The 54952-nt window shown below is 66.0% G+C and carries 57 protein-coding genes and 1 tRNA gene (1 of these 58 only partly in view); 31 read left to right on the top strand and 27 right to left on the bottom strand.

Annotated features, from left to right (window positions below):
* The 3 genes from AC1VVM_RS07075 to AC1VVM_RS07065 all read right to left on the bottom strand — a co-directional run.
* Window positions 1-2589, bottom strand: the 5' portion of a protein-coding gene (locus tag AC1VVM_RS07075; RefSeq protein WP_482956214.1) for an autotransporter domain-containing protein. The gene continues 600 nt to the left of window position 1, outside the view; only the first 2589 of its 3189 coding nucleotides appear in the window; its start codon is at window positions 2587-2589; its stop codon lies beyond the left edge, outside the window.
* Window positions 2590-2642: 53 nt separating this feature from the next.
* Window positions 2643-3593 carry a dioxygenase family protein gene (locus AC1VVM_RS07070; RefSeq protein ID WP_482956213.1) on the bottom strand — a complete coding sequence of 317 codons (951 nt, stop codon included), beginning with the start codon at window positions 3591-3593 and terminating at the stop codon, window positions 2643-2645.
* Window positions 3594-3802: 209 nt separating this feature from the next.
* On the bottom strand, window positions 3803-4582 hold the full coding sequence (locus tag AC1VVM_RS07065) for a response regulator (RefSeq protein WP_132388906.1): 780 nt from the start codon (window positions 4580-4582) through the stop codon (window positions 3803-3805).
* A 781-nt stretch (window positions 4583-5363) separates the two neighbouring features.
* Here AC1VVM_RS07065 and AC1VVM_RS07060 point away from each other — a divergent pair.
* Both AC1VVM_RS07060 and AC1VVM_RS07055 read left to right on the top strand, forming a co-directional pair.
* The gene (locus AC1VVM_RS07060; RefSeq protein ID WP_482903352.1) at window positions 5364-7493 is read left to right on the top strand and encodes an ATP-binding protein; all 2130 of its coding nucleotides are present in this window, start codon (window positions 5364-5366) and stop codon (window positions 7491-7493) included.
* Window positions 7493-8458, top strand: coding sequence for an autotransporter outer membrane beta-barrel domain-containing protein (locus tag AC1VVM_RS07055; RefSeq protein ID WP_482903351.1), 966 nt, complete (start codon window positions 7493-7495; stop codon window positions 8456-8458). The genes AC1VVM_RS07060 and AC1VVM_RS07055 overlap by 1 nt, the downstream gene beginning before the upstream one ends.
* Before the next feature lie 21 nt (window positions 8459-8479).
* Here the strand turns inward: AC1VVM_RS07055 and AC1VVM_RS07050 are convergent, their stop codons facing one another.
* Complete coding sequence (locus AC1VVM_RS07050) at window positions 8480-10072, bottom strand: hypothetical protein (RefSeq protein ID WP_482956212.1); 1593 nt, start codon at window positions 10070-10072, stop codon at window positions 8480-8482.
* Between the two features lie 449 nt (window positions 10073-10521).
* Window positions 10522-10608: transfer RNA gene (locus AC1VVM_RS07045), tRNA-Leu, on the bottom strand.
* 259 nt (window positions 10609-10867) lie between these two features.
* Between AC1VVM_RS07045 and AC1VVM_RS07040 the strand changes: the two genes are divergently transcribed.
* Window positions 10868-11824: a complex I NDUFA9 subunit family protein gene (locus AC1VVM_RS07040; protein ID WP_482903349.1), complete on the top strand. Its 957-nt coding sequence runs from the start codon at window positions 10868-10870 to the stop codon at window positions 11822-11824.
* A gap of 95 nt (window positions 11825-11919) precedes the next feature.
* Here the strand turns inward: AC1VVM_RS07040 and AC1VVM_RS07035 are convergent, their stop codons facing one another.
* Window positions 11920-12591: a glutathione S-transferase family protein gene (locus AC1VVM_RS07035; RefSeq protein ID WP_132389556.1), complete on the bottom strand. Its 672-nt coding sequence runs from the start codon at window positions 12589-12591 to the stop codon at window positions 11920-11922.
* 273 nt (window positions 12592-12864) lie between these two features.
* On the opposite strand from AC1VVM_RS07035, the gene AC1VVM_RS07030 reads away from it, so the two are divergent.
* A complete protein-coding gene (locus AC1VVM_RS07030) occupies window positions 12865-13248 on the top strand; it encodes a VOC family protein (RefSeq protein WP_132388894.1) in 384 nt (127 codons plus the stop codon).
* Window positions 13249-13306: 58 nt separating this feature from the next.
* Entirely contained in the window at window positions 13307-13696 is a 390-nt protein-coding gene (locus AC1VVM_RS07025; RefSeq protein ID WP_482903348.1) for a VOC family protein, read from the top strand.
* Window positions 13697-13774: 78 nt separating this feature from the next.
* Here AC1VVM_RS07025 and metW read toward each other — a convergent pair whose 3' ends face one another.
* The 3 genes from metW to metX are packed head-to-tail and all read right to left on the bottom strand — an operon-like array spanning window position 13775 to window position 15931.
* Entirely contained in the window at window positions 13775-14359 is a 585-nt protein-coding gene (metW, locus tag AC1VVM_RS07020; RefSeq protein ID WP_482903347.1) for a methionine biosynthesis protein MetW, read from the bottom strand.
* 2 nt (window positions 14360-14361) lie between these two features.
* The gene (locus AC1VVM_RS07015) at window positions 14362-14802 is read right to left on the bottom strand and encodes a GNAT family N-acetyltransferase (protein WP_482903346.1); all 441 of its coding nucleotides are present in this window, start codon (window positions 14800-14802) and stop codon (window positions 14362-14364) included.
* Between the two features lies 1 nt (window position 14803).
* Complete coding sequence (gene metX, locus AC1VVM_RS07010) at window positions 14804-15931, bottom strand: homoserine O-acetyltransferase MetX (RefSeq protein WP_132388886.1); 1128 nt, start codon at window positions 15929-15931, stop codon at window positions 14804-14806.
* Between the two features lie 458 nt (window positions 15932-16389).
* Here metX and hisC point away from each other — a divergent pair, with 458 nt between their 5' ends.
* Window positions 16390-17505, top strand: a complete 1116-nt coding sequence (hisC, locus tag AC1VVM_RS07005) for a histidinol-phosphate transaminase (protein WP_482903345.1) — start codon at window positions 16390-16392, stop codon at window positions 17503-17505.
* On the top strand, window positions 17502-18428 hold the full coding sequence (locus AC1VVM_RS07000) for a prephenate/arogenate dehydrogenase family protein (protein WP_132388882.1): 927 nt from the start codon (window positions 17502-17504) through the stop codon (window positions 18426-18428). Before hisC ends, AC1VVM_RS07000 begins: the two co-directional genes overlap by 4 nt.
* Window positions 18429-18452: 24 nt before the next feature.
* Here AC1VVM_RS07000 and AC1VVM_RS06995 read toward each other — a convergent pair whose 3' ends face one another.
* From AC1VVM_RS06995 to ftsE, 4 genes are read right to left on the bottom strand one after another with little or no spacing between them, the layout of a single operon-like run.
* The gene (locus tag AC1VVM_RS06995; RefSeq protein ID WP_482903344.1) at window positions 18453-19160 is read right to left on the bottom strand and encodes a lysophospholipid acyltransferase family protein; all 708 of its coding nucleotides are present in this window, start codon (window positions 19158-19160) and stop codon (window positions 18453-18455) included.
* Window positions 19157-19708 (bottom strand): YdcF family protein, encoded by a 552-nt coding sequence (locus AC1VVM_RS06990; RefSeq protein WP_482903343.1) that lies wholly within the window; start codon window positions 19706-19708, stop codon window positions 19157-19159. Before AC1VVM_RS06990 ends, AC1VVM_RS06995 begins: the two co-directional genes overlap by 4 nt.
* Window positions 19709-19736: 28 nt before the next feature.
* Window positions 19737-20711 carry a cell division protein FtsX gene (locus tag AC1VVM_RS06985; protein ID WP_482956334.1) on the bottom strand — a complete coding sequence of 325 codons (975 nt, stop codon included), beginning with the start codon at window positions 20709-20711 and terminating at the stop codon, window positions 19737-19739.
* On the bottom strand, window positions 20711-21424 hold the full coding sequence (gene ftsE, locus AC1VVM_RS06980; protein WP_132388876.1) for a cell division ATP-binding protein FtsE: 714 nt from the start codon (window positions 21422-21424) through the stop codon (window positions 20711-20713). Before ftsE ends, AC1VVM_RS06985 begins: the two co-directional genes overlap by 1 nt.
* Window positions 21425-21598: 174 nt before the next feature.
* Here ftsE and AC1VVM_RS06975 point away from each other — a divergent pair, with 174 nt between their 5' ends.
* Window positions 21599-22522 carry a zinc-ribbon domain-containing protein gene (locus AC1VVM_RS06975; protein WP_482956211.1) on the top strand — a complete coding sequence of 308 codons (924 nt, stop codon included), beginning with the start codon at window positions 21599-21601 and terminating at the stop codon, window positions 22520-22522.
* Between the two features lie 189 nt (window positions 22523-22711).
* Here the strand turns inward: AC1VVM_RS06975 and AC1VVM_RS06970 are convergent, their stop codons facing one another.
* From AC1VVM_RS06970 to AC1VVM_RS06960, 3 genes are all read right to left on the bottom strand, one after another.
* Window positions 22712-23260, bottom strand: coding sequence for a pseudouridine synthase (locus tag AC1VVM_RS06970; RefSeq protein WP_482903341.1), 549 nt, complete (start codon window positions 23258-23260; stop codon window positions 22712-22714).
* 43 nt (window positions 23261-23303) lie between these two features.
* Window positions 23304-24287 (bottom strand): TerC family protein, encoded by a 984-nt coding sequence (locus AC1VVM_RS06965; RefSeq protein WP_482956210.1) that lies wholly within the window; start codon window positions 24285-24287, stop codon window positions 23304-23306.
* 73 nt (window positions 24288-24360) lie between these two features.
* A complete protein-coding gene (locus tag AC1VVM_RS06960) occupies window positions 24361-24546 on the bottom strand; it encodes a DUF465 domain-containing protein (protein WP_482956209.1) in 186 nt (61 codons plus the stop codon).
* 322 nt (window positions 24547-24868) lie between these two features.
* Between AC1VVM_RS06960 and AC1VVM_RS06955 the strand changes: the two genes are divergently transcribed.
* The 10 genes from AC1VVM_RS06955 (at window position 24869) to map (ending at window position 31372) form a co-directional block, all read left to right on the top strand.
* Complete coding sequence (locus AC1VVM_RS06955; protein WP_482956208.1) at window positions 24869-25780, top strand: SPFH domain-containing protein; 912 nt, start codon at window positions 24869-24871, stop codon at window positions 25778-25780.
* Window positions 25781-25799: 19 nt separating this feature from the next.
* Window positions 25800-26009, top strand: coding sequence for a type II toxin-antitoxin system antitoxin (locus AC1VVM_RS06950; protein WP_482956207.1), 210 nt, complete (start codon window positions 25800-25802; stop codon window positions 26007-26009).
* A complete protein-coding gene (locus AC1VVM_RS06945) occupies window positions 26006-26275 on the top strand; it encodes a hypothetical protein (protein WP_482956206.1) in 270 nt (89 codons plus the stop codon). The genes AC1VVM_RS06950 and AC1VVM_RS06945 overlap by 4 nt, the downstream gene beginning before the upstream one ends.
* A gap of 97 nt (window positions 26276-26372) precedes the next feature.
* Complete coding sequence (locus AC1VVM_RS06940) at window positions 26373-26951, top strand: hypothetical protein (protein WP_482956205.1); 579 nt, start codon at window positions 26373-26375, stop codon at window positions 26949-26951.
* Between the two features lie 74 nt (window positions 26952-27025).
* Window positions 27026-27979 carry a right-handed parallel beta-helix repeat-containing protein gene (locus tag AC1VVM_RS06935; RefSeq protein WP_482956204.1) on the top strand — a complete coding sequence of 318 codons (954 nt, stop codon included), beginning with the start codon at window positions 27026-27028 and terminating at the stop codon, window positions 27977-27979.
* Window positions 27980-28416: 437 nt separating this feature from the next.
* Window positions 28417-29439, top strand: coding sequence for a zinc-dependent alcohol dehydrogenase (locus AC1VVM_RS06930; protein ID WP_482956203.1), 1023 nt, complete (start codon window positions 28417-28419; stop codon window positions 29437-29439).
* An 84-nt stretch (window positions 29440-29523) separates the two neighbouring features.
* A complete protein-coding gene (locus AC1VVM_RS06925; RefSeq protein ID WP_482956202.1) occupies window positions 29524-29880 on the top strand; it encodes a hypothetical protein in 357 nt (118 codons plus the stop codon).
* A gap of 63 nt (window positions 29881-29943) precedes the next feature.
* Entirely contained in the window at window positions 29944-30228 is a 285-nt protein-coding gene (locus tag AC1VVM_RS06920) for a nuclear transport factor 2 family protein (RefSeq protein ID WP_132388854.1), read from the top strand.
* A 146-nt stretch (window positions 30229-30374) separates the two neighbouring features.
* Window positions 30375-30587 (top strand): ParD-like family protein, encoded by a 213-nt coding sequence (locus AC1VVM_RS06915; RefSeq protein ID WP_482903332.1) that lies wholly within the window; start codon window positions 30375-30377, stop codon window positions 30585-30587.
* Window positions 30584-31372, top strand: a complete 789-nt coding sequence (map, locus tag AC1VVM_RS06910; protein WP_482956201.1) for a type I methionyl aminopeptidase — start codon at window positions 30584-30586, stop codon at window positions 31370-31372. The genes AC1VVM_RS06915 and map overlap by 4 nt, the downstream gene beginning before the upstream one ends.
* A gap of 237 nt (window positions 31373-31609) precedes the next feature.
* Here the strand turns inward: map and ribA are convergent, their stop codons facing one another.
* The 8 genes from ribA to AC1VVM_RS06870 form a co-directional block, all read right to left on the bottom strand.
* Window positions 31610-32644, bottom strand: coding sequence for a GTP cyclohydrolase II (gene ribA / locus AC1VVM_RS06905; protein WP_482956200.1), 1035 nt, complete (start codon window positions 32642-32644; stop codon window positions 31610-31612).
* A gap of 23 nt (window positions 32645-32667) precedes the next feature.
* Window positions 32668-33456, bottom strand: coding sequence for an exodeoxyribonuclease III (xth, locus tag AC1VVM_RS06900; RefSeq protein ID WP_132388846.1), 789 nt, complete (start codon window positions 33454-33456; stop codon window positions 32668-32670).
* A gap of 537 nt (window positions 33457-33993) precedes the next feature.
* Window positions 33994-34650, bottom strand: coding sequence for a LolA family protein (locus AC1VVM_RS06895; RefSeq protein ID WP_482956199.1), 657 nt, complete (start codon window positions 34648-34650; stop codon window positions 33994-33996).
* Between the two features lie 74 nt (window positions 34651-34724).
* The gene (gene rpmG, locus AC1VVM_RS06890; RefSeq protein ID WP_039391223.1) at window positions 34725-34892 is read right to left on the bottom strand and encodes a 50S ribosomal protein L33; all 168 of its coding nucleotides are present in this window, start codon (window positions 34890-34892) and stop codon (window positions 34725-34727) included.
* 185 nt (window positions 34893-35077) lie between these two features.
* Window positions 35078-35872 (bottom strand): polyphosphate kinase 2, encoded by a 795-nt coding sequence (gene ppk2, locus AC1VVM_RS06885; protein WP_132388842.1) that lies wholly within the window; start codon window positions 35870-35872, stop codon window positions 35078-35080.
* An 18-nt stretch (window positions 35873-35890) separates the two neighbouring features.
* Window positions 35891-36703: an undecaprenyl-diphosphate phosphatase gene (locus AC1VVM_RS06880; RefSeq protein ID WP_482903328.1), complete on the bottom strand. Its 813-nt coding sequence runs from the start codon at window positions 36701-36703 to the stop codon at window positions 35891-35893.
* A gap of 583 nt (window positions 36704-37286) precedes the next feature.
* Window positions 37287-39455 carry a M13 family metallopeptidase gene (locus AC1VVM_RS06875; RefSeq protein ID WP_482956198.1) on the bottom strand — a complete coding sequence of 723 codons (2169 nt, stop codon included), beginning with the start codon at window positions 39453-39455 and terminating at the stop codon, window positions 37287-37289.
* 154 nt (window positions 39456-39609) lie between these two features.
* Complete coding sequence (locus tag AC1VVM_RS06870) at window positions 39610-41421, bottom strand: ABC transporter transmembrane domain-containing protein (RefSeq protein ID WP_482905162.1); 1812 nt, start codon at window positions 41419-41421, stop codon at window positions 39610-39612.
* Window positions 41422-41685: 264 nt separating this feature from the next.
* Between AC1VVM_RS06870 and AC1VVM_RS06865 the strand changes: the two genes are divergently transcribed.
* The 5 genes from AC1VVM_RS06865 to AC1VVM_RS06845 all read left to right on the top strand — a co-directional run bounded on the left by AC1VVM_RS06865 (window position 41686) and on the right by AC1VVM_RS06845 (window position 46054).
* On the top strand, window positions 41686-42930 hold the full coding sequence (locus tag AC1VVM_RS06865) for a polyhydroxyalkanoate depolymerase (protein ID WP_482956197.1): 1245 nt from the start codon (window positions 41686-41688) through the stop codon (window positions 42928-42930).
* Between the two features lie 207 nt (window positions 42931-43137).
* Window positions 43138-43791 (top strand): murein L,D-transpeptidase catalytic domain-containing protein, encoded by a 654-nt coding sequence (locus AC1VVM_RS06860; RefSeq protein WP_482903325.1) that lies wholly within the window; start codon window positions 43138-43140, stop codon window positions 43789-43791.
* 76 nt (window positions 43792-43867) lie between these two features.
* Complete coding sequence (locus tag AC1VVM_RS06855) at window positions 43868-44476, top strand: TetR/AcrR family transcriptional regulator (protein ID WP_482956196.1); 609 nt, start codon at window positions 43868-43870, stop codon at window positions 44474-44476.
* Between the two features lies 1 nt (window position 44477).
* Window positions 44478-45482, top strand: coding sequence for an XdhC family protein (locus AC1VVM_RS06850; protein ID WP_482956195.1), 1005 nt, complete (start codon window positions 44478-44480; stop codon window positions 45480-45482).
* Window positions 45479-46054, top strand: a complete 576-nt coding sequence (locus tag AC1VVM_RS06845) for a nucleotidyltransferase family protein (protein WP_482956194.1) — start codon at window positions 45479-45481, stop codon at window positions 46052-46054. The genes AC1VVM_RS06850 and AC1VVM_RS06845 overlap by 4 nt, the downstream gene beginning before the upstream one ends.
* On the opposite strand, the gene AC1VVM_RS06840 is transcribed toward AC1VVM_RS06845, so the two are convergent.
* A complete protein-coding gene (locus tag AC1VVM_RS06840; RefSeq protein ID WP_207904727.1) occupies window positions 46051-46560 on the bottom strand; it encodes a YqgE/AlgH family protein in 510 nt (169 codons plus the stop codon). The two genes, AC1VVM_RS06845 and AC1VVM_RS06840, sit on opposite strands and share 4 nt — an antisense overlap.
* 153 nt (window positions 46561-46713) lie before the next feature.
* Between AC1VVM_RS06840 and AC1VVM_RS06835 the strand changes: the two genes are divergently transcribed.
* From AC1VVM_RS06835 to AC1VVM_RS06810, 6 genes are all read left to right on the top strand, one after another.
* The gene (locus AC1VVM_RS06835; RefSeq protein ID WP_482956193.1) at window positions 46714-47409 is read left to right on the top strand and encodes a fumarylacetoacetate hydrolase family protein; all 696 of its coding nucleotides are present in this window, start codon (window positions 46714-46716) and stop codon (window positions 47407-47409) included.
* A gap of 8 nt (window positions 47410-47417) precedes the next feature.
* Window positions 47418-49424, top strand: a complete 2007-nt coding sequence (locus AC1VVM_RS06830; RefSeq protein ID WP_482956192.1) for a TonB-dependent receptor plug domain-containing protein — start codon at window positions 47418-47420, stop codon at window positions 49422-49424.
* Complete coding sequence (locus AC1VVM_RS06825; protein ID WP_482956191.1) at window positions 49424-50158, top strand: metallophosphoesterase family protein; 735 nt, start codon at window positions 49424-49426, stop codon at window positions 50156-50158. Before AC1VVM_RS06830 ends, AC1VVM_RS06825 begins: the two co-directional genes overlap by 1 nt.
* Window positions 50159-50219: 61 nt before the next feature.
* Window positions 50220-50786, top strand: a complete 567-nt coding sequence (locus AC1VVM_RS06820) for a (2Fe-2S)-binding protein (RefSeq protein ID WP_482956190.1) — start codon at window positions 50220-50222, stop codon at window positions 50784-50786.
* 13 nt (window positions 50787-50799) lie between these two features.
* Window positions 50800-51144, top strand: a complete 345-nt coding sequence (gene arsC, locus AC1VVM_RS06815; protein WP_482956189.1) for an arsenate reductase (glutaredoxin) — start codon at window positions 50800-50802, stop codon at window positions 51142-51144.
* A gap of 102 nt (window positions 51145-51246) precedes the next feature.
* Window positions 51247-51879, top strand: coding sequence for a class I SAM-dependent methyltransferase (locus AC1VVM_RS06810; RefSeq protein WP_132388816.1), 633 nt, complete (start codon window positions 51247-51249; stop codon window positions 51877-51879).
* A gap of 92 nt (window positions 51880-51971) precedes the next feature.
* Here the strand turns inward: AC1VVM_RS06810 and AC1VVM_RS06805 are convergent, their stop codons facing one another.
* Window positions 51972-52781: a hypothetical protein gene (locus AC1VVM_RS06805; RefSeq protein ID WP_482903316.1), complete on the bottom strand. Its 810-nt coding sequence runs from the start codon at window positions 52779-52781 to the stop codon at window positions 51972-51974.
* Between the two features lie 81 nt (window positions 52782-52862).
* Between AC1VVM_RS06805 and lipB the strand changes: the two genes are divergently transcribed.
* Window positions 52863-53546, top strand: a complete 684-nt coding sequence (lipB, locus tag AC1VVM_RS06800) for a lipoyl(octanoyl) transferase LipB (RefSeq protein WP_482903315.1) — start codon at window positions 52863-52865, stop codon at window positions 53544-53546.
* Entirely contained in the window at window positions 53543-53866 is a 324-nt protein-coding gene (locus tag AC1VVM_RS06795) for a hypothetical protein (RefSeq protein WP_482956188.1), read from the top strand. Before lipB ends, AC1VVM_RS06795 begins: the two co-directional genes overlap by 4 nt.
* On the opposite strand, the gene AC1VVM_RS06790 is transcribed toward AC1VVM_RS06795, so the two are convergent.
* On the bottom strand, window positions 53847-54797 hold the full coding sequence (locus tag AC1VVM_RS06790; RefSeq protein ID WP_482956187.1) for an HpcH/HpaI aldolase/citrate lyase family protein: 951 nt from the start codon (window positions 54795-54797) through the stop codon (window positions 53847-53849). The two genes, AC1VVM_RS06795 and AC1VVM_RS06790, sit on opposite strands and share 20 nt — an antisense overlap.
* Window positions 54798-54952: the final 155 nt, after the last annotated feature.

Below are 54952 nucleotides of genomic sequence, written 5' to 3'. Positions count from 1 at the left end.
GCGGGCCCAGGCCATGATCGGCCCCTTGGCCGTGCGCCAGAAGGCGCCGAGGTCATGCTGGCCGGTGCTCAGGTCTCCGGTTCCACCATTGTCCTTCACCGTGCCCTGCAACCAGGCATAGGACACGCCGAAGTAACCGAGATCGGTGTGCTTTTCGAAGCCCGCCGACAGGCCCCAGCCGCTGGTCTTGTAACCGGCGGTGCTGCCCGCATCCTTGCTCGTGCGCCAGTAGACCGGCTCGAACCAGCCGCCGACATCCGAGATGGTGAACATCGAGCTTTCGTCGGAGAGGTGCTGGGTGACGAGGCGGTCGGCGCTGGTCACGGCATCGAAGACGCCGCCGGCGTGGTCAGGCAACAGCGCCGAAACCTGCGACTTGAGCGTGGTCGAATCGCCGACCTCAAGCAGGCTCTCGGTAAGCTGGGTGTCGTTCTGCGCGGTGGCGTAGATCGCGTCCCAGGCGGAGGCCTGGCTGCGGGTCAGGCCCAGTTCGTCGGTCGTCTTGCGGGCGATCGTCAGGTAGATGTTGTTGGCATCGTTGCTGACGGCACCGTTATAGATGAACGGCAGGTTGGTTTCGGTCGAATCCAGCGTTCCCTGCACATTGAGGCTGCCCGCGGTCAGCACGGTATAAGTGCCTTCCGCTTCGCCGAGCGCGGTGACCGTCGCAGTGATCTTGGCGCCGTCCGCCAGCGTGGCATTGGCCACGTTGAACAGCGAACTCTTGCCCGCCGCCGTATCGATATAGACGCCGAGCACGCCGCCCGAATTCACCGTGAGCGAGCCGAAGTTGATCGTCTCGGCCTTCCTCGCGGTCAGCGTCGCGCCGCTGTTCACCGTGACGCCAAGGTTGCCCGCGTTCGTGAAGCTGCCGGTATAGACCGACGAACCCGACAGCGTCAGCGCGCCGCTCTCACCCGCGAAGTCCATCGTGCCGGTGAACGTCGCGGAATCGGCGAGCGAGGCGGTTCCCAAGCCGGTGCCGAAATAGACGTTGCCGGTGTAGACGCTCGTGCCCGACAGCGCGAGCGTATCGTCACCGGCCCCGAACTGGGTGGCGCCGGTGATCGTGCCCGCGGAGGCACTGAGCGTGTCATTGCCGGAACCGAACAGGATGTTGCCCTGGATGCTGGTGTAGACGGTGGGGTCGGTGGTGACCTTGTTCGTCGTGAGGTAGGTCGCGCTGGCCTTGATGTCGTCCGAATTCATGTACTGGTTGATCGTCACGCCGGTGGTGTTGGTGGACAGGTCGATCGCGGTAAGCGTGTCCGTGCTCGAACCCGTCGCCTTGATGAAGCCGGTGTTGTTGATCGTCGTCAGCGTGCCCGAAAGGTCCTGAAGCGCAACCGCCGTGCCCGCGCCCGGCGAAGAGATCACCGCCGAAATCGTGCCCGAGTTGTAGAGGCTGGCCGCCGTGCTGCCGGCGTTGATCGTCAGGCCATAGGCCGCCGTGTCGTACGTCGTCGCGTTGACGGTACCGGTCACGCCGATGCCGTTGGTCAGGTTGACGTTGCCGCCCTGCCCGCCGATCACCACGCCATAGGCATTCATCTTGGAATAGTAGGAGTTTCCGGTCGCCGAACCGTCGATGGCCAGCGAGTAGGTGCCCGAGTTGCTGGATACGCCGCCCACGGTGATGTCGGTGGCGCCGCCGACCTGCAAGGCAGGCGAGGTGCCGTAGGAGGTGATCACGCCCGTACCCTCGCTGGCATCGGCCACGCCGTCGCCGTCTTCGTCGGGATTGGAGCTGTCTTCGTCCACCGGCGGGGCCGCGATATAGATGCCGCCCGCAACGTTGCCGTCGATTTCCACGGCAGCCTTGCCGGTTTGCAGCGCCGTGCGAGACAGCGCGAGCGTGGCGCTGTTGTCATCGGTGAAGGACGTGGCCTGCGAAACGGTACCCTGTACGGTGACCGTGCCGCTGACATCGCCCTTGACGACCAGTCCCTGCGCGCCCGCGCCGACGACCGATACAGTGCCGTCCACCGTCACGTTGCCGTTGACCGCCTGAGTCGAGACGCCGACCGAATTGTCGCCGGTCACCTTGATCGTGCCGCTGTTGACGATGTTGCCGGTGTAGGCCGAATCGACGACGATGCCGCCCGAATTGAGACCCTCGACCGTGATCGTGCCCGCGTTCGAAATCGAACCGCTGGTTGCACCGCCGGACAGGACGTGAATGCCGTAACGATTGCTGGCCGATGCGATGGCGCCGTCGGCAATGCCGTCGGCCACGCCGTTGGCGTCTTCATCGGAAGGCACGAAGTTCTCGGTAACCGCGATCGTCCCGGTGGAACCCACAGTGACGGTTGCGTTGGTGCCGGCATTCACGGCCACGCCCGTCGCGTTATCCGCGCCGCCAACCGCCAGCGCGCCTTCGACATCCACCGTGTTGGTGCTGTCGGCCGTCACGGCATTCCCGCTCGCCACCGTGACGGTGCCGCCCGAAGCCACCGTTACGTCGCCCGCGCTGGACGTGACCAGCGGCGTGGTGGTGGCGGTGGAAACGGTGGTGGCGGCAAGCACCGGGGTCGCGGCCAGAGCCAGGACCAGCGCGCCCAGGCTGGTGGACGATTGCAAGGAATTCATATGGTTATCGCACTCTTTTACGGGAGGAAAAAACAGGAGCGGGCGCCCCCGGGTCAGACGGCGATGCCGATCAGGGCAGAGCCGGTGTAACCGGAGGAAACCGTGCCGGTGAGGCTGGGGGTCATCTGCGCGAGCTGCGCGGAAGTGTTGTCTCCGAACACACCGTCGGACGAGAGCGTGATCGCGTTGTAGTTCGCGATGCTGGCGGTGTAGCGGGAGTCGCCGGTGAAGACGGCGGTGTTGATCGCCGCCGGCATGGCCAGCTGCGAGATCAGGCTGGCGGTGCGGCCGGTGCTGGCGGCGGTGAGGCCGCCGGTGAAGATCTCGAAATGGATGTGCGGCCAGCGGCCCGAGTAACAGGCAGGATAGATCGTCGTGAACGTGACTTTGCCGTCGGCATCGGTCACCTGAACGCCGCGCAGATAGCTCTCGGTCGTCACCCCGCTCGAATAGAGCGAGTAGCGGCCATAGGCATCGCAGTGCCAGACATAGATGGCCGCGCCCGCGATCGCCGCGCAGCCGTTGTTCACGTCCACCAGTTGCAGCGTGATCTCCAGCGGCACTCCGGTCGCGGTGGTGGCGGAACCGATGAAGCTTGAGCGGATGTCCGAGCGGACGATCCCGCTGATGGTGAGGACGTTGGAGGTCGATCCGCTCGCGGTGTTGGTGCCGTCGGCGGGATAGGGCCCGTTGGTCTCGGTGGGATCGGCAATGCAGCTTGCGCCGGACGTCCCCCCTGAGGTGGAACCGGTGCTGGAGGTCGAGGATGACGTGGTGGAACTCGATCCGCTCGACGTCGAGGTGGTGGAAGCGGCCGAGCCCGTGCTGGACAGGTTCGACGCGGCATCGTCACCGCCGCCACATGCGGCCACCGTCACGGCGGTTCCGGCACTGGCAAGGAAGGCAAGCGCACGGCGCCGGGCCATGAACTTTTCGGAAATGACATCGATGTCGTGGCTCAGGCCGCGATCATGCTCGTCCTGTTCCGGCCCCTGATGTTCCAACCCAACCTCCCTCGTGCAGGCGTTGTGGTGACCGTTGGTCGGCCAGACAGGCGCTTGCAGGGGAGCAGGACTGGAAGCTCGCGTTTGCCGCGAGATTTCAGTCTGATTTCAGGGTTGTATCGGGGTGTTACAGATTGTCGCGAAGTGTCTCAGGGATCGCCGGGAAACACGCCTCGGGCGCATTTCCCGGCCATTTCCTGGGCCGATTCTCAGGCGACCACGGACGGCACGAAGAGATAACCTTCGTTGCGCACGGTGCGAATAATGTCACCGCCGCCTTCGCCGTCCGAAAGTTTTCGGCGCAAGCGCGAGAGCTGCACGTCGATCGCCCGGTCGTAAAGCTCGCTGTCCTCGCCGCGCGACCAATCCAGAAGCTGGTCGCGTGTCAGCACCCGGCGCGGATGCTGGGCGAACGCACGCAACAAACGAAATTCACCGTCGGACAGAGAGATGAGCCGATTCTGCGGATCGAACAGCAGGCGCAGGCCCAGATCCATGCGCCAGCCGGCGAAGCGCAGCACTTCGCTGGACTGCACATCCCCGTCGAGCGGCGGCCGCTCGTCATTGGCCGCCACGCCCGGCAGCGTTATCGCCTCAACGATACCGGCAGCAGGCGCACCATAGGCACGCCGCCTTAGAACCGTGCGGATGCGGGCCAACAATTCGCGCGGATTGCAGGGTTTGGCCAGATAGTCGTCGGCGCCCATTTCAAGGCCGACGATCCGGTCGACATCGCTGCCGACCGCCGAAAGCATGATAACCGGCGGCGCATCGGGGCCAAGCTGGCGCAGCGCCGTAAGCCCGTCCTCACGCGGCATCATCACGTCCAGCACGATCAGGTCGAAATGCCGCTGCGCCAGCAGCGTGCGCATGGCGTCGGGATCGGCCGCGGTTTCGGTGGCGTAACCGTGCTTGCCGAGAAATTCGCCGATGAGTGAGCGAATGCCCTCGTCATCGTCGACGATGAGGATGCGAGTTTGCAGGTCCATCGCAGGATGTTCTAGGATCATTGCAGCACGATAGAAACCCCGTGTTCCACCCACATTTCAATACATATTTCAGTCGCGCGCCGGTCGCCGCCAGATTGCAACAGGATTGCAACCTCGCTGAAATCGCGAAGCAAACTCCAGCCCCGACCTAGCTCTTCATGAATAGTCGAGTTCGCCAGGTTCTGCCTCGGGCGACAGGAGGCTTGGACTACATGGCATCCCCCGCCAGGTCCGCCGGCCATATTCCTGTCGCCCGAGAGGCCGGCAACACCGTCCGTCATGCCACCGCCAAGGCACCGGACGGTGCCGGGACCATCGGCGTCGCAGGTCACGTAGTCGCACCCGCCCTGCCCGCCGATGGTCCCGGATCATTTCCGCCCGAATCACGCCCGGACGACACGGTTGGTGTCAGTTCAGCTTGGCTGGTATATAAGGAGCGCACGGCGGACGGTCCGAGTAGTGTCATATGTGGCTGCTACCCGGCTCCGCGAGACGAATCGCGGTCGGCGGACAAGAACTTTCGGCCCGATATCAGGAATTTCCTTCCAGCCCCGGATCAGGGGACAAGGTTGCTGGACAGGATCCGGGGTGACCGTCTCCACCGATCGGCTTTGTGCCGCGCGGTGGGGACGCGGAGCGGGTTCGAAAGGGACGTGTCCCTCCCTTTCGAGCCTGCTCCGCAAATTTTCCGCTACAGCTTGCCCGAAACTCGGCCCGAACGTAGCCTCGCCGAAATGCGTGCGTCTCGAATTCGCCGCGAAATCGTGGCAAGGGCGCGGCCATGATGCTGCCCCGCCTCACCAATCGAATCGGCCTGCCGCTGGCGATCCAGATGATCGCCATCCTCGTCTGCGCGCTTATCGGCGCGCAGTTGGTGACGCTGGCGCTTACCGTCATTCTCCCGCCAAGCCCCACAGCGCGCTGGAATATCGACGAAGTTGCCTTCGCGCTCAAGAACGCCGGGGCGGACAAGGAGATTGCCGAGCGCCTGGAACGCAAGACCATGATCGGGCCGCCCGATGTCAGCGGTCAGGGCTGGCTGGTCTCCGAATCCTCGCGCGAGGCGCTGGCCGGACGGCTGGGCCGGGAAAGCAAGGACGTGGTGCTGGCGTTCTACACGCAGCTTCCGGTCGGCGGCGTTGCGGTGCCAAGCTCGTCGCGCTCGCCGCTGGCGCTGCGCGACAATCCCGCGGCGCCTTCCGCGCTCTCGACCATGCTGATCGGCAAGGCCGATGCCCAGTCGATCCCCGGCGGGCCGCCCCCCGGCGGCATGCCGGGGCCGAGCGGCATGCCGGGCGGCCATTTCCCGGGCGGACAGATGCCCGGTGGACACCCCGGCGGCCAGATGCCGGGCGGTCGGCCCGGTGGGCAGATGCCCGGCAGCCGGATGCCCGGCGGCCATATCCCGGGCGGCCGTCCCGGTGGACATACGCCGGGTGGCTCCGGCACCGAAGCAGGTAATCCCAGCCCCGGTGGCGGCAACTCCGGTACCACCAAGCCGGGCGGCGGGACTTCGGCGCCCGGCGCCGGACAGCAGGGTATCGGCGAGCAAGGCAACGGCCAGCCCGGCATCGGCGGCGGGCAGGAAGGCTTTCGGCCCGGTGGCAACGGCGGCTTCAATGCGGGCGACTTCGGGCGCCCCGGCGGGCTGATCCCGGCGCTTCCCGCGATGAACGACCTTCCGCGCGTGACTCTGCCGCAGCCAGCGCCCGTTCCCAGCGCGGTGCCCTCTCCCGAAGTGACGCGCGCGCCCGCGCAGGCCCCCGCGCAGTCCAGCGCCACTGCCACGCCGGAAGCGATCGAACTCCCCGCGCAGCATACCGTCGTTTCGGTGGCCCCGCTGCCGGTCCCAGCCGCCGCGCAGCCCTTGCCCGCAGTGCCCGGCACACCGCAGCCGATCCCCTTCCGGCATGCGACCGGCAATATCTTCGCGCTAACCTCGCCTCCCTTCATCGAGGGTGACTTCGTGGCCGCGCTGCGTCAGCCGGACGGGCAATGGATCGCCGTCGCCCCGCGCGCCGAGCCTTTCCCCAATGCCTGGCAGAAGCGGGTCATGCTGTGGTTCGCGCTGAGCCTGGCGATCATCAGCCCGTTCGCGTGGCTCTTCGCGCGCCGCATCGTGCTGCCGCTGCGGGACTTCGCGCGCGCCGCCGAACAGCTTGGGCGCGATCCCTCGGCCACCATTCTGCCGCTGCGTGGCCCCGCCGAGATCGGCCGTGCCGCCAATGCCTTCAACCAGATGCGCAACCGCCTGCGCGCCTTTGTCGACGATCGCACCGCCATGGTCGGCGCGATCAGCCATGACTTGCGCACCCCGCTCACCCGCCTGCGCTTCCGCATCGAGGATGTGCCCGACGAGCAGCGCGAGGGCCTGCTGAAGGAAGTGACCGAAATGGAAGCGATGATCAGCCAGGTCATCGGCTTCATCCGCGACGCCTCCACGCCCGGCCCGCGCGAACGCACCGATTTTGCCGAACTTATCGCCAGCAGCGTGGCCGATGCCCGTCTGGTGGGCGGCGACGTGACGATCGAGCGCAACATCCACATCCCGGTGGACGTCGATCCGATGGGCATCCGCCGCCTGCTCGACAACCTGCTGGAAAACGCGGTGAAGTACGGCGAACGCGCCCGCGTGCGCGTCAGCCTCAACGAGGGCGAGGCGGTGGCCGAGATCGTCGACACCGGCCCGGGCATTCCCGAGGAAGAGTACGACCGCGCTTTCGAGCCGTTCTACCGCACCGATTCGGCGCGCAAGTCCGGGCAGAAGGGATCGGGCCTTGGCCTTGCCGTCTGCCGCTCGATCGCCCGCGCACATGGCGGCGACGTCAGCTTCACGCAGGAGCGCGACGGCTTCACTGTCCGCCTTGCGGTTCCCGCCGCGTTCGACCAGAGCCTCAAGGCCGTCGCCTGATGCGCCAAAACCGCATGGCGGGGCCGCTGCTGGCGGCCTCACTGGCGCTCGCGGCGATACCCGCGCAGGCTCAGGACACAGCGGGCGGCACCGCGCCGGTCGTGACGGCAGTGGCTGCACAGCCCACATCGACCACCGTCTCCGCTGAGACGCAGGCCGATACTCCCGCCCCCGACAAGCCCTGGAGCTTCGCGCTCGCGGCTGGCGTCAGCGACCGCGACCATGGCTCCGACGGTTCATGGCAATCGATGGCGCTGAGCCGGCAGGTCGGGCGCGGCTATCTGCGGGCCGCGCTGATGCGCTATCACGGCACTCTGCTACAGGCGAATACCGCGCTGCCGTCCGACTATCTTGTCGGCACGATCGGCGCGGGCGGCAATTTCGACAACTGGGTGGTGGATGGCTGGGCCAGCTACGGCTGGCAGGACTACGGCCGCATCAGTACCGACGCCGGCAAACGCGACAGCACCGGTGCCACGGGCAGCCCCTACTATTCGGTCGGCGGCGATTTCGGGCGGGTTTTCCCGCTGGGCGACCGGATCTTCGCGACGCCCACGGTGACGATGTCCTACGCCCACGGCCGCTTGCTCCATCCGGCTCCGGACGAGACCGGGCTGGTCGACCTGGAGACCGAGGAGCCGACCTGGAGTTCGGCCGCCACCCTGCGGATCGACCACGCGTTCGGCAGCGAGGGCAAGCAATATGTCGGGCTCTCCGTCGCCCGCGCCTGGACCAGCAATGCCGTTTCCGAAGTGCTCGTGCGCGATTATGCGGACGTTCTGGAAGCGAGGCGGACCGGCGTCATGCCCGCGCGGCATATCGACGACGGCTGGTGGGAAATCGGCGCGACGGCCAACATGCGCCTGTCCGACAGCATGAGCCTCGACCTCTACGCGACGCGCAGCTTCGAGGCACTGGCCGGCAATACGACTTCGGCCGGCATATCGCTGCGACGCTCGTTCTGAAAAGACAACGCGCGCGCCTTCTTACGGCAGTTTCACTTCGCCGCGAGCTTGCTGGCCCATTGGAAGCGCGGGCGGATTGCTATCGATGTTTAGCAGGTAGACGGTGTAGGATTCGTCGGTAACCGCACCATCATAGCGCGCCAGCATCCGCGTGCGCTCCAGAAAGCGCCGCGCCATTTCGGGCGTGTGGTGGGTCGTCCAGTTATAGCCGCTGGCAATCGTGGCCGTGCAGCACGCATCGGGCGCGTGCTGGAGCAGGATCAGCACCGGCCGGTGATAACGGCGATGGAGCGCCTCGGCAGTCTGCGTCACCTGATCGAGCGTGATGTCGAGCTGCGCGTTCTTCGTGAAGTGATTGACCGCCCCGAACCTTGCACGGCGGATCTGCCAGACCGGGTTGTGCGGCGCATAATAGGGCAATGCCTCGATCAGATAGTCGGGGTCGGCCATGATGATCGCCCGCGAAAGCTCCGGCCGCTGTGCGATCAGCGCGCCGAGGTCGGCGGCGCGACTGTACGGGGCGTGAAATGACGCCGCGACTTCCGCAAAGGTCAGCACGATCTGGCGCAACAACAAGGCGACAAGGCCATAGTGCCCGACCTTCCGCAACACGGCGTCACGCCCCTTGGCGGGCTCATCCACACCGTCACGCCTGTCGGCATCAAGCCGCATCCACCACAGCGTCAACAGCAGAACCAGCCAGAGCGCCTGATGCCGCTCGCCACCCGGATAGATGACCGCGAAGAACAGCGACATCCCGCAAAGCCCCGCCAGCGCGGCCAGGAAGTGAAGCGGCCTCCCCCAGAGTACGAACAGGCTGGCAAGCAACGCCGCCGAAAACGGCAGCTGGATCCACAGACCCGCGTCGGCATCCAGCATGAAGCCAATGCCGGGAAGCCCCACCGCAGCGATAGCGCGGAGCAGGTTGTGACCGCCGGCGCCCTGCGCGGCATCGTTGAACGGCGGCCAGACGGTGAGGAAGCAGGCCAGCGAAGCCAGCGCCAGAATCGCCCCCACCGGCAGCACGAGACGCAGCGTCCAGTCCCGCACTTCCGCACGGCCTCCGCCTCTCGGCCAGCGCTCCAGCAGCCAAACGCCCAGCAGCAGCCAGGACAGCAGCATGGAATGGACGTTAGTGTTGGCAAGCAGCACCAGCGGAAGCACCAGCCAGATCCCCCGCAATCGCCAGCGCGGATAGGCCGCCGCAAACACGAACATCAGCAACATGCTGATGCCATAGTTGCGCGCCATCACGACATATTCCCAGAGCGCGAAGTGCCCGAAAACGATGAGCAGCCGCATGCCCCACGACAAGGGCGCGCGCCAGATCAGCAACACCACCGCCGCCAGGCCAATCAGCCACGAGATCACCGGCAGCGCTGCTTTGCCGATCAAGGCATGCCCAGAACGCAGCAGAAGATACCAGAGCATCGGATGGCCATCGCCGCGCAGGGCAAGGAACATCTCGGAGACCGTATCGCCGGTCGTGGCGATCGTCAGCGCCCGCACTTCGTCGCGCCAGAACACGTGCTGCGCCGCAAGCAACCCGACCGCACCCAGCCAGAGCGCCAACAGGACCCAATTACCGACGGCCCGGGATTTCAGAAGAGGCATGGACAGACGGCTCACACGCAAACCGCGCAGCTTCGCACGATCTGCCCTTCATCACGCTTCATAATGCCACCCCATATGACCCCGCGCCCCCGGCGCCCGGTCGGCTCTGACAAGTGTCATTAACCATGACACTTGTCAGAAACGTAAACGCGCCGAACACGGCAGAGCGAGAAGCCCAAGCGAGACACGAAGGCAAGCGTGGGATGCGTGTTGAAGTAGCGATAATTGAGGCGCCATCCTGAAGTCACTAAGTCAGGAGAGCAGAGAATGCCTGCCGCCATCGGACACGAACCGTCCTTGCGGCAAGGCGGATTTCGATATCCAAGGGGATACCAAGCTTGTTCCCGATTGGAGCCGGATTCGCCTGAATTTGAGCGGGTGATTATAGCGGGAAAAGTGGGTTTTCCAGCCTCTCCGGGGACGTCTGCGGACGTCCCCGGATGAGTGCTTGGTGCCCAGAAGAGGACTCGAACCTCCACGCCCTTGCGAGCGCCAGCACCTGAAGCTGGTGCGTCTACCAATTCCGCCATCTGGGCACGGAAGCGAGGGGGCCGTTGTTGCCGTCCTCGCCGGGTAGGAGGGCGCCTCTAAGGGGCGGCCGAGAGGTTGTCAACGCTCTTCCAAAAACATTTTTCACACAATCGCTTTTATTGCCCGCGTCCCGCCGATCCCGGTCGCGCCACGTCCCGGTTGAACCTGCAGGAACCTTGTGCCAAGCCCAGCTTTACGCGCTAATTCGGCGCGCGGCAGGATTTGCCTCCCTCCCCTGCCCGGCGCCCTGCGAAGGACGAGACCATGAGCCAAGACACCACCGATTCCCTTTTCGGCAAGATCGTCACGCTGCTGGGCGGCAGCGGGTTTCTCGGCAGGCATGTGGCGCAGGAGCTGCTGGCGCGCGGTGCGCGCGTGCGCATCGCCAGCCGCAATCCGGACAAGGCCTGGTCGATCAAGCCGCTGGGCAACCTGGGCCAGATGCAGTTCGGCCGCGTTGACGTGACCAAGCTCGATTCCCTCGCCCGGGTGCTGACCGGTTCGGATGCGGTGGTAAACCTCGTGGGTGCCTTCGCGGGCAATCTCGATGCGGTGCAAGGCCATGGCGCCGGCCGCATCGCGGCGGCCGCCAAGGCTGCCGGAGCGCAGGCTTTCGTCCATGTTTCGGCGATCGGTGCCGATACCGCCTCCGATGTCGCCTATGCCCACACCAAGGCGACCGGCGAGCAGGCCGTGCTGGCCGAATTCCCGACAGCCACAATCGTCCGCCCCGCAATCATGTTCGGGCCCGACGACAACTTCGTGATGATGTTCGCCGACATGATCTCACGCGCGCCGTTGCTGCCGGTCTTCGTGCCCGAGGCGAAGTTGCAGCCGGTCTTCGTTGACGACGTGGCCGAATCGATCGCCATCGCCCTTGGCGCGCCGGAGGTTCACGGCGGCAGGACTTACGAGCTGGCCGGTCCCGAAGTCCTCACCATGCTCGATCTCAACAAGCGCATCATGGCTGCCGAAAGCCGCCATCGTATGATCGTTCCGCTGCCGGATGGCCTTGCCGGCTTCATTGCCGCCCTGCCCGGCACGCCAATCAGCACCGACCAGTTCAAGCTGCTCAAGGCCGGCAACGTCGCCAGTGGCACGCTGCCCGGCCTTGCCGAGTTCGGCGTGACGGCGCGTCCGCTGGAACTGTTCCTGGACCGCTGGATGACGCGCTTCCGCAACCACGGCCGTTTCGGGACCAAGATCGTGGCCCCGGTCTGAGCCATCACGGCACGCGCCTGCAAACGCAAAAGGGCCGCCCCATCGGGCGGCCCTTTTCATATCGCGATCAGACGACCAAAGTCAGGTCGGCGAAATCAGGCGTCGACTTCAGCGTAGTGGCTGGGCGGCTGGATCACTTCCATGCGTTCGCTGAGCAGCGGGCGGAACGAGGGGCGCGACTTCATCACCAGATACCAGCCGCGCGCCTGTTCATGGCTCGACCAGTCGAGGCCGCCCAGATAGTCCGCTACCGAAATCTGCGCGGCGGCGGCAAGGTCGGCCAGCGTCATCGTCGAGCCCGCCAGCCACGGGCGATTGTCGATCAGGTAATCGATGTAGTCGAGATAATCGTGCGCGAGCTTCATCGATTCGCGCAGGATCTTGGCGTCGGGCGACTGGCGCAGGACGAGGCGCTTCTTCATGCGTTCGTGGAGCAGCGGCCCCGAAACATCGTTGAAGAAATTCTCGTCGAACATCGCGATCAGGCGGCGAATCTCTGCACGCTGCTGGGCAGTGCCGCTGATCTGCGGGTTACGATCGACCGTTTCCTCGAAGTATTCGCAGATCGCCCGGCTGTCCGACAGGACGATGTTGCGCTCGGTCTCCTTGACCACGGGCGTGCGCCCGGCTGGGTTCATCGCGAAGAGCCGGTCCTCACCCTCCCACGGACGCGCGGTCTGGAGTTCGTAGGCGATGCCCTTCTCGGCCATCAGCAACCTGACCTTGCGGCTGAACGGACAGAGCGGGAACTGGAAGATGTGCCACATGGCGATTTTGAATGCCAAACCCGCCCGCGAGCGTCCACCCGAAGCCCCGCCGAGTGGCCGCCCGCAGGCCGAAACGCGTGGATAACTGCCCGCTCCATCGAAGGACAGCGGCAAGCATCAACGCGGCGATCCGCCCGCCACCGCCGACTTGGGGGAGGCACGAGCACAGCCGCGATATTTCGGGCCTGATGCCGCGTACCGATTGACCCCGGCGCACGACATCGCGAAACCATCGGCCACCCGAAATACCGGACCACTTCAAGGAGCCCTGCTATGTTCAGCCATATCTGCGTCGGCAGCAACGACCTCAACGCCGCCAAGACTTTCTATGACGCCGTTTTCGGCACCATGGGCGCCACGCCGTTGATGGCCGATCCGGCCGCCGGCCGCCTTGCCTACAGCCACAACGGCGCGAACTTCATGGTGGTCAACCCGATCGACGGCAACACCGCCACTTTCGCCAATGGCGGCACCATCGGCTTCTCCATGGACAGCGCCGAGGCGGTCGACGCCTGGCACGCCGCAGGCTGTGCGGCCGGCGGCACGAGCTGCGAGAATGCGCCCGGTCCGCGCGAATTCCCGTTCGGTACGCTGCACCTCGCCTACTTGCGCGATCCCGACAACAACAAGCTATGCGCGATGTTCCGCGTGGCCTGATCGGGGACTTTCACCGGCCCGCACAACGAGGCGGGCCTGTTTTCACGGGAGAGAGACAATGATCCTGAAGAGCCTGCGCCTCGGCACCAACGACCTTGAAAAGGCCCGCAGTTTCTACGACGCCACGTTCGCGACGCTGGGCGTCACCCCGTGCCAGTCGACGCCCGATTGGCCGATCGTCATGTGGGACCTCGATGGCCTGAAGTTCCTGCTAGGCCCTGCGCGGGACGGCAATTCCGCCACCCATGCCAATGGCGGCACGATCATCTTCGAGGCTCCGGACGAGGAAACGGTGCGCGCCTGGCACGCAGCGGGCATGGCCCATGGCGGCACCTGCGAGGGCCAGCCCGAAGCCAAGCCGCAGGCGCGCGGCGCGTTCGGCGCCTATATGCGCGATCCCGACGGCAACAAGCTGGGCATCTACGCCGGGCTCAACATGGGCGGCTGAACACGGAAGCGGGAGTTTGCCGGGTCTGCATCTGCATGCGGCCCCGGCAACGCTTTCACAAAGGGCACTCGCCCCCTCTCAGCGTGAGAGCAGGAACACCGCATGCTCGGCGCGGAAGTTCGCAGCCGCGTCGCTGCACTGCTTGTCGCCGGAGAGGAACCACGCGCCTTCGACGGTAATGCCGCGCGCCTTTACGAACTCCCGGAAATCCTCGACCGTGAGGTGGTGGATGTTCGGCGTCTGGTACCACGGGATCGGCAGCAGTCGCGTTACCGGCATGCGCCCGCCCCACAGCAGCGAGACCCGCACGCGCCAGTGCCCGAAGTTGGGGAAGCTGACGAAGGCGCGGCGGCCGATGCGCAGCAGTTCCTCCATCACGATATCGGGCCGCATCGTCGTTTGCAGCGTCTGCGAGAGGATCGCGTAGTCCACCGACTGATCCGGATAGAACGCCAGATCCTTGTCGGCATCGCCCTGGATCACCGAGAGGCCCTTGCCGACGCAGAGGCCCACGTCGGCGGGATCGAGTTCCATCCCGCGCGCATCGCAGCGCTTGTCGTTACGCAGCGCCTGCATCAGCGTGCCGTCGCCGCAGCCCACATCGAGCACGCGCGAGCCGGGCGCCACATTGGCGGCGATCACCGCAAGGTCGGGGCGCAGCATGGTCAGGAATCCGTTGCAAGAACGGCAGCGAAGGCGCCGGAGAGCTTTTCCATCAGCCGGTCCGGCCGGACCAACTCATCGAAACCCAGCTTCGCATAGACGCCGTGGGCATCGCGCGTGGCGAGCATGAAACGGCGAATGTCGGCATAGTCGGGGTGATCGAGGTACCAGCCGACCATGCGGCGCCCCAGCCCCTGCCCGCGCGCCGGCTCATCCACCCAGACGTCGGCCAGCCATGCGAAGCTCGCCCGGTCCGAGATCACGCGTGCGAAGCCGACTTGCGTGCCGTCCGGCAGATAGGCGCCGAGGCAGTGCGAGCCGGCGATCTGCCGTTCCACCTGCGCGCGCTCAACACCGGGCGTCCAGTAGCTTGACGCCAGCCAGCCGTGGATGCGCGCTACGTCCAGCCGCGAAGGATCGTCGGACAATTCGATTTCGGGCATCCTAGCGACCTTCTCCCAGAAATCCTTCGACCACGCGGTCAAGCGCGGGCACGTCCAGCAGGAACGAGTCGTGCCCGAACGGAGCCGAAAGCTCGACGAAGCTCACCGGCAGTCCGGCGGCATTGAGGGCATGGACCACATTGCGCGAATCCGCCGTGGGATAGAGCCAGTCGGTATCGAAGCTGACGAGGCAGTAGCGCGCCTTCGATTTCGCGAAGGCATTGGCGAGCAGGCCGCCATGTTCCTCGGCAAGGTCGAAGTAGTCCATGGCGCGGGTGATGTAGAGGTACGAGTTCGCATCGAAGCGGTCGGTGAAGGCCAGTCCCTGATAGCGCAGGTAGCTTTCGATCTGGAAATCGGCGTCGAACCCGAAGGTCTTTTCCTCGCGGTTCTGGAGGCGGCGGCCGAACTTCTCGGTCAGGCCCGCTTCGGACAGATAGGTGATATGCGCGGCCATACGGGCGACCGAGAGACCCTTTTCGGGGCCTTTGCCGCCGTTTTCCTTGGCCTCGTAATAGTCCCCGTCGCGCCAGGCCGGGTCGGCCATGATCGACTGGCGGCCCACTTCGTGGAACGCGATGTTCTGCGCCGAGTGGCGCGCGGTCGAGGCGATCACCAATGCGGCGCGGGTGCGGTCCGGGAAATTGGAGGCAAGGCTGAGCGCCTGCATGCCCCCCATCGATCCGCCGACGACGGCGTAGAGGCTCTCGATCCCCAGCGCGTCGAGCAGGGCGACGTGGCCGCGCACCATGTCGCGAATGGTGATGACCGGGAAGCGCATGCCCCAGGGCTTGCCGTCGCCCGCAAGGCTGGCGGGCCCGGTCGAGCCCATGCACGATCCGATCACGTTGGCGCAGATCACGAAAAAGCGGTCGGTATCGATCGGCTTGCCGGGGCCGACCATGCGCAGCCACCAGCCGGGCTTGCCGGTCTTCGGATGGTTGGAGACCACGTGATGGTCGCCGGTGAGCGCGTGGCAGATCAGGATCGCATTGTCCTTCGCCGCGTTCAGCGTGCCGTGCGTCTCGTAGGCGATGCGGGCATTCGGCAGGCTCTGCCCGCCGTCGAGCGGGAGCGGCTGGGTGAGGTCCAGGACCTGGCTGGAGTCGGTGATCTGCGCAGTGGACATGATGATACTATGCCAAGTGGGGGACCCTCGGTTTCCTGTCAATTGTCGGCATTCGTTTGAATAGTGCGCGGGCGCGCACTTTCATTACGAGGCAGCGGGATTTCCTGCCCCGACCCTCCCCTCAATCCCGCTCGGGCTGAGCTTGTCGAACCCCTGGCGGCGGGGCGCTAATCCACATCCTTCGACAAGCTCAGGATGAGCGGGGTGGGTGTGGACAGGCAGTGCGGGTACAGGAGGAAATGAGCGGTTGGACATAACCAGATGCCAGTCCTCCCGAAAACCCGTCATTCCCGCGAAGGCGGGGATCCCGCTTCTTTTTATAACCTCATGAGAAAGAATAAGCGGGCCCCCGCCTCCGCGGGGGCGACGGAGGTGCATAGCCATAGGACCGATCAGCCTCTCGCCCCTAAATCGCCCCCTGTCCTTCGCCGCTCTGCTGGGTTAAAGGCCGGCGCGTCATGACCGATAGCTCGACCCTCAGCACGCCCGCCCCGCAACCCAAGCCGTGGATCGAAGCGATTCATGCCTATGTGCCCGGCAAGTCGAAGGGCAAGGACGGCCGTCCGCTGATCAAGCTTTCGGCCAACGAGAACCCGCTCGGCACCAGCGCCGCCGCGCTTGAGGCGCGCGCGCAGGCCCCGGCGCTCTATCCGGATCCCGACAGCACCGCGCTGCGCGCCGCCATCGCCGCCAGGCACGGGCTCGACGCCGCGCGCGTGGTGATGGGCACTGGCTCGGACGAATTGCTCAACCTGGCCGCGCAAGGCTATGCCGGGCCGGGGGACGACGTGATCTACGTGCGCTACGGCTTCTCGGTCTACGACATCGCCGCGCGCCGCTGCGGCGCGACGCCGGTGGTGGCTCCGGACCTCGATTTCGGCACGGACGTCGATGCGCTGCTGGCGTTGGTGACCGAGCGGACGCGCGTGGTCTTCGTCGCCAATCCCAACAACCCCACCGGCTCCTACCTGCCGGGCGGAGAGATCGCGCGGCTGCACGCCGGCCTGCCAGCCGATGTGCTGCTGGTGATCGATCAGGCCTATGGTGAATATGTCGCGGCCGAGGACGACGACGGCGCCCTGGCCCTCGCCGAAGCGCACGGCAACGTGCTGGTGACGCGCACTTTCTCCAAGATCTTCGGTCTTGCCGGCGAACGCATTGGCTGGGCCACCGGCGCACCGGGGCTGATCGCCACGCTCAACCGCATTCGCGGGCCGTTCAACGTCTCCTCGACCGGGCAGGCCATGGCGCTTGCGGCGCTGGCCGACGACGCTTTCGTGGAGGCCAGCCGCGTCCATAACCGCGACGAGCGCGCCCGCTTCGTGGCCAAGCTGGAAGCACTCGGCAACCACGGCCTGCGTCCGCTGCCGAGCGAGGCCAATTTCGTGCTCGTGCTGTTCGAGGGCGCGCTGACCGCCGAAGCCGCTTTCGACGGACTGGCCGAGCGTGGCTATGTCGTCCGCTGGTTGCCGGGACAGGGCCTGCCGCAGGCACTGCGCATCACCATCGGCAAACCCGAGGACATGGACGTGATCGCCGAGGGTCTGCGCGAAATGGCGGAAGCCGCGCAATGAGCCTTGCCAATATCGCGATCATCGGCCTCGGCCTTCAGGGTGGTTCGATCGGGCTTGCCGTGCGCGAGTACCTGCCGGATGCCCGCACCACCGGCTACGACCTCAGCCCCGCCCACCGCGCCCGCGCGGCCGAGCGCCAGCTGGTCGACGAAGTCTGCGAAAGCCCGGCAGAGGCCGTGCGCAATGCCGATCTGGTGATCTTCTGCGTGCCGCCCGGCGCCATGGGCATGGCCGCCGAGCAAGTGCGCGAGGCGCTGCCCGCCCATGCGATCGTCAGCGATGTCGGCTCCAGCAAGCAGGCCATCGCCCGCGACCTTGGCGCCGCGCTGCCGGATCACATGGTGATCCCCGCGCACCCGGTGGCGGGCACCGAGAACTCGGGCCCCGACGCGGGCTTCGCGCATCTGTTCCGCAACCGCTGGTGCATCGTCACCCCGCCCGCCACCACCGACATGGTGAAGCTGAGCGAGCTGGTCTCGTTCTGGGAAGCATTGGGCGCCAATGTCGAGATCATGACGCCCGAGCATCATGACCTCGTGCTCGCCGTCACCAGCCACTTGCCGCACCTGATCGCCTATACCATCGTCGGCACCGCTTCCGACCTTGAGGACGTGACGCAGAGCGAAGTCATCAAGTATTCGGCCGGCGGCTTCCGTGACTTCACCCGCATCGCGGCCTCGGACCCGACGATGTGGCGCGATGTGTTCCTGTCGAACAAGGAAGCGGTGCTGACGATGCTCCAGCGCTTCACGGAGGACCTCACCGCCTTGCAGCGCGCGATCCGCGTGGGGGATGGCGATGCGCTGTTCGAGCAGTTCAAGCGCACCCGCACGATCCGCCGCTCGATCATCGACGAAGGTCAGGACGATTCCCGCCCCGACTTCGGCCGCCGCGATCACGAGAACGGCGAGAAGAAGGCCTGACGGGTCCGCGCTCCCGCGCGGATTTTATACGTTGAGGGCATTGATCGCGGCCTGAACCTGCGCCTCGACCTCATCACGGGGCAGGCCCGGCTCGATACGCGCGCCCACACGGACGACGATGGTTCCGGGCTTCTTCCAGCGCCGGTGATAGAAGCGCCCTGAATCGACCGCCACGGGCACCACCGGCAGGTTCAGCAATTTGTAGAGCCCCGCAAAGCCCGCCTGTAGCGGCACTACGCGGCCATGCGGCACGCGGGTTCCTTCCGGGAAGATCGCCAGCGGGCGCCCCACCGCCGCGAATCCGCGGGCCGAGGAAACCATCGCGCGCAGCGCCTTGGCCCCGTCCCCACGCGCCACGGTGACCGCGCCATAGCGGTTCGCCGCCCAGCCCCAGCCGGGAATGTCCATCAGTTCGGCCTTGGGGAATGGAGCCGGGTTGTTCAGAAGCATCGGCAGGTCGATCGCCTCGTAGAAGCTCTCGTGCTTGAGCGCGACCAGCACGCCCTCGTCAGGCATCTCACCCTCGATCCGCAGCTTGATGCCCAGCAGCCAGCGGCAGCACAGGCGGTGATACCGCGACCAGCCGCGCACCACGCGGCGCATCGGCGCGTTGCCGACCAGCGAGGTCAGCCAGACCAGCGCCACGAACACCGGCGTGCCCAGATAGAACGCCACATAGAACGCGAGGCTGCGGATCACGTCCAGTGGTGTGGTGCGCGTTCTGGGGTTCAAGACTTCTTCCAAGGTGGGCGGTTCCAGAAATCGAGCGCCATGCGCCCGATGTACTTGTGAAATTCGAGAAACAGCGTGCTGAAGCTGGGATGGGAAGACACCGCATCGCGCTCGATCACGACCGTTTTCGGCAATTCCCGCGCCAGTTCGTAAGCCGCGCGGCGCATGTGCCAGTCGGCCGTGACCAGCCGGATCGAGCGAAGCTTGTGCCGCTTTACCCAGTCCGCCGCCTCCACCGCGTTGGAGCGCGTGTCGTAAGCCTCGTAGCCGAGCGTGATGCAACACTTCATCAGCGCGTCGGGAATGCGATATTCCGCCGCCAGTTCGCCGGGGCGCACCTCGCGGTCTACGCCCGATATCAGCATATGCGGCGCGCGTCCCTGCTCCAGCACCGCCAGCGACCGTTCGATCCGCCCCCGGCTGCCGGTCAGCACGATCACCGCGTCGGTCCGCACGGACATGTCGAGCGGCCCCGGAAGCGCAACGGCGAACCAGATGAAGGCAAAGAGCCAGATCAGCAGCAGGAAGGCGGCAGTGCGACGGAACATGGTGAAGGACTTTAACGACTTGTGCGCACTATAGCATCTTGCGCAGTGCATGCAGCACTGTGAAACGTGCCGTGAGCATGGCGAGCAGGGTGGAAAGCAGCGGCACCAGCGCCAGCAGCAGCCAATCGCTCCAGACCAGCGCGCCACTGTCGACCAGACCCGCGCCGAGTCCGCCGAAGCGCCGCCCGATGGAAAGGATCACCACCATCGCCAGCGCCAGCCCCACCGTGCCGCCGCCCGCCGCGTCGAACCCGATCGAGCGCTGGAATACGCGGGCGACCTGTGTGTCGGTGCCGCCCAGCAAGTGGACGATCTCGATCACCTCGCGGTTGGCACCCAGCGCCGAACGAGCCGCCAGCAGAACCGCCGCCGCCAGCGCGAAAGCCAACAGCGCAACCAGCGCGATGGCCAGCACCTGCAGCGAAATCATCGCGTCGAACACCGGCTTCAGCCAGCCCGACTGCGCATCGACGCGGGCCGACGGCGCCACCGGCTTCAGCACTTGCTCGATGGCCTTCAGCCGCGCGGGCGTCGCCGGACCGTCAAGGCGCACGTCGATCAGCGCAGGCACCGGGATCGAGGCCCCGGCGTTTCCGCCGCCGGGTACGCCGCCGCCGACGGCCTCGCCAATCTCGCTGCCGAGCCACGGCTCGATCAGCGCGTCCAGTTCGGCCTGCGGAACCTGACGCAGCCCGGCGATGTGCGGCTGCCGCGTCAGCGCCCCAACCGCCGCACGGGCCTCATGCGCGCGCACGTCCTCGCGCGGTTCGAGCACCTGCACGGTGACGCCGCCCTCGATCTCGGCGCGGGCAGAGGTAATCGCATTGCCGAGCGCGAGCCCGGCAGCGAGCGCAATCGCGGTCAGCGCCACCATGATCGCGATGACCCACGGCATCGGCCCGGACATGCGCGCCTGCGGCACCAGTTCGGCGCCGCGCACGCCCAGCCGCCGCCAGCCGAGGCGCGGCGTGGCTTCACCCGATACGGTGGCAATGCCGAACATCACGCGGGCTTTCGCGGCGGATAGCGCAGCGCGCCGGTGGGATCGGACAGGCGCCCCCGGTCCAGCCGCATGATCAGGCTGTCGGACACCTTGCGCAGCAGATCGAGATCGTGCGTGGCGACGACGACCGTGGTGCCCTGCCGATTGAGCATCTCGAACAGGCGCATCAGCTTCTGCGCCATCTCGGGATCGACGTTGCCGGTGGGCTCGTCCGCCACCAGCATGGCGGGCCGCGCGATCACCGCACGGGCGATGGCGACGCGCTGCTGCTCGCCGCCCGAGAGCGTGGCCGGGCGCGCGTCCAGCCGATCGGCCAGCCCCACCCAGTCGAGAATGTCGCGCACCGGGCCGAAGATGTCGCGTTCCTGATGCCCCGCGACGCGCAAGGGCAGCGCCACATTGTCAAACGCCGACAAGTGCGGGATCAGGCGGAAGTCCTGAAACACCACGCCGATCCGCCGCCGCAGCATTGGCAGGCGGCTGCGCGGCAGGGTGATGGCATCGGTGCCGAACATGCGGATCGCCCCGCGCGAGGGCCGCTGCGCAAGGAAAAGCAGCCGCAAGAGCGAGGTCTTGCCCGCGCCGCTGGCACCGGTGAGGAAATAGAAGCGCCCGGCGAACAGCGTGAATGTCAGGTCGCTCAGCACCTCGCGATCGGTGCTGTAGCGCAGGCCGACATTGTCGAAGTGGATGATTTCCCCGTCCGCGGTCATGCTCGTCTGGTCTTTGGCCCGATCTTTCGGCCTGATCTGTGAAAGGTCGGATCCGAACGGGCGACGAAAACGGCTATAGCGAGCATTCAATGTGGAAAAAAGGGCACTCCAGCCTGTGCCCACAGGTCTGGCGCTTGTCGCGCACAAGCCAGTCGTGCTTATAGCTTTACGATCATGATTATCGCGTGCCCTGCCTGCTCTACGCGTTACGCCGTCCCCGACAGCGCAATCGGCGTGGACGGCCGCACCGTGCGTTGCGCCAAGTGCCGCCATAGCTGGTTCCAGGAAGGTTCAACGGACATTGCGGCACCTGTTGCCGCGGCCGCAGCGGCACCCATGGCCGAGCCTGCCGCCGAACCGCAGCAGCCCGAAGCCGTGTCAGAGCCGGTTGCAGCCCCTGCCCCCCGCGCCGCTTCCGAGCCCGCACCGGCGCCCGGCTTCACGACGCCGCCGATAGTCCCTCCACGCGCACCCGCTGTTCGCGTTCCGGCACCGCAGCCTGCCGCCACCGGCGCGGTCGAGCACGACCCGCTGCCCGTGGCGCCTCCCGCACCTCCGGGTACGACACCGGGCAGCAAAGGTCAGGGCGGCTATTACGACGACACCACCATGCCGCACTATGCGGACGAGGGCCCGTCGAGCTTCGATTTCGCGCCGCCGTTCCGCCCGCGCCGCAACTGGGCCAAGCTGGCGACGATCGCCTCGGTGGTCTTTGCCGGGGCAACGCTGGCGCTGACCGGCGCGGTCGCATTCGGCGGCTTGCCGGACTGGCTGCCGATCCCGCGCCAGACATTCTCGCAGGCCCAGCCGGACCTTCAGCTCGACTTCCCGCGCAAGCGGCAGGATCGCAAGCCCCTGCCCGACGGCAGCGAGTTCTTCTCGGTCAGCGGTACGATCAGCAATATCGGCAGCGAGACGCGCTACGTGCCTTCGCTGCTCGTAGTGCTGCGCGACCAGCGCGACCGCATCGTTTATGAAAAGGAAGTCGTTCCCTCGAAACGGCGTCTGAAGCCGGGCGAGGCGATCACGGTCAACGAAGCGCTGACCGACATTCCCAAGTCTGCCGCTGCGGCCGAGATCGGCTGGAAGCCGGAGTAAGCGGACTCAGGTCGCATCGAACCCGAGATCGCATCAATAACACCGTCGTCCCCGCGAAGGCGGGGCCCCCGCTTCCTTTTCCAACCTCGCGAGAAAGAACAAGCGGGGCCCCCGCCTTCGCGGGGGCGACGGGGTATGATGGGCCCTGCCCGCGCTCAATTCACGCCGGAGTTAAACCCGCCGCAGCGCTCAGACCGATATCTCGCGCCATTCACCCTGCGCAATACCGTCAAGCGACCATTCGCCGATAGACCAGCGCACCAATCGCAGGGTCGGATGACCAACCGCCGCCGTCATCCGGCGGACCTGCCGATTGCGCCCTTCCCGAATGGCGAGTTCGATCCAGCAATCCGCCACGGTCTTGCGGAACCGCACCGGTGGGTTGCGCGGCCAGAGTTCGGGCGGATCGATCCGCCGCGCCTCGGCCGGCAGAGTCGGCCCGTCGTTCAACACCACGCCCTTGCGCAAGGCATCGAGCGCCGCCTCGTCCGGCTCGCCCTCGACCTGAATCAGGTAGCGCTTGGCCACCTTGAAGCGCGGATCGGAGATGCGCGATTGCAGCCGCCCATCGTCGGTCAGCAACATCAGCCCCTCGCTGTCGCGGTCCAGCCGCCCGGCGGGATAGACGCCGGGTACCTGGATATAGTCCGACAGCGTCGCGCGCGGCGTCGGCGAACGCACGTCGGTGAACTGCGGCAGGACGTCGAAGGGCTTGTTGAACAGGATGAGGCGCGTCATGGGATCACCCCTAGCAGCGCCCCTCTCCCGTACAAGCGCCGCATCAATGCCCGCCGTGCGGCGCCTGCCCCCGCGTCTTCCACAGCGACCAGCCGATACCGCCGCCGATCAGACCAACCGTAACGCCAAGGCTCAGCAGCGGCGGGAACTTGGCGCCGCCCAGCAGCAGCTCGGCAACCAGAATCTTGCCGCCGATGAACACCAGCACCATGGCCAGCGCATATTTCAGGTAGTGGAAGCGGTGCACCATTGCCGCCAGCGCGAAATAGAGCGCGCGCAGGCCAAGGATCGCCATGATGTTCGAGGTGTAGACGATGAAAGTGTCGGTGGTGATCGAGAAGATCGCCGGCACCGAGTCCACCGCGAAAACGAGGTCGGCGAGGTTGATGACCACCAGCGCCAGAAACAGCGGCGTCGCGGCCCAGACCATCCGGCCGCCCGCGCCCATCTCGCGCACGAAGAAGTGCTCGCCGTGGTGTTCCCTGGTCACGCGCATGTGGCGGGAGATCCAGCGGATCACGGGATTGTTCGCGACATCCGGCTCGTGATCGCCGGAAAACAGCATCTTCACGCCGGTAAACACCAGAAACGCCGCGAACAGGTACATCACCCAGTGCGCCTGCGACACCAGCGCCACGCCGCCCGCGATCATCACACCGCGCAGCACGATCACTGCGATGATGCCCCAGAGAAGCGCGCGGTACTGGTACTTCGGCGCAATCGCGAAGAAGCCGAAGATCATCGAAATGACGAAGACGTTGTCGATCGAGAGCGCCTTCTCAAGGAAGTAGCCGGTGTACCACGCCACGCCGTCCGCAGAGCCCTTGGCCCACCAGACCCAGCCGCCGAACGCCACGGCCACGGCAATGTAGAACACCGAAAGCCTGAGCGATTCGGCGATGCCCATCTCCCGGTCCTCCTTGTGCAGGAAACCGAGGTCGAAGGCGGTGAGAACGAAAACGAGGCCGGCAAAGGCCAGCCAGAACCAGGCCGGGGTGCCCAGCCAGTCAGCAAACAGGAATTCCATGGCTCACAGTCCCTGAGGAAAGGAAGGAGGCGCCGGCGCGTACAATGGGGGGAGCATCGCGCCGGCGCGAGGGTTACAGGCTGGGCGCGGCGGCTGCCGGGGGGACGAACAGCCGGGCCAGCCTGGCCCTTATTCTCAATTTCCTTCGCTCCAGCGTCACGATCTCCAACAGATTGCGACGCACAGAGCCCTGAGCACGGCGCAGCTGGGCGTCGAGCTTCTGGTAACGCTCAAGCAGGAGGAACATACGGTCGGTCATCTTGATATCCCTATCGAACAAGTATGGGTTCGATCGGGTGATCCGACGGTGGGCTCCGGTTTGCCGAGCTGTCAGGGGCCTTGGGGGGCACTCGAAAACCTGCACCGGGGATCAACCCGATGCGGTCCGACATCACGTGGCGCCTGTACTGGCGGCCTGTCCCGAAAGACAGCCGCAAGAGGCGCCGCGCCAGAGGGGCCCGGCCCGCAGGGGCTCCATTATGACCGAATCGCTCCGATTTCAACCCCGGATCGGGATTCGTTTGACCCTTCGCATGAATGCGATATTAAAGTGATATCATATTAACCGGAGAGTCCAGCCGATGTCCGAGTCGCACCTTCCGATCAATTCGAGCCGGGAACGTCCGGCCGGCAGCATGAGCGGCTACTTCATGCTGCTGGTGTTCATGGCGGTGGTCGCGGCCGTGGTGTTCAGCGTCATCACGCTTGCCAGCGGCGAGCCTTCGGCCGGTACCGTGCTGGGCTTCCTCGCCTTCATCCTGCCGGCAGTCGTCTGCGCGGTGCTGATCGCCTCCGGCTTCTACATGATCCAGCCCAACCAGGCGGTGGCCGTCACGCTGTTCGGCTCCTATCGCGGCACCGACCGCACCGCCGGGCTGCGCTGGACATGGCCGTGGATGGCCAAGCGCAAGATCTCCGTGCGCGCGAACAACGTCGTCTCCGAAAAGCTGAAAGTGAACGACTTGCGCGGCAATCCGATCGAGATCGCCACCAACGTGGTCTGGCGCGTGGCCGATACCGCGCAGGCGCTCTACGATGTCGACGACTACCGGGCCTTCGTGGAAGTGCAGATCGAGGCGGCCGTGCGCTCGATCGGTTCGCGCTACCCCTACGACGATGTCGAACACAGCGAGACCACGCTGCGCGGCAGCCATGAGCAAGTGAACGGCGAACTGCGCACCGAACTGATCGAGCGCCTGCGCGTCGCCGGCATCACGGTGGACGAATGCGGCCTCACCCACCTTGCCTATGCCCCCGAAATCGCCGGCGCCATGCTGCGCCGCCAGCAGGCGGAGGCGGTGATCGGCGCCCGCCGCAAGCTGGTGGAGGGCGCAGTCTCGATGGTGGAGATGGCGCTGACCCAGCTGTCCGAGAAGAACGTGGTGGAACTCGACGACGAGCGGCGGGCGGCGATGGTCTCGAACCTGATGGTCGTGCTCTGCGGCGAGCGGGACACCCAGCCGGTGGTCAATACCGGCACGCTGTACCAGTAAGCGCGCGCGGCCGAAAAGCATGGCTAGCCCCGGAAAGAAGGCATTTCCGCTGCGGATCGATCCGGCGCTCTACGCCGCGCTCGAACGCAGCGCGGCGGCCGATTTCCGCTCGGTGAATGCGCAAGTTGAAGTGCTGCTGCGCGAGGCGCTGGCCCGGCGCGGCGCCAAGCTGGCGGCCAGCGAGCCCGCAAAGCGCGGACGCCCGCCGAAGCAGGAGGATGAAGCATGATGGACAAGGCTCCAGAGGACGGCGCGTGGTTCGCCCCCAAGCGCTTCGGCTATGGCGCCAGTTGGCCGATCGCGTGGCAGGGCTGGCTGCTGATGGTCTGCTACTTCGGCGTGCTCGGCGGCATCGCCCTGCTCGGCAAGACCGGCACCATCGGCGGACGCGCCGGAGCCTTCACCTTGTTCCTTCTGGCAACCGGCCTGTTCCTCATCATCGCCGCCCGCCGCACGCGCGGCGGCTGGAAATGGCGCTGGGGCGAGCAGGATTAAAAATCGGAAACTCGGCGAGCCGTTTAAACGCCCGTCAATTCTTCCGGTCGATGACTACCGATCGCACCAATGCCCACGTTCTTCTTGGCCAACATCCATGACATCACGTTCCAACCGCACCCGTCAAATGTTCGCAGATCGCTTCGAAGCCGATGGAACTTCGTTTCTGTACCGGAGCACGATCAAGGCAGCCCCCATCCGCGTAACGCGGGCCGAGCGGGACCGCTTCGTCGACGATTACAATCGCCACGCGCGATATGCGACTTGGAGCGTCGCCGTCGCCACGGTCCTGCTTATAGGATTGCTGGCACTGCTGATTCCGGTTGCAGAAAGCCCAATCCCCACAGTCGCCATATGGGTCGGTTTCACGCTCATCATCGGGGTTTTTGCAGTGCTCCAGCGGCGAGCCTGGAATGCACCGACCCGCGAACTCCAATTCCGGCCAACGGCCGGCGCAGCGCCGTCCCCCGAAGACGTTCGTCGTATCGCGTTCGCCAAAATGACTTATGGGCGGCTGGGCTCGTCGGTTCTCGTCGCCGTGGGTATTACGATGAAATATTTGGGGAGGGGCGCTCTGCACGGCAGGGGCGTCTTTTGGCTAATCATCCCCGGAGGCCTGCTCGCCACTGCCGGAATTCAGGCCCTCCGCAAGTGGAACTATGAGCGCAGTCGGTAACGCGCTTGTCCCGCAAAGAGACGCTGCCAAAGTGACTTGCGCCAACCTTCGCGCAAGTCGCTAGGCTCGCTTCCATGAACCGTCTCGCCCGAATCGCGCTTGCGATCCTGCCGCTCGTCGCCCTGCCCGCTTCGGCGTCGCAGGCCCAGAATGCGCCTACGACCGCACCCTACACGGTGGCCGAAACCGGGCGCAGCTACGTCCGCTTGCAGGACGCCGTGGATGCCATCGGCGATGGGCGGGGTACCATCCGTTTCGCCTCGCTGCGCTTCGCCGACTGTGCGGTGCAGTCGAAGGGCGAGATCACCTATCAGGCCTCCGTCCCCGGCCAGTCGATCCTCGACGGCGTCGCCTGCGAGGACAAGGCGGCGCTGGTGCTGCGCGGGCGCGGCGCGCATGTCGACGGCATGGTCTTCGCCAACATTCGCGTGGGTGACAAGAACGGCGCGGGCATCCGGCTCGAACACGGCAACCTTACCATCTCGCAGGCATGGTTCCGTGACAGCGAGCAAGGCCTGCTCACCGGCGACGACCCGCAAGGCACCGTCGCCATCGACAAGTCCACGTTCAGCCGCCTCGGCACGTGCGAGGGCTCGGGCTGCGCGCATTCGATCTATGTCGGCAACTACGGCGCCCTGACCGTCACGCGCAGCCGCTTCGAAGCGGGCACAGGTGGGCATTACCTCAAAAGCCGCGCGGCGCGGATCGATGTCACCGGCAGCAGCTTCGACGATTCGGCCGGGCGCGGCACCAATTACATGATCGACCTTCCCGACGGCGCCACCGGGCGCATCGCCGGCAACTGGTTCGTGCAAGGGCGCGACAAGGAGAATTATTCCGCCTTCATCGCCGTCGCAGCCGAGCATCGCAACCATACCTCGCAAGGGCTGGTGGTGGACGGCAACAATGCGCGCTTCGTCCCCGGAATGGACCGCAAGAGCGCGTTCGTGGCCAATTGGTCGGGCGACGCGATCAAGCTGGGTGCCAACAATCTCGGCCCCGGCCTCGTGCCGTTCGAGAAGCGCTGACGCCCTCGTCCAGCCAAGGCGCGTACATGGCAGTGCCCGAGCCGTAGACGCCGGCTTCATCGCTTCGTCGCCCCCGCGAAGGCGCGGGCCCCGCTTCCTTGCGACGTCTCGGACCACGCTAAAGAAGCGGGATCCCCGCCTTCGCGGGGATGACGGGCTGGATTTCAGGGGCGGGAAATAGGTCTTCCCAATAACGGAACCCGAATTTATCGGCGCCCCGGGGTCATCTGTCGCAAGGTTGAAACACTCCGGACCGCCCGCCATGCGGCGCCTCGCCCATTGCTGTTGCCTTGCCTGCCCCTTGACCTAAGAATGTCGACAAATGGGTCGCAGCCTGCCCGGGCCTGATTTTCGCAGCCTTTCCAAGACGAAGCTGCCCGGCGTTTTCCGAAGCCCGCGAATCCCCCCTCGCGGCGCGAAAGCAAGGAGCAGATCCGATGCAGACCATGCGCGCAGCGATCGCGCGGGCATACAAGGCCCCGCTCACGATCGAGGAAGTGCCCGTCCCCACCCCAGGCCCCGGCGAAGTGCTCGTCAAGGTCGTGGCCAGCGGCGTGTGCCACACCGACCTTCACGCCATAGACGGTGACTGGCCGGTCAAGGCAGCGCTGCCGCTGATCCCAGGGCACGAGGGCGTGGGCCATGTCGTCGCGCTGGGCGAAGGCGTCACCGATCTCAAGGAAGGTGACGCGGTGGGCGTGCCGTGGCTGCACCACGCCTGCCGCGCCTGCGAATATTGCGAGACCGGCTGGGAAACGCTCTGCGAGAAGCAGGCCAACACCGGCTACTCCGTGAACGGCGGCTATGCCGAATATGTGATCGCCGCCGCGCCCTTCGTCGGCCGCTTGCCCGCCGATGTCGATTTCGTCTCGATGGCGCCGATCCTCTGCGCGGGCGTCACCGTCTACAAGGGCCTCAAGGAAACCGAGGCGCGGCCCGGCGAGTGGGTGGTCTGCTCCGGCGTCGGCGGGCTCGGCCACGTGGCGGTGCAATATGCCAAGGCCATGGGCCTGCACGTGATCGGCATCGACATTGGCGAATCGAAGCTGAAGCTGGCGCGGGACCTTGGCGCCGATCTCGCCTTCGATGCCACCGATCCCGAATTGATCGCGAAAGTCACGCGCGAGACCGGCGGCGGCGCGCATGGCGTGCTTGTCACGGCCGTGTCGCCCCCGGCCTTCTCGCAAGCCATCGCCTGCGCCCGTCGACGCGGCACTGTCAGCCTGATCGGCCTGCCACCGGGCGACTTTCCGACGCCGATCTTCGACGTCGTCCTGAAGCGCATCACCATTCGCGGCTCGATCGTCGGCACCCGCCGCGATCTGGACGAGGCCATCGCTTTCGCCTCGCAAGGTAAAGTGAAAGCAAGAGTCGCCGCGCGACCGCTGGAGGACGTGAACGATGTGCTCGACGCGCTGCGCCACGGCAAGATCGACGGCCGGGTAGCGCTGACGCTCTGAAAACGGTGCGGCGGGCGCGCGCGAGCACCCGCCGCTTCACCCGCCCGACTTGCGCCGCGCCCGCCGAAGCACTAGCTCGGGCCTATGGGAACCGCGATTTCCTCTCTCCTGCGCTTCCGCCTCTGGGCGGTGCTCCTGCTGGCCGCAATCGGCCTTCAGGCGGGCGAGCCGATTCGCGCGCCCCTCGAACGCATCCACGGTTCGGCGTTCAGCGCCGCGACCATGGAACTCGCGCTCGCCTCGCGGCGCGGAGATACGTCCGTCACGCAGCAGATCCCGACGCCACCCCCGCCTCCGCCGGTGGTTGTCGAAACCGAGCGGCTGCACCTCGCTGCCGCAGAGCCTGCCAGCACCTCGCGCCTGCACTTCGAAGCGCGCGGACCGCCGCCGCGCTCGCACCCGGCCCGCCTGCCCGACAGCACTGCACCGCCCTTCGCCTGATCCGCTTTCCATCGGGCGCGCTTCCGCGCGTCCACACCGAATGCTGATTCAGGATCCAATTTCATGTCCGCTACAGAAACCGACGCCCGCGATCGCATCGCGGCGCTGCTGAAGGGCTATCCCGCCCTCGACGAGGCCGAATTGGCCGAACTCAACCACCTGTTCACCCGCAAGGCCACCGCGCTCGACCTTGGCCTACTGGCCGGAGATCCCGCGATCGCCGAGCAATTCCGAACCTACCGCACCGAACACCACGACCGCTTCAAACCGAGAGACATCGGCAAAGTGGCGTTCTTCGTGGGTGCGGCAGCCGCCGTTGTCGGCACGATCATCTTCATGGTCCCCTGACGACGGCTGTCGGGGCGCGGGTTCCCTACCCCACACCCGCCCGCGCCCCGGCTTTTTGTTTCGATCCGAAGGCCCCAAAAGCCACCCTTGGCAATTCGCCATACGAACCATATACGGTCCATATACGAATCGCATATGGAGGCCCCGTGGGCATCGTAAACATAGATGACGATCTGCACGATCAACTGCGCCGGACAAGCAAGGTATCGTGCCGCTCGATCAACGCGCAGGCTGCCTATTGGATCAAAGTCGGGATGCTGTGCGAGACCAATCCGACGCTGAGTTTCTCGGAAATCATGGAGCGGGAACTCAATGCGGCCGGAGTGGCCGCCCCGCCGCCGGGCTTGATCGACGCATGACGAAGGCTCCTTGGGAACTGGCGCTCATGGCGGAAGCCGGCCAGCTTCTGGCATCGGTTTTCGGACTGCTGGACCGGACCTCGCTGATCGGCAAGTCCACCCTTCAGATCGACGAAATGGTCGAGCGCTTCATCGTCGACGACCTGAAGGCCCGCCCCGCGAGCAAAGGCCAGTACGGCTACGGCTTCGTGCTCAATTCCTCGGTGAATCACGTGGTCTGCCACGGCGTTCCCTCGCAATCGGACGTGCTGCGGGACGGCGACATCGTCAATTTCGACATCACGCTCGAAAAGAACGACTACATTGCGGACTCCAACAAGACCTACCTTGTTGGGGACGTGCATCCGGCCGCCCGGAAGCTGGTTCAGGCCACGTACGACGCCATGTGGGCGGGCATCCGCACCGTTCGCCCGGGTGCGCGGCTGGGGGATATTGGCTGGGCCATTGAGCGCCATGCCAAGCGCCATGGCTACTCGGTAGTGCGCGAATATTGCGGGCACGGCATTGGCCGGGAGATGCACGAGGATCCGCAGATCCTGCACTTCGGAAAGCCGGGGACCGGGCTCACCTTGCGCGAAGGGATGGTTTTCACCATCGAGCCGATGCTCAATCGCGGCAGGCGGAGCGTGAGAACCGAGGCTGACGGCTGGACCGTGGTGACGCAGGACGGCTCGCTTTCCGCGCAGTTCGAGCACACCGTGGCGGTTACGGCATCGGGCGTTTCGGTGCTGACGCTGCGCCCGGAGGAACGGGACATGGTGGGCAAGTTGAAGGCAGTCGCCTGAACAACAGGCGTGGCGCCACACCATCATTCCAACAGCTACCGGGAACCTCATTCCCCCAAATCCGTCATCCCCGCGTAGGCGGGGATCCCGCTTTTCTTTGCGCTCGGTGCTGAGGCCTCAAGGAAGCGGGGCCCCCGCCTGCGCAGGGGCGACGGAGTTTTCGTTTGTTACGGCGGGTTGTGGCTGCAAATCTGGCTGGGCGCTGTGCCGCTAGTCCGGCGCAAATCACCGTGATCGCTAGAGAATGTGCCCCGTACGGTCGCGCTTGGTATCCAGATAGCGAGCGTTGTGCGGGTTGGGCGGCAGCTTGTGCGGCACGCGCTCGTCCACCGTCACGCCCACACCTTCCAGCGCGGCGACTTTGGCCGGATTGTTGGTCATCAGCCGGATCGCGTGAACGCCCAGCAGATCCAGCATCCGCGCCGCCACCGGGAAGTCGCGCGCCTCTGTCGGCAGGCCGAGGCGGTTGTTGGCATCGACCGTGTCGAAGCCCTGATCCTGCAACTGATAGGCACGCAGCTTGTTCACGAGGCCGATGCCGCGTCCTTCCTGCCGCAGATAGAGTAGCACGCCCCAGCCGCCGTTCGCGGCCTCGTCCGCCATCGCCCGCAGCGCCGCGTCGAGCTGCGGGCCGCAGTCGCACTTGAGGCTGCCGAGGATGTCGCCGGTCAGGCATTCGGAATGGAGCCGTACCAGCGGCGCACGGTCACCGTCCTGCGTGCCGATCACCAGTGCGACATGCTCGCGAAGATCGTCCAGCGCGCGGAAGGCGACGATCTCGGCATCCTCGGCTGCCGCCACCGGCAGATGCGCACGCGAGGCGATCACGAGGTTGCCGGTGTCCTTCCACGCCGCGAGGTCTGCGGGTGAGACGGGCTGCGCCTCGCCTACCGGTTCCGGGGCGACAAGGAAGGCAGGCAGGATCCCGGCGAGCCGCGCCAGTTCCATCGCCGTACGCGCCGCTTCGCCATCGTCGATATGTTCGGCCGCAAACGGGCCTTTCATCGGATGGACCAGATCGAGCGCAGGATCGGCAATGGCGCGTGCTGCGGCCAGATCGAAAGGCTCTGCCGCGCGGATCAGTACCGGCGCCTCGGGCACGGCCGCCTCGCGCTGGTTGGCCAGCTTCAGCGTCACCGCCCGCGCGGCCGAGATCAGCATGCGCGGCGCGGTCACGCCGGGCGCGAAGCCGGTTTCGGCAGGCAGCAGCACGGAATGCTCGCCCACCCGGATCGGCCAGCCATGGCGCAGCGCATCGAGCGCCAGCGCCACGCGGCGGGAAGAGCCCTGCTCGCTCAGAGTTCGAACTCGGTGATCAGCGGCACGTGGTCGCTCGGCTGCTCCCAGCGGCGGGTTTCTTCCACGAAGCTGTGCGCGCGCGCCTGCTTGGCAAGGTCGGGGGAGGCCCACATGTGGTCCAGACGGCGGCCCTGGTCCTTCTGGCGCCAGTAGCTGCGGTAGGACCACCAGGAGTAATTGCGCTCCGGCGCGGGGATGAACTGGCGGCCAAGGTCGACCCAGCCGTGCGCATCCTGAAAGCGGGTGAGCGTCTCGACCTCGATCGGCGTGTGGCTGACGACCTTGAGCAATGCCTTGTGGTCGTAGACGTCCGATGCCAGCGGGGCGATGTTGAAGTCACCGACTATCAGCGTGGGCCGATCAATCTTGTCCGCCCAGCGCGTCATGCGCTCCAGGAAGTCCAGCTTCTGGCCGAACTTGGGATTGACCGTGCGATCGGCGATGTCGCCGCCGGCGGGGATGTAGACGTTTTCGAGGATCAGGCCCTGTCCTGCTCCCTGAAGCTCGACTCCGACGTGGCGGGCCTCGCCATTGTCCTGCCAGTCGTGGCGGCTGAATTCGGTGAAGGGCACTTTCGAGACGGTGGCGACGCCGTGATAGCCCTTTTGCCCATGGATCGCGCGGTGCGTGTAGCCCAAGCGTTCGAACATCTCATGCGGGAAGAGATGTTCGGCGACCTTGATCTCCTGAAGGCAGAGCACGTCGGGGGCCTGCTCGGTAAGGAAACGCTCTACCTGATCGAGACGCAGGCGGACCGAGTTGATGTTCCAGGTGGCAATTTTCATGGGCTTGGCTTTAGGGATGCCACCCGCGAATTGCCAGAGGTGCGCATGACGCATGGGCGGTCGGGGAAGAAAAAAGGAAGCGAGGCCCCCGCCTTCGCGGGGGCGACGGTAGTTTTAGATTTCGAACGCTTTACGCGGCGCCCGCGTTTTTCGGGTCGAATTTTTCGTCCAGCCGGAGCGAGAATGCTGCCGATCGAGAACCGGAGCGGAGCGGCCTGAATGGCCGTGAGCACCGGAAGCGCAGAGCGGTAGCGTTCGCAGCCCGGCTAGGCGGAAAAGGCGACCCGAAAAAACAAAAACCCTCGGTCCGGGGGCAGTGGACCGAGGGTTCCTGTAAGCGTTCGTCACGCTAATATCAGAGCGGCTCACTCAGGAGGCGTGGGCAACAGGGGGGAAACCCGCCTCGAACCGTTCTGACCATTCCTATGTAGGTACTCTTGGCTTGCTGCCAAGTGAACGAACTGAAGGATTCTGTCGCACTTTGTCGCTCTGAGGGGGCAAATCACGACCAAGCGTTTCCCCCTATCGACGAGTTCCTCAGCGCCGCGAGGCGGGGCGCGGGTCGACCCAGCGGAAATCGTTGTCGGTCACCGGAACACCGTAGCGGTGGTTGGAAAGCGCGATCGTGGTGCGCTGATTCTGCGAATCGAGCGCCACCCAGTAGCTCAGCTCCAGCCCGCCGGGCGCGGCCGAATTGCGCGTGAAGATCAGGGTGATGATGCCGTATTCGGGGTGCGAAGGAACACGCACTTCCACCGAGATCACGTTGGGATTGCCGGTAGGTCGCACGGTGCCGTATTGCGCCACATCGCGCTTGGGGTCGAGAAGCGCACCCAGCGGACTGTTGCCGATCGGCCAACGCTGAACCTGATTGACCGCATAGTCGACCATGGTCAGCGCCTTGCCGTCTCCGACGATAAGCAGGCGGGCGCTCTTCTCGTACTGGAAGCGGATCCGCCCGGGGCGCTTGAGCGTGAGCTGGCCGCGGACCGACTGGCCGTTGCGGTCAGTCTGCACGAAGTCGGCCTTGACCGTCGTGATCGCGCGAAGCGCAGCCACGGCCTGGTCAAGCTGCTGCTGCTCGGCGGGAGATGCCGCCAGCGCAGTGCTTGCCGGAAGGAAGGCAGGAACGGAAAGCGCGGCCAAAGCGGCCGCGCCAACGCAAGAGCGAAAGATCTTGAAGGTGCGGGTCATAAGGCTCCCATTGGGTTCACAGCCTTGAACCGCACCTGAAGCATTAGGTTCCGATTCGGACCGGAACCCGTTGCTTACTTGATCTTGGCTTCCTTGAACTCGACGTGCTTGCGCACGACGGGATCGTACTTGCGGAAGTTCATCTTCTCGGTCGTGTTGCGCGGGTTCTTCTTCGTAACGTAGAAGAAGCCGGTGTCGGCGGTCGAGACAAGACGGATCTTGACGGTTGCGGGCTTCGCCATGGCGGTTTCCTGTATCTCTCGTTTCAGCCGCCCTGGCAGGCCGGCGTGTCGTTGAAAAGCACAGGGACAGCAACCAGGCCGTCCCTCAAGGCTGGGCCCCTTGCGGTAGATACGGCCCAGAGTCAAGGGGCCGGAGTGATTCGGACACCCCTTTGCGGGCTTTCCGAACCGCGATCCCTCCGCCGTCAGTCGATGTCGAACGGCTTGATGGGCTTGAGCACGCCGAACTTCTCCGTGAAAGGCTCGTGCCCCAGCTTGTCCATCTGGATCGTCATCGGATCGACCTTGGTATCGGGCAGGCGGTCCAGCAGGTCGCGCACCAGCGTCAGGCGGCCAAGGCGCTGGTCGTTGAAGTCCACCACCGTCCACGGCGCATGCTTCTTGTGGGTGGCGTCCAGCATGGTTTCGCGCGCCTTGGTGTAATCCTCGTACCGCTCGCGCGCGGCAACATCGATCGGCGAGAGCTTCCAGCGCTTGAGCGGATCGATCAGGCGTTCGTGCAGCCGCTCCTCCTGCTTGTCCTGATCGCAGGAGAGCCAGTACTTGAACAGCAGGATGCCGTCGTCCACCAGCATGCGCTCGAACACCGGCACTTGCTGAAGGAATCGCTTCACCTCGCTGGAGGTGGCGAAGCCCATGACCTTCTCCACGCCCGCGCGGTTGTACCAACTGCGGTCGAACAGCACGATCTCCCCGCGCGCGGGGAGATGTTCGATATAGCGCTGGAAATACCACTGGCCGCGCTCCCGCTCGCTGGGGGCACCCAGGGCGACGGTGCGGCACTGGCGGGGGTTGAGCTGTCCGGAAACCGCCTTGATCGCCCCGCCCTTGCCCGCGGTGTCGCGCCCCTCGAACAGGACGACGAGGCGCACACCGGTGGTCGAGGCCCAGCGGGCCATGCCGACCAGTTCCTCAAGCATGGGCTCAAGCAGGTTTTCGTAATCCTTGCGACCGAGTTTCTTGTTCTTGTCCTCGGCCATATTCGGTCAGCCCTTTGTTCAGACCCGCGAGAGAAGGAACACCGCGAGCGCGCCCACTACAATACGATACCATGCAAAAGGCGCAAAGCCCGAGCGGCTTACAAATGTCATAAACGCCTTGATGACCACCAGCGCCACCACGAAGGCAACCGCGAAGCCGATGCCGATCTGGGTCCAGCCGACCGGGCCGGTACCCGCCATCAGTTCGTGACGCGCGCCGAGCAGTTCCAGCGTGGTTGCGCCCAGCATTGTCGGCACGGCCAGGAAGAAGCTGAATTCTGCCGCGGTACGGCGCTCTACGCCCATCGCCAGTGCACCCATGATCGTCGCGCCCGAGCGGCTGACACCGGGGACCATGGCCAGGCACTGCGCAAGGCCGACGCCAAGGCAGGTCATGGCCGGAAGCTGCGCCACGCCGCTGGGCGCGCCGGGTTTGGCGACGCGCTCGATGCCGAGGATGGCGATGCCGCCCACGATCAGTGCCCAGGCAACGACCATCGGCTGACCCAGCAGCCCCTCGATATAGTGCTTGAGCAGCAGGCCCAGCACGGCAGAGGGCAGGAAGGCCAGCAGCACGTTGCGCACGAAGCGGATCGACACCGGATCGAGCTTGAGCAGGCCCGCGCCCACCGCCCAGAACGTGCGCCAGAACTGCACGATCACGGCCAGGATCGCGCCCAGCTGGATGACGATGTTGAACGTCGCCCACTGCGCGGCGTCGAAGCCGAACAATTCGGTGGCGAGAATGAGATGCCCGGTCGAGGAGACCGGCAGAAACTCGGTGAGGCCCTCGACAATGCCGAGGAGGATAGCGGTAAGGGTCAGGTCCATCGGCGAGAGGTCATGCCGTACGGGCAGGCCAAGTCAAGCGGGTCCGTGCGACGTGACGGTTTATAATCGTTCGGAAAATGCGCTTGGGCGCAAATTGGGTGGATTGGGGCTGCGAGAGGCGCGTGGCGGCGGTGTTGTGGATGGCCCGGCGTTGGGGTCATTTCCCCTCACCGGGATGACGGTGATCCGAAAAGGTCCCCGTCCGACCATCACCCTGAACTTGTTTCAGGGTCTATCGGGCCGATAGCGCGGTGCTGGAGATTATGGCCGAGAGGGCGGCGCGACCGGCCACGCCTCGGCATTGGCTGCTCGATGGATCCTGAAACAAGTTCAGGATGACGTGGGGTGGGAGGAAATCTCATTCTCCAGCACATCACTGCCCCAGCCCTCCCATCCCGCTCAGGCTGAGCTTGTCGAAGCCCCCTGAGGCGTGGCGCGAGGCCTCCCATTCTTCGACAGGCTCAGGATGAGCGGTGTGTGGGGGGCGGGATGCGTGGGAGGAAGTGCGCGCGCTCCGCTCAAAAACAACACGGCCCGCCCCGGACAAGTCCGGATCGGGCCGCGCAGTGTCATGCAAACCGAATTACCAGATGCGCACGCGATCCGCAGGCGCCTGATAGAGCTTGTCGCCCGGCTTCACGTCGAAGGCCTTGTACCATTCGTCAAAGTTACGAACGAGGCCGTTGATGCGGTAGTGCGCCGGCGAGTGATAGTCGGTTTTGAGCTGCTGGCGCACCGCTTCCTCGCGGTACTTGCTGCGCCAGACTTGCGCCCAGGCCATGAAGAAGCGCTGGTCGCCGGTCAGGCCGTCGATCACCGGGGCTTCCTTGCCGCCGAGCGAGAGCTTGTAGGCGCGGTAGGCCAGGCTGAGGCCGCCCAGATCGCCGATGTTCTCGCCCATCGTCAGCTTGCCGTTCACGCAGGTCTTGCCGTCGTCATAAGGGCAGAAGCTGTTGTACTGGGCGGCAAGGCGGTCCTGGAGCTTCTGGAAGTTGGCCTTGTCCGAAGGCGTCCACCAGTCGCGCAGGTTGCCCGAGCCGTCCGACTTGGCACCCTGATCGTCGAAGCCGTGGCCCATTTCGTGGCCGATTACCGCGCCGATGGCGCCGTAATTGACGGCCGCGTCAGCCGAGACGTTGAAGAACGGCGGCTGGAGGATCGCAGCGGGGAAGACGATCTCGTTGAACGAGGGATTGTAGTAGGCGTTGATCGTCTCGGGCAGCATGAACCACTCGGTGCGGTCGACCGGCTGGCCAAGGCGGCGCATCTGGTCGCCGTTCGCCCAAGTCTGGGCCGCCATCAGGTTGCCCAGCGGATCGGTCGCCGAGAACGTCAGCCCTTCGTATTCCTTGAACTTGGCGGGCGTGCCGATCTTGGGAGTGAAGGCGTCAAGCTTGGCAACGGCTTCCTTGCGGGTTTCCGGGCCCATCCAGGCAAGCTGCTCAAGGTTGGAGGCCATCGCCTTGCGCAAGTTGCCGACCAGCGATTCCATCGCCGCCTTGGCTTCGGGCGGATAGTACTTCTCGGCATAGATCTTGCCGAGAAGTTCGCCGGACATGCCCTCAACCGCCGAAATGCCGCGCTTCCAGCGTGCGCGCTGTTCGGGCTGGCCGCTCATGACCTTGCCGTAGAAAGCGAAGTTGGCATCATCGATGTCGCTGGGCAGCACGGAGGCGTGGCTACGCAGGAACTGCGCGGCCAGCCAGGCCTGCCAGGTGGCGACGGGCACGGTCTCGATCAGCTTGGCGGCTTCGGGCACGCCGCCGCCGAACAGCGCGGCAGCCTGGGCGGGATCGATGCGCGCGGTCTTCAGTTCCTCGGCCGTCGGCGGCATTTCGTCGACCAGCACGTAGGTCGCCTTGCCGGCGCCCATGGTCTCGATGAACGAGCGCAGCAGGCCGGGCGAGGCCAGCCCCTCGAACTCGGCCAGCGATAGCTTGTTGTAGGTCAGGTCCGGATCGCGGCTGGCGGCGCGGTCCCAGTCGGCCTGCGCAAGGCGGGTCTCAAGCGAGAGCACGGCCTTGGCCGAAGCGGCGGGATCCGTGTAGCCGGCCTTGCCGAGCAGGAAGGTCAGGTAATCGAGATACTTGGCGCGGATTTCCTGCGAACGCGGGTCGTTCTTCAGGTAGTAATCGCGATCCGGCAGGCCCAGCCCGCCCAGGCTCACTTGCAGCGCGTTGACGTCGCTCTGCTTGGCGTCGGGGCCGATGCTGGCGTCCAGCGGCGAGGCAAAGCCCGGCGCCGCGAACAGCTTGATCAGGTCTGCGGGCGTCTGCGCGGCGAAAATGCGCTGAAGATAAGGCTGTGCCGGGGCTAGACCCGCCTTGTTGATCGCATCGACGTCCATGAACGCCTGATAGGCAGCCGCCACGCGCGCCGCGTCGCTGCCGGGGGCCGGATGCGAGGCGACCAGTTCGTCCATGATGCCATGGAGGCGCAGTTCGGACAGATTCGCCAGCGCGGCGAACGAGCCCCAGTTGGTGCGGTCGGACGGAAGCACCACGGCATCGGCCCACTTGCCGTTGACGAAGCGGTCGAAGTCGTCACCCGGCTTCACGCTCTTGTCCTGCCACTGGGTCTGGATGCCCGAAGCGCCCCACGAGACCTTGGCCGGGTCCACTTCCATCGGACCGGCAGTCGCGCTGACCGCGGTGACGGCAGGCGCGTCCTGCGCGAAAGCGGGAGCCGCGACGAGAACGAGTGCGGGGACGAGCGCCGTGGTAGCGAGCGCCCTCAGGAGGGTGCGAGGCATGAACAAGCCTTTCCGAGGTATGACACGCATGGATCATGCATGAGGACGGGCGCGGGCCAGAAAGACCCGCCAATCGGCGCAACATAATTGCCAGATTTGGTAATGCCAGCCCTCTGATGCTGTTTGTCGGTCCCGATAAGACGTTCGTCGAAAGTCAGCCCTCGGTCGTGAAAGCCGGGGAACCGGATGACAGCGGGGCGGCGTGCATGTCGAATTGCAATGCGGCCAGTCGCGCATAGAGGCCGCTGGCGCGGGTCAGGCTCTCGTGCGTGCCTTCCTCGACAATACGGCCGCCGTCCATCACGATGATACGGTCGGCCTGACGCACGGTGGCAAGGCGGTGGGCGATGACCAGCGTGGTACGGCTGCGCATCAGCCGGTCGAGCGCGTCCTGCACCAGCCGCTCGCTCTCGGCATCGAGCGCGCTGGTCGCCTCGTCGAGCAGCAGGATCGGGGCCTCGCGCAGAAGCGCGCGGGCGATTGCCAGCCGCTGGCGCTGGCCGCCGGACAGCCGCGCGCCGTCCTCGCCGAGGAACGTGTCGAGTCCCTGCGGCAATGCCCGCAGAAACTGTTCGGCATTGGCCGCGCGGGCCGCTTCCCAGATCGCCTCGTCATCGGCGGCGGCATTGCCGTAGCGCAGGTTCTCCCGCGCGGAGGCAGCGAAAAGCACGCCCTCCTGCGGCACCAGCGCGATGCGGCGGCGCACCTCGGAGGGATCGGCGGACGTCAGTGGCACACCGTCGATCTTGATGGCGCCGCTCTGCGGATCGTAGAAACGCTCGGCCAGCTGGAACAAAGTCGATTTGCCGGCACCCGAAGGGCCGACAATGGCGACCGTCTCGCCCGGCTCCACCGTCAGGCTAAAGTCGTGCAGCGCGGGCATGTCGGGCCGTGCCGGATAGCGGAAGGTCACGCGCTCGAACGCGATCTTGCCCCGCGCGGGCTCGGGCAAGGCCTGCGGCCGTGCCGGCGGTGCGATCGAGGGACGTTCCCCCAAGAGTTCGGCAAGGCGGCTGGCCGCGCCGGCCCCGCGCACAAGGTCGCCATAGACCTCGGTCAGCGAGCCGAAAGCACCCGCGACAATGCCCGCCGTGACGACGAAAGCGGCGATAGTGCCGCCGCTGATCGCCCCTTCGGCAACCGAAATCGCGCCGCGCCACAGTATCACCGTGATCGACCCGAAGATGAGGAACATGATGACGGCGGTCATCGCCGCGCGCAGGATGATACGGCGCTTGCCGGTCTCGAAAGTCCGCTCCACCGTGGCGGTGAAGCGGTTCATCTCGTGGCCTTCCTGATTGAAGGCCTGAACCACACGCAGCGCGCCGAAGACCTCGCTGGTCATCGCGCCGATATCGGCCACGCGGTCCTGGCTCGACCGCGCGACCGCGCGCAGGCGGCGGCCGAACGCGGCGATCGGCACGATCACCACGGGAATGGCGATGACAAGACCGAATGTCAGGTGCGGCGCCAGCATGAACAGGTAGATCACCCCGCCCACCGCCATGATCGCATTGCGCAGCGCCACCGAGACGGTCGTGCCCACCACCGTCTCGATGATCGAGGTATCGGCGGTCATGCGCGAGGCGATCTCCTTCGGGCTGTTCTCCTCGAAGAAGCTGGGCGAGAGGGTAACGAGGTGGCGCTGCACCCGCAGGCGGATGTCGGCGACCACGCGCTCACCCAGCCAGGAGACCGAATAGAAACGTATCGCTGTCGCGATAGACAGCACGGTCACGGTGCCCATCAGCATCGCGAACCACCAGCGGATTGCCGAAGGATCGGCGCCTTTCGCGAATCCCTGGTCGACGATCTGGCGGAAACCGTAGGGAATCGCGAGAGTCGCGGTGGCCGTGGTGATCAGGGCCGCACCGGCAATGGCCATCCGCCCGGGATAATGGAACAGTTCCCGCCAGACCATGCCGAGCGCAGTCAGGCTTTTGCGCCGAGGCGCCTCGTTTTCCATCGTTTCGGCGCCGCTGGGGTGCGCCTTGCCCTGTTCCGGATCGGCCTGCATGGCCAGCGCCTTATCCCTTTGCCGCGCTCGGGAAAAGGCCCCCGTCGGATGAAGGATAAGCGATCTGACGGAACCCGCGATCGGCAATAGCGCCGAAATGAATCGACATTGCCGCATTGCACAAGAGGCGTTTCGAGCCCAGATACACCGCAACACCCACGGTAGAGTGGCCCGAAAGAGGCTGACAGTGGCGTCGCGGTCAGGAGAACAGCCTTGCTTTACAATGCCTACGAACTGCAACGCACCATGCTGAGCGGCGCCGCCGCCTGGGCATCGGTGGGCGCGGAACTGCTTTCGAATCCCTCCACGCCTTTCGGTTACTTCGGATTCGGAACCGTCATGGCCTCTGCACTCGACGTTTTCGCCCATGCGACGATGTCACGCGGCAAGCCCGATTTCGACATCGAGGACGTGACCGTAGGAGGCAAGACCTTCCCCGTCACCGAGTCGATCGTGCTCCACCGCGCCTATGGCAACCTGCTGCGCTTCGATCACCCCGGCCTGCCGAAGAACGCGCCGAAGCTGCTGATCGTGGCCCCGATGAGCGGCCACTTCGCGACGCTGCTGCGCGGCACCGTCGCGCGCATGCTGGAAGGCTGCGAGGTCTACATCACCGACTGGGCCGACGCGAAGCTGGTGCCGACGAGCGCCGGGCGCTTCGACCTTGACGACTATATCGACTACCTGATCGCCTTCCTTGAGCACATCGGCCCCGGCACGCACATGCTGGCGGTGTGCCAGCCCTCGGTCCCGGCGCTGGCAGCAGCGGCGATCATGGGCAAGCAGGGCCATCCCTGTCGCCCGGCCACGCTGACGATGATGGGCGGCCCGATCGACACGCGCGAGGCGCCCACCAGCGTCAACGACGTCGCGATGGACCAGCCGCTTTCGTGGTTCGAAAACAATGTCATCGCCACCGTGCCGCTGACTTACCCGGGCGCGGGCCGCAAGGTCTATCCGGGCTTCCTCCAGCTTGCCGGATTCATGGCGATGAACCTCGGCAGCCACATGATGAGCCACTACGGCATGTTCAAGCATCTGGTGGACGGCGACGGCGAAAGCGCCGCCTCCACCAAGGCGTTCTACGACGAGTACCGCGCCGTCTGCGACATGACCGCCGAATATTACCTGCAAACCGTGGAGCACGTGTTCCAGAAGCACTCGCTGCCCAATGGCGAATTCTTCCATCGCGGCGAGCGGATCGACATCGGCGCGATCCGCGATACCGCGCTGCTCGCGGTAGAGGGCGAGCGCGACGATATCTCGGGCATCGGCCAGACCAAGGCCGCGTTGCACCTTGCCACCAGCCTGCCGGAGGACCGCAAGCAGTACCTCCTGGCCGAAAGCGTGGGCCACTACGGCATCTTCAACGGCAGCAAGTGGCGCACCCGCATTGCCCCGGTAGTGGAAGACTGGATCCGCCAGCACCAGAAAAAGCCTCTGAAGGTCGTCGCCTGACGCATTGCTCCGGGCCTCCTGCGCCGATCGGCGCGGGAAGCCCGGAGACACAGGATGCAAATTTTTCAACCTGTTAAAGCCCACGACTCGCCTTATCGGTGAGACGTTTTCTGGGCGCGACGACCCGTTCGGTATCCGGGAACCACCCAGACGACTCTTATGGCGCCATTAACCTAAATCGGTTAGTCTACGCCGATGGAACACACGTTGGGTCGGCGTGCTGTCCTCATGGGCGGATTGGCAGCGGGGGTAAGTCTCACGCTCCCCGCGCGCGTGCTGGCAGCAGAAAACACTTCAGTTAACGCAACTGCCGGATACGGCGTAACGCCGCTTATCCAGACGCCTTACGAGCGCCGAATTCTCGAAGTCGCCGCAAGGCAGGTGCAGCGCGTCCAGCCCAGTCTCTGGCGGACCGATCTGGTGGGCATCGCCGATTTCGCGCAGCCTTCGTGGAAGCCTCGCCTGCATTTCGCCAATCTGGAGAACGGCTCGGTCCGCTCGTTCCTGCTCGCGCATGGACGCGGTTCGGATCCGATGCACAGCGGCTGGCTCCAGAGCTTCTCCAACCTGCCCGGCTCCGAAGCCACCTCGCGCGGGGCCTTCCTCACGTGCGAATGGTATCAGGGCAAGTACGGTACCTCGATCCGCCTCAAGGGCCTCGACACAGACAATTCCGCCGCGCTGGAGCGGGCCATCGTTATGCATCCGGCGTGGTACGTTGATGCCTCGCTGATTTCCAAGTGGGGCAAGATCGGCCGCAGCGAAGGCTGCTTCGCGATGAGCACCGAGGACTTCAACGAGGCGCTTATCCATCTCTCCGGCGGGCGCCTGCTGTTCTCCGATCGCATCGGCGAAGGTTGACGGCCCGCGCGGCAAGTACCGGCCCCGCGTTAGACCCAAGTTAGACAGGGCCGCGCAGGGGTGTTACGGATCTCTCATGGATGGACATCTAGCGGGGTTCAGGAAAGACGCGCCCACTGACGCGCGGCAGGTGCGTTCGCGCAAGGCGCTGAACGCAACCATGCTGGCGCTGCTGGAAGAGCGGCCTTTCGATCAGATCACCATACGTGAAATCGCCGCGCATGCCGGGATCGGCTATGCCACTTTCTTCCGGCACTATCCCACCAAGGAAGCGCTGCTGGGCGATGTCGCCTCGGAAGAGATCGCCGGTCTTCTGGAAATGACATTGCCGGTGCTGCGCGATGCCGACAGCTTCGAATCCACGCTGGCGCTGTGCCGCTATGTCGATGCCCACCGGCCGCTGTGGTCGGCCCTGCTCGCGGGCGGCGCCGCCGCCATCGTGCGCGTGGAGTTCATCCGGCAGGCGCGCGGCCTGGTCGGTCAGGTCGACGATCCGGTGCAATGGCTGCCCGCCGATCTTGGCGTCGTGCATGGCACCGGTGCGACATTCGACATCCTTGCCTGGTGGCTTGGCCACGGCCCGGACATGTCGCCAGAGGCGATCGCGCCAATTCTGCACCGGCTGGTGATCGCACCGCTGCTGGGGGACAACGGCCGGGCCGAGGCACGCGCCGTGGTCGGCTGAGATGGTCGCGGCCGAAACCCTCGGCGAAATCGCAAATGCGGACTGGCCGCTGTTCGGCTGGATCGACGATATCCGCGCGCCGCTTTCCGCCTCCCGCGCCGCCGGACTGCCCTGCGTTCTCGCCACGCTCTATCGGGTCGAAGGCAGCGCCCCGCGCGGGCCCGGCGCCCAGATGCTGTTCACCCCAACCCCCGACGGCACGATCGACGCGAGCGGGTACTTCTCGGGCGACTGCATCGAGGGCGACGTGGCCCATCACGCCGCCGAGGTGCTGGCCGATGGCCGCCCTCGCCAGCTCCACTACGGGATGGGCAGCCCGTGGATCGACATCCGCCTGCGCTGCGGCGGCGCGCTTTACCTGCTGCTCGAACGTATCGCGCCCGATTGCCGCGCTGCCGCAGACCTGCTCCGCCATACCGCCGAGCGCCGCCCCTGCCGCTGGCACAGCGACGGATCGCAGCGCCGCGTCACGCTGGACGATGGCCCCCTGCTCGAATGGAGCGCCGAGCCCTTCGCACTGTCCCGCCGCCATGATCCCCCGCGCCGCCTGATCGTTTCGGGCGGCGACCCCGGTTCACTTGCGGCGGCCCGGCTCGGCGCGCTGGCCGGGTTCGAGACGGTGCTGGTGCGCCCCGACGGCCCCCGCTCACCGCCGCCCTTCCCGCTTGCCCGCTACATGCGCATGAGCCCGACCGACGCGCTGGGCGAACTCGGCGTTGACCGCTGGACCGCCTACCTTGGCGCCACGCATGAGGACCACCACGATCTTGGCGGCTGCCTTAACGCTCTGCGCGGCAGCGCCGGCTGGGTGGGCATGATCGGCGCGAAATCACGGACTGCCGGGCGGATCGCCGCACTGAAAGCCCTAGGCGCGACCGACGAGGAACTGGCGCGGCTACACCTTTCGCCGGGCGTCATCGGGCTCGGCAAGTCGCCGTTCGAAGTGGCGACGGGCATCCTTGCCCAGATCATGCAGGCGATGAACCCCGGCAGCGAACGGGCGTGAGCGAAATCGCCGCTTATGTCGCAATCGTCCTGGCGGCCGGGCGTGCCAGCCGTTTCGGCAGCGACAAGCTGGCCGCCCCGCTCGATGGTGAGCCGCTGCTGTTCCACGCCATCCGCGCCGCCCGCGCCGCGCCCGTCTCCCGCGTGATCGTGGTCGCCCGGTCGGGGCTCGAAATCGGCGACTGGCCGGGCGAACCGGCGGTCGAAGCGGTCCGCATCGAGAGCACGGAACTGTCGCAATCGCTCAAGGCGGGGATCCGGGCCGCGGCCGGAACCGGAGGCGCATTCATCTTCCTCGGCGATATGCCGCGAGTCCCGCATGGAGAGGCTGCAAGGCTGGCCGCACGGATCAGCGATGCCGCCGTAGCCCTGCCTCGCCACGAAGGACGGCCGGGCCACCCCGCCCTGCTCTCCGCGCGGCTATTTCCCGAGATCGCCGCATTGACCGGCGACGAAGGCGCCGGGCGACTGCTGCGCGCGCGCGAAGACGTGGTATTCGATGAAGTGAGCGATCCGGCGATCCTGCTGGACATCGACCGCCCGGAAGATCTCGCCCGATTGCAGAAAAGCTAGGCCCGGCCCGTCTCGCTGGCGAGCAGCGAGGGATCGATGCCCTCCGCCCGCCAGCTGGCGCTCCAGCGGGCATCGACCGGCGTGTCGAAGAGTATCTCGGGATGCGGATCGGCGGCGTACCAGCCGTGGTGGCGCATTTCGCCTTCAAGCTGGCCCGGTCCCCAACCGGCATAGCCCAGCGCCATCAGCCACTGCTTCGGCCCGCGCCCTGCAGCAATCGCGCGCAGTACGTCCATCGAGGCCGAGAGCGCGCAAAGCGGCTGCACTTCCAGCGTGTCCGCCCCGCCCCAGTCGGTCGAATGCAGGATGAAGCCGCGCCCGGGCTCGACCGGGCCGCCCTCGTGAACTTCGCAATTCGGGGCCTTGCCGGGATCGATGTCCAGCTCTTCGAGAATATCGTGGAAGCGAACGCCGTCGCGCAGACGGCCGATGCCGATGCCAAGCGCACCGTTCTCGTCATGCACGCACATCACGCTGACCGAGCGTTCGAAGCGCTGGTCGAACATGCCCGGCATGGCGAGCAGCAGCCGTCCGGCAAGGTATTGTCTCTCGGTCACCCGGCGAATGTAAGCGCTTGGGCGGGGACGGCAAGGCGCTTGGCGCTTTTCGTACAGATCGAACAACTCTATGCCATGCCGAAATCGAGGAGTGACATGGTCGTGAGCCTGCTTTTTCAATTGCCCGAAGGCCCCACCGTTGCCGTAAGCGGCGAAGAAGCCCGCTATCCGGTGCGACGGATCTTCTGCGTGGGCCGCAATTACGCCGCGCATGCCCGCGAATTGGGCAACGCAGTCGACCGCGAGGCGCCGATCTGGTTCACCAAAGCCCCCGCCGCGCTCTGCCACGCTCCCGCCCGGATTCCCTATCCGCCCGGCACGCAGGATTGCCACTACGAGATGGAACTGGTCGTCGCCATCGGCGGCACCGGCTTCAGAGTGGCGCCCGAGGCGGCGATGGATCTCGTCTACGGCTATGCCTGCGGGATCGACCTCACGCGGCGCGATCTCCAGAACGCGGCCAAGGCCAAGGGCTATCCGTGGGACACCGGCAAGGACTTCGAGAATGCCGCCGTGATCGCCGCGATCACCCCCGCAGCCGCCTTCGGCACACCGGCGGCGCAGCGCATTTCGCTCGCGAAGAACGGCGCGGTGAAGCAGGACGCGCCGCTGGACGAGATGATCTGGTCGATCCCCGAACTGATCGCTGACCTTTCGCGCCTCTATCACCTTGCGCCGGGCGACCTGATCTACACCGGCACGCCGGCGGGTGTTGGCCCGATCTCGGCCGGAGACCGACTCGAAGGGCATGTTGAAGGGCTGGAACCGCTCATTCTCGATATCGCGCCCGCCGAGTGAGGCCGTCCATGCGCGGCGTCCTGCGCCTTTCGCTGCTTTCGGGCGCGTCGTTGCTTGCTGCGCAGCCGGCGCTGGCGGAAGACGCGGGTGACCAGCCGATCATCGTCACCGGGCACGGGCTCGATTCCGGCCCGGCGACGCCTGCCTACGATGTCGAGACGATCGACCGCGACTCCGTGACCGCCAGCGCCTCCGGCCGGATCGAGGACGTGCTGTCCTCGGTCGCGGGCTTCTCGCAGTTCCGCCGTTCGGACAGCCGCTCCGCCAATCCGTCCGCACAGGGCGCCAATCTGCGCGCGCTCGGCGGCAATGCCGCGAGCCGAACGCTGGTGCTGCTCGACAGCGTGCCGGTGGCCAACCCCTTCTTCGGCTACATCCCCTATAGCGCCATCGCGCCCGAGCGCATCGGCTCGGTGCGGGTGACGCGCGGCGGCGGTTCGGGCGCGTTCGGATCGGGCGCGGTGGCCGGCACGATCGAACTGCTGAGCGCGGGACCGGCCGAGATCGGCGCGCTTCAGGGCACCGCGCTCGTCGACGACCGGGGCGAAACGCAGGCCTCGCTCACCGCCGCGCCGAAGCTGGGCGAGGGTTTCGTGGTCGCCAGCGTCCAGTGGGATCGCGGCGACGGCTTCTGGACGACGCCGAAGGACCAGCGCGTCCCCGCCTCTGCCCGCGCCGCTTTCGAGAGCCTGTCGGGCTCGCTGCGCGCCGTCGCCCCGCTGACTGCGGATGTCGAGGTGCAGGCGGCCGTGCTCGCCTACGACGATTCGCGCACGCTGCGCTTCAAAGGCGCTGATTCGACCTCGAACGGACAGCAGGCCTCGCTGCGCTTCGTCGGCCGGGGCGACTGGCAGTTCGACGTGCTCGGCTATGTTCAGGCGCAGGACTTCTCGAACATCGTCATCAGTTCGACGAACTTCAAAAAGACGCTCGACCAGCACAGCACGCCCACCACCGCAGTCGGCGGCAAGGCGGAACTGCGCCCGCCCATTGGCGAGGATCACGTGCTGCGGATCGGCACCGACGTGAAGCTCGCGTCCGGCCACTTGCTGGAACTACCCTATTCGACCGTGACCGGCCTGCCGACCGCCGTGCGCCACGCTGGCGGCGACCAGTCCGACCTTGGCTTCTATCTGCAAGACGACTGGACGCTGGGCGATCTGGTGCTCACCGCCGGAGCGCGGGCCGACCGCTGGACCATCCGCAACGGCTTCTACCGTCAGGCCTCGCCCGGCGGCGCGGTGACGCAGGATGATACTTTCGCCAATCGCTCGGGCTGGGAAGGCAACGCGCGCGGCGGCCTGGTGTGGAAGGTGGCCAAGGCCGTAAGTCTGCGCGCCGCCGCCTATACCGGCATGCGCTTGCCGACGCTGAACGAACTCTACCGCCCCTATGTCGTGTTCCCGGTGACGACCAATGCCAACCCGAACCTCAAGCCCGAACGCCTGCGCGGCTACGAGGCGGGGGTCGACGTCACGCCGATCTCGGCGCTCACGCTCTCGCTGACCGCCTTCGACAACAAGCTGAAGGACGCCATCGCCAACGTCACCGTGGCCACCAATGTCCAGCAGCGCCAGAATGTCGATGCGATCCGCGCCAAGGGTATCGAGGCCAGCGCCGCGCTCGCCTTGGGCACGGTGCGGCTGGACGGGTCGTTGGCATGGACCGATTCGAAGGTGGAGGCGATAGGACAGCCACTCGACGGGATGCGGCCGGCACAAGTGCCCAGGCTAGCCGCCAGCGCCACGCTCGCCTGGTTGCCGCATGAAGGCTGGCGCTTTGCCGCCACCGTCAGCCACACCGGCGCCGAGTACGAGGACGATCTGGAGCAATACGTACTGCCCGCCGCGACGACGCTCGATGCCTATGTGCAAGTGCCCGTCGCCGGCCCCGTCTCGCTGGTGCTGCGCGGCGAGAACCTGACCGACGAGACCGTGGTGACGCGCAATCAGGCCGGATCGATGGACCTTGGCGTGCCCCGCACGGTCTGGGCCGGTCTGAAAGTCATGCTCTGATGAAAGTGGCCGTCCTCTCCGACATCCACGGCAACTTGCGCGCGCTCGACGCGGTGCTGGCGGATGCGGAGCGGCGCGGGATCGGGCGGATCGTCAATCTGGGCGACATCCTCAGCGGCCCGCTCGATCCAGCGGGGACGGCGGACCGGTTGATGGCGCTCGGCCTCGAAACCATTCGCGGCAACCATGAGCGGCAATTGCTCGAACTCTCGCCCGAGCGGATGGGACTTTCGGATGCCGCAACCATCGACCGGCTGGAACGGCGCCACCTTGAGTGGCTGGCTAGTCTGCCCGAAACGCTGTGGCTGGAGCCCGATCTCTACGCCTGCCACGGCTCGCCGGGCTCGGACCTTGAGTACCTATTGGAAACGGTCGATCCCGAAGGCTGCCGCCCAGCACGCGAGGTGGAAATCACCGCGCGCTTGCCTGCCATAGCGGCACCGATGATCCTTTGCGGCCATACCCATCTGCCGCGCCATGTACGGCTGGCGGACGGGCGGCAGGTGGTCAATCCCGGCTCGGTAGGCCTGCCCGCCTATGCCGACGATCACCCTTTCCCGCATGTGATGGAGACCGGCACACCGCACGCGCGCTACGCCGTGATCGAGCGCACGGCAGAGGGCTGGACTGTCGAACGCATCGCCGTCGCTTACGACTGGCAGGCCGCTGCCGCCGATGCCTCCGCTGCGGGGCGCGACGACTGGGCCCGTGCGCTCCTGACCGGACGCGCATGACCGTGGACAGCCCATTGTTCCGGGGCTGGAATCCCGCCTCTGCCATAGTTAAGGAAAGCCGATGGCGCGCCTGACCCTCAACGAGCATCCGGTCGAGATCGGCATGGATCCGCAGACGCCGCTGCTCTGGGCCCTGCGCGAAGGCGCCAACCTCACCGGCACCAAGTACGGCTGCGGCACCGGCGATTGCGGGGCCTGCACCGTCATCGTCGACGGTGCCGCACTGCGATCCTGCCTTGTCACGCTGAGTGAGTGCGAGGGGCGATTCGTCACCACCATCGAAGGACTCTCGCAGGACCGGTCGCACCCGGTGCAGCAGGCCATGGTGGCCGAGCAGGCCGTCCAGTGCGGCTTCTGCACGCCGGGCATCGTCATGGCCGCCGCCGCGCTGCTCGGCCGCAATGCGAATCCGTCGGAGGCCGAGATCGGCACCGCCATTCCGAATCTCTGCCGCTGCGGCGTCCATCCGCGCCTGCTCTCGGCCGTCCAGCGTGCCGGGCGCGTGATGCGGCGCGAGGAAACGATCAGCGCGGCGCCTGCCTCCGGCATCGCCCCGCAGGATGCGGCACGCGCGGTTCCGGCGCTCGGCCGGGAACCCGGCGGCGCCCTTACCACTTCATCTGAATAAAGAGGACAAACCCATGAAGGCCACCATCTGGCACAACCCCAAGTGCGGCACATCGCGCAAGACGCTTGCCGTGCTGGAGGAAGCGCCCGGCGTCGAGGTCACCGTGATCGAATATCTCAAGACCCCGCCGAGCGCCGAAAAGCTTGCGCAGCTCTACAAGGACGCGGGCATCACGCCGCAGCAGGGCCTGCGCGTGAAGGGTACCGACGCCGCCGAACGTGGCCTGCCCGAGGCGGACGATGCGACGGTGCTCACCGCCATGGCCGCCGAGCCGATCCTGATCGAACGCCCGCTGGTTGAGACCGACAAGGGCGTGCGCCTGTGCCGCCCTATGGAAAAGGTCCACGAGATTTTGTAATTGCTCTGCAACATTGCCTAGCGGCTTGCTTGCAATGTGCACCCCGATCTGCCACGCCTTCGCCCTTCGCAGGACGACAACAACGCGAGAGTCTTCGCCAGCATGACCAGTACCGAGCTTGCCCGAGAGGCGCTCCCCGAGCGAATCAAGCGAAAGATCAAGCACAGCCTCGGACCTTGGGGTGTGTTCATTGAAGGGTTCCTGCGCAACCCGGTGATGGTCGGTTCGATCGTCCCCTCATCGCGCTTCACCATCAATCGCATGTTGGCTCCCGTCGACTGGGCGAACACCAAGCTGTTCGTCGAGTACGGACCCGGCGTCGGCACGTTCTGCCGCCCGGTGCTGGACCGACTCGGCCGCGACGCGCAGCTCATCGTGATCGACACGAACCCGCTGTTCATCGACTATCTGCGCCGCACGATCACCGACAGCCGCTTCATCGCGGTGCTGGGATCGGCCGCCGATGTCGAGGACATCGTGCGTGCACACGGCCATGAAAAGGCGGACTACGTGTTGTCCGGCCTGCCGTTCTCGACCCTGCCTGACGGTGTCGGCCCGGCCATCGCCGCTGCCACCTACCGCGTGATCCGCAAGGGCGGCGCGTTCCTGGTCTACCAGTTCACGCCCAAGGCCAAGAGCTTCATGGCGCGCCACTTCAAGCGCATCGACGACGCCATCGAGCCGATCAACGTCCCGCCCTGCTTCATGTGGTGGGGCTGGAAGGACGAGGACTGAGAAGTCCCGCTCCGGCAAGACAAACAAAACAAAAAGGCCGGCGCACCACGCGCCGGCCTTTTTTGTTTGTGGGCTGTGATGAATGCGGCCGCTTATTCGAACGGGCTGGTGAGCGTCTCTGCCGAACCGCCGGAAAGCTGGCGGTGGATCTGCCCGATCACCGCCACGAAATAGAGCACCATGACAGTCGCCAGGATCGATCCGATCACCGCGCCCGCCAGCTCGGCAATCGCCTTGGGCGCCAGCAGTGCGATCGGCAGGGTCGCAACATTGCCCAGAATGAGCAGGGCCATCATTGCCAGCGACAGCAAGGCGTAGAACCCGAAAATCCGCGCCGTATTGCCGCGCGTAAGCTGCCACGACCGCGTCAGTGCATGCAACGGGTTGAACACCCCGTCGACCGCGATCACCGGCGACGTCAGCGACAGCCGCACGGCAACGGGAATGACGAGGACGAACCCCAGCGCCAGCCCGATCACCGCACCCGCCGTGCCGCCCACCGCCAGCAGCATGGCCGGCGCGAGCAGGACCGCGGTAAGCCCGATGCCCATCAGGATCTGCGCGGCAAGATAGGGCAGCAGCCCCTTCAGCCCACTGCCGATCGCCTCGCCCACGGTCGGGCGGCGGTCGGTATCGAGCAGGCAGAGCAGCGAGAGCGTGCCCAGCGCCTGACAGAGGAACACGGGAATCATCACCGGAAGAATCGACGTGTAATAGGTCTTCGCCGCGTCGATCACCTGCTGCTCGGTCATTCCGCTGGCCATTTCGGGCGCCGGGAAGAAGGTCGTGAAGGCCAGTTGCGGCAGCAGGAAGAAGACCCCCGCGATGGCAAGGACCACTTCCTTGTTGGCGGAAACCGCGCGGCTTGCCTCGTTCCAGGCCCGGTTGCTGTCGAACGTCATTGCTGCTCCTGCACCGCCATGATGAGGCGGTCATCTCAAAGTGGCTTGATAACCGCAGGGAATGACGCCACGCAACGCAGCATGACTTTCCCTACGACTTTGGCCGGTGATATCGAACTGCGCGTCAGCACCGAACAAGTGCCATACCGCGCCGCCCTTGAAGAAATGACCGCCCGCAACGCCGCGATTGCCGCGGGCGAGGCGCGCGAGTTGATCTGGCTGCTCGAACATCCTCCCGTCTACACCGCCGGCACCAGCGCGGCCGTGGCCGAACTGCTCGATCCGCGCTTCGAGGTTGTCGAAGCCGGACGCGGCGGCCGCTATACCTACCACGGTCCGGGCCAACGCATCGCCTACGTTCTGCTGGACTTGCGCAAGCGCGCCCGCGACGCGCGCGGTTTCGTCCACGGCCTTGAGGGGTGGGTGATCGACACGCTGCGCGACTTCGGCGTCGAAAGCTTCCGCAGCGAAGGCCGCATCGGCATCTGGACCAAGGATATCGATGGGCGCGAGGCCAAGATCGGCGCCATCGGCGTGCGCATCCGCAAGTGGGTGACGATGCACGGCTTCGCGGTGAACATCCGCCCCGATCTGGCGCACTTCACCGGCATCGTACCTTGCGGGATCGAGGAATTCGGCGTCACCAGTCTGGCGCGGCTTGGCCACGACGTCGATTTCGCGCGCTGGGACGCGGCACTGCTGGCCCACGCCGATTCCTTCCTGGCCGCGCTAGACCGCCCCTGCCCTCCGGAGAAGCCTGCATGAGCCTGCTGTATCGTCCTGCCGCCATCGTGCTCCCCGCGCTGGCCGCGCTGGCCCTCTCCGGGTGCCACAAGCAGGAAGCGGCCAGCAACAAGGCCGCCAGCGGCGTCGCGCTGCTGTCCCGCTCGGTGACCGACGACATGCCGCCCTACGACACCGTGCGCTCGCAGAACCCGCATATGGCGCCCGAGGAGAGCGCACCGTCCGCCCGTTCGGCAGCCCCTGCCGAGGCCAGCGAAGCGCCCGCCGACAGCGATGCGGACGCGGCGGCCGCTGCCGCCGCCGATGTCGAGGCCGCGCAGGTCAAGCCGGCCGGAGAATAGCCCCGCGCCGCAAGTCCTCGCCTGAACTGGCAGCGATGCCGACAGGCCTGTCCGCCTGCGTCAGGGTGAGCTGGGCCAGCGCAAGATCCGCCCGGTCCACCATGCGGCCGCAGACCGCCAGCGAACCGAGATGCGGGCTAGCGGCAAAGGCTGCGACGATCTCGCGCGCTTCGTCGAATTCCTCGGCTGGCGGCGCGAAAGCGCGGTTGATCACGGCGACTTGCGCCGGGTGAACCGCAAACATTCCCGTGAAACCATCCGCTCGGGCGCGCAGGGCCGCTCGCTCCAGCCCCACCTCATCCTCGAAATGCTCGAACGGTGCCTCGATCGCGCGGATGGTCGAGGCGTGCGCCGTGAGCAGGACTTGCGCCCGCACGAAACGGCAGGCGTCGCTCCAGCCGCCCTGCCCGTCACGCCGCTGCCGCACGCCCAAGGCGGCGCCGAGCCCGCCCGCGCTCCAGGCAAGGCCGTCGAGCCGCTGGTGCGTCGATTCCAGATAGTCGGAGATGTGCAGCGCCGCCGTCGGCGTTTCGCCGGCGACGGGCATGATCCGCGTCGAGCCGGGCGCAAGGCCATTGCGCTCCTCATGCCCGTAGATCTCGCTGGCGAGTTCGCGCACGGCGTCCGGGCCACTCGCACGCGGCAGGATCACGCCTTCGGGGCCCGAGCCCATGATCGCGGCAAGGTCTTCGCGCCATAGGCCCGATTCGAAACTGTTGATCCGAACCCAGCGCGCGGCCGGCCGTTGCCCGGCGCCGGACTGGCGGCTCGCGGCCAGCCACTGGGCAGCATGGCGGCGCCCGGTCTCCCGCGCCTCGCGCGGGACGGTATCGCCGAGATCGACCACCACCACGTCGGCCCCGACGCCTTGCGTCATGCCGAGCCGCTTTTCGTTGTTCCCGGGTACGATCAGCCAGGATCGATACTTCATCGCGCGCCCCTCATTCTTCCTGTGCGAAAGCCTAGGAGGCGAGCAATTAAGAAATGCTCTTTGCGCGGCAGGTTACGTCGATGCCAGAATGAAAATTGGTTCACGCGGAGGTGCGAAGACGCGGAGAAACGGGCCGTCGGATCTCTACGGCCTGC

This window comes from Novosphingobium sp. BL-S-33, from assembly GCF_056857025.1.
The sequence above is the reverse complement of the archived record's forward strand: the minus strand, read 5'-3'. Positions and strand labels throughout refer to the sequence as shown.

Coding starts and splice junctions, on each gene's coding strand:
- hisC (WP_482903345.1), top strand. CDS start 16,390: ATGACCGATAGCTCGACCCTCAGCACGCCCGCCCCGCAACCCAAGCCG.
- AC1VVM_RS06960 (WP_482956209.1), bottom strand. CDS start 24,546: ATGACCGACCGTATGTTCCTCCTGCTTGAGCGTTACCAGAAGCTCGAC.
- map (WP_482956201.1), top strand. CDS start 30,584: ATGACGAAGGCTCCTTGGGAACTGGCGCTCATGGCGGAAGCCGGCCAG.
- AC1VVM_RS07015 (WP_482903346.1), bottom strand. CDS start 14,802: ATGCCCGAAATCGAATTGTCCGACGATCCTTCGCGGCTGGACGTAGCG.
- AC1VVM_RS06985 (WP_482956334.1), bottom strand. CDS start 20,711: ATGTTCGGCATTGCCACCGTATCGGGTGAAGCCACGCCGCGCCTCGGC.
- lipB (WP_482903315.1), top strand. CDS start 52,863: ATGACTTTCCCTACGACTTTGGCCGGTGATATCGAACTGCGCGTCAGC.
- AC1VVM_RS06940 (WP_482956205.1), top strand. CDS start 26,373: ATGACATCACGTTCCAACCGCACCCGTCAAATGTTCGCAGATCGCTTC.
- AC1VVM_RS07055 (WP_482903351.1), top strand. CDS start 7,493: ATGCGCCAAAACCGCATGGCGGGGCCGCTGCTGGCGGCCTCACTGGCG.
- AC1VVM_RS06975 (WP_482956211.1), top strand. CDS start 21,599: ATGATTATCGCGTGCCCTGCCTGCTCTACGCGTTACGCCGTCCCCGAC.
- AC1VVM_RS06810 (WP_132388816.1), top strand. CDS start 51,247: ATGACCAGTACCGAGCTTGCCCGAGAGGCGCTCCCCGAGCGAATCAAG.
- AC1VVM_RS06805 (WP_482903316.1), bottom strand. CDS start 52,781: ATGACGTTCGACAGCAACCGGGCCTGGAACGAGGCAAGCCGCGCGGTT.
- AC1VVM_RS06920 (WP_132388854.1), top strand. CDS start 29,944: ATGTCCGCTACAGAAACCGACGCCCGCGATCGCATCGCGGCGCTGCTG.
- metX (WP_132388886.1), bottom strand. CDS start 15,931: ATGTCCACTGCGCAGATCACCGACTCCAGCCAGGTCCTGGACCTCACC.
- AC1VVM_RS06930 (WP_482956203.1), top strand. CDS start 28,417: ATGCAGACCATGCGCGCAGCGATCGCGCGGGCATACAAGGCCCCGCTC.
- AC1VVM_RS06875 (WP_482956198.1), bottom strand. CDS start 39,455: ATGCCTCGCACCCTCCTGAGGGCGCTCGCTACCACGGCGCTCGTCCCC.
- AC1VVM_RS06925 (WP_482956202.1), top strand. CDS start 29,524: ATGGGAACCGCGATTTCCTCTCTCCTGCGCTTCCGCCTCTGGGCGGTG.
- AC1VVM_RS06820 (WP_482956190.1), top strand. CDS start 50,220: ATGGCGCGCCTGACCCTCAACGAGCATCCGGTCGAGATCGGCATGGAT.
- AC1VVM_RS06795 (WP_482956188.1), top strand. CDS start 53,543: ATGAGCCTGCTGTATCGTCCTGCCGCCATCGTGCTCCCCGCGCTGGCC.
- AC1VVM_RS07025 (WP_482903348.1), top strand. CDS start 13,307: ATGATCCTGAAGAGCCTGCGCCTCGGCACCAACGACCTTGAAAAGGCC.
- AC1VVM_RS06895 (WP_482956199.1), bottom strand. CDS start 34,650: ATGACCCGCACCTTCAAGATCTTTCGCTCTTGCGTTGGCGCGGCCGCT.
- AC1VVM_RS07040 (WP_482903349.1), top strand. CDS start 10,868: ATGAGCCAAGACACCACCGATTCCCTTTTCGGCAAGATCGTCACGCTG.
- arsC (WP_482956189.1), top strand. CDS start 50,800: ATGAAGGCCACCATCTGGCACAACCCCAAGTGCGGCACATCGCGCAAG.
- metW (WP_482903347.1), bottom strand. CDS start 14,359: ATGCTGCGCCCCGACCTTGCGGTGATCGCCGCCAATGTGGCGCCCGGC.
- AC1VVM_RS06850 (WP_482956195.1), top strand. CDS start 44,478: ATGGTCGCGGCCGAAACCCTCGGCGAAATCGCAAATGCGGACTGGCCG.
- AC1VVM_RS06945 (WP_482956206.1), top strand. CDS start 26,006: ATGATGGACAAGGCTCCAGAGGACGGCGCGTGGTTCGCCCCCAAGCGC.
- AC1VVM_RS06970 (WP_482903341.1), bottom strand. CDS start 23,260: ATGACGCGCCTCATCCTGTTCAACAAGCCCTTCGACGTCCTGCCGCAG.
- xth (WP_132388846.1), bottom strand. CDS start 33,456: ATGAAAATTGCCACCTGGAACATCAACTCGGTCCGCCTGCGTCTCGAT.
- AC1VVM_RS06840 (WP_207904727.1), bottom strand. CDS start 46,560: ATGTTCGACCAGCGCTTCGAACGCTCGGTCAGCGTGATGTGCGTGCAT.
- ppk2 (WP_132388842.1), bottom strand. CDS start 35,872: ATGGCCGAGGACAAGAACAAGAAACTCGGTCGCAAGGATTACGAAAAC.
- AC1VVM_RS07035 (WP_132389556.1), bottom strand. CDS start 12,591: ATGTGGCACATCTTCCAGTTCCCGCTCTGTCCGTTCAGCCGCAAGGTC.
- AC1VVM_RS07060 (WP_482903352.1), top strand. CDS start 5,364: ATGATGCTGCCCCGCCTCACCAATCGAATCGGCCTGCCGCTGGCGATC.
- AC1VVM_RS06825 (WP_482956191.1), top strand. CDS start 49,424: ATGAAAGTGGCCGTCCTCTCCGACATCCACGGCAACTTGCGCGCGCTC.
- AC1VVM_RS06855 (WP_482956196.1), top strand. CDS start 43,868: ATGGATGGACATCTAGCGGGGTTCAGGAAAGACGCGCCCACTGACGCG.
- rpmG (WP_039391223.1), bottom strand. CDS start 34,892: ATGGCGAAGCCCGCAACCGTCAAGATCCGTCTTGTCTCGACCGCCGAC.
- AC1VVM_RS06955 (WP_482956208.1), top strand. CDS start 24,869: ATGTCCGAGTCGCACCTTCCGATCAATTCGAGCCGGGAACGTCCGGCC.
- AC1VVM_RS07030 (WP_132388894.1), top strand. CDS start 12,865: ATGTTCAGCCATATCTGCGTCGGCAGCAACGACCTCAACGCCGCCAAG.
- AC1VVM_RS06830 (WP_482956192.1), top strand. CDS start 47,418: ATGCGCGGCGTCCTGCGCCTTTCGCTGCTTTCGGGCGCGTCGTTGCTT.
- AC1VVM_RS07000 (WP_132388882.1), top strand. CDS start 17,502: ATGAGCCTTGCCAATATCGCGATCATCGGCCTCGGCCTTCAGGGTGGT.
- AC1VVM_RS07050 (WP_482956212.1), bottom strand. CDS start 10,072: ATGCCTCTTCTGAAATCCCGGGCCGTCGGTAATTGGGTCCTGTTGGCG.
- AC1VVM_RS06950 (WP_482956207.1), top strand. CDS start 25,800: ATGGCTAGCCCCGGAAAGAAGGCATTTCCGCTGCGGATCGATCCGGCG.
- ftsE (WP_132388876.1), bottom strand. CDS start 21,424: ATGACCGCGGACGGGGAAATCATCCACTTCGACAATGTCGGCCTGCGC.
- AC1VVM_RS06990 (WP_482903343.1), bottom strand. CDS start 19,708: ATGTTCCGTCGCACTGCCGCCTTCCTGCTGCTGATCTGGCTCTTTGCC.
- AC1VVM_RS06935 (WP_482956204.1), top strand. CDS start 27,026: ATGAACCGTCTCGCCCGAATCGCGCTTGCGATCCTGCCGCTCGTCGCC.
- AC1VVM_RS06880 (WP_482903328.1), bottom strand. CDS start 36,703: ATGGACCTGACCCTTACCGCTATCCTCCTCGGCATTGTCGAGGGCCTC.
- AC1VVM_RS06790 (WP_482956187.1), bottom strand. CDS start 54,797: ATGAAGTATCGATCCTGGCTGATCGTACCCGGGAACAACGAAAAGCGG.
- AC1VVM_RS07065 (WP_132388906.1), bottom strand. CDS start 4,582: ATGGACCTGCAAACTCGCATCCTCATCGTCGACGATGACGAGGGCATT.
- AC1VVM_RS06870 (WP_482905162.1), bottom strand. CDS start 41,421: ATGGAAAACGAGGCGCCTCGGCGCAAAAGCCTGACTGCGCTCGGCATG.
- AC1VVM_RS06965 (WP_482956210.1), bottom strand. CDS start 24,287: ATGGAATTCCTGTTTGCTGACTGGCTGGGCACCCCGGCCTGGTTCTGG.